Source organism: Rathayibacter sp. VKM Ac-2928 (assembly GCF_022815545.1).
Classification (GTDB): Bacteria; Actinomycetota; Actinomycetes; order Actinomycetales; family Microbacteriaceae; genus Rathayibacter; species Rathayibacter festucae.
Window position 1 is genome coordinate 1,358,107 of the sequence record NZ_JALGRU010000001.1, and the last position, 57,671, is coordinate 1,415,777.

A 57,671-nucleotide genomic window follows, 5' to 3' on the forward strand; every position below is an offset into this window, starting at 1 on the left:
GATCGCCGTGCCGTTCCGGTGGGTGACGGCGGTCACCCACCGGCACGGCACGATCTCCACCTTCTGAAGCGAGCTCGAGGACGATCTCGGACAACTTGCACAATCCGTGCCACTTTCTTTCGGCCGCGGGACGCGTCGCCGTACGTTTCCGACTGTTGCTCAGCGCACGGCCCGGTTCATCCGGGTGCCGCCGCCCCATCGGTCCTCACTGCGACCGGGTGCGGGCGGCCCGGCCGTCGCTGTCCCGCCCGGAACGCACCGATGCGTGTCTCCGGGGCTCCTCCCCCGTGCGAGGTCCCCGGTCCGTCGCGCCTCGGAGTCCTCGACCCCCTGAATCGGCGATCCGTCATTCCGCCCTCTGATCGAAAGACACCGCCATGTCCCGACACACGTCCACCACTCCGTCCGAACGCCGCACGTCCGTCCTCCGCACCCTCGCGGTCACCGCCGCCGTGGGGATCGCCGTCACCGGCGCCTCGTTCCAGGTCGCCCCGGCCGCCTCCGCCGCTCCGGCCGCGGCGAGCGCCTCCACTTTCGGTCCGGACGGCACGCACTACCCGTCCGACACACCTGACATCCGCTCCGGGCTCTCCAGCAGCACGACGGTCGTGGACGTCGCCGCCTCGGGCGCCGCGATCCGCGCGGCGCTCGACGCCCTGACGCCGGCCGAGATCGCCGCCGGCGCCGTGGTTCGCGTCGCACCGGGGCGCATCGACGACCTCTCGGCGCTCGACGGCTACACGAACGACGGTCCGCTCAAGGTCCTGATCACGGCGCGCGACGGCTTCCAGTCCGTGACCGGCGGCAGCTGGATGCTGAAGGGCGTCACCGGCATCACTCTGATGCGCTTCGACATCGGCTCGATCGACGTGAAGGGCGCGACCCACTCCTCGTTCGCCTGGCTGCGGATCGCGAACAACTGGATCGGCCTCGCCGCCTCGTCGGGGATCCCCGTGCGCGACGTCGAGCTGCTCGAGATCGTCGAGCCGGAGTCGAAGCTCAAGAGCGGCGACTCGGCGCAGATCAAGGCCTACGCGCCGAACACGGTGAGCGACGTGCTGGTCGCGGGCGACTACATCGCCCCCTCGTACTACCTCGACAAGCAGTACGGCGGCGGCGCGAACCCCGCCCGCCCGCACACGGACAGCCTCCAGATCGAGGGCGCCGGTATCACTGGTCAGGTCACCGTCCGCGACTCCGTCGTGTTCAGCTCGAACAACAGCGCCGTCATCGTCGGCGGGGTCAAGAACGTCCTCTTCGACCACGCGCTGATCCTCGGCGGCGACGTCGCCGCCCAGCGCTACCCGTTCCTCCCGGGCGGCGCCGGCTCCCCCGGCGCGATCAACGGCAAGGGCAGCGTCAGCGCGATCCAGGGCAAGGGCGGCGGCAACGTCGACGCCACCGACTCGATCTTCACCGGCTCGCTGCAGCCCACCTGGAACGCCGTCTCCGGCTCCCGGACCACCCTCGCCGGCAAGGTCGCCCGGAGCGGCGGCTTCTCCGTCGACACCGCGCTCAGCGCGCTGACCCCCGCCGGCCTCGACGCGCTGGCTCCGCGGCCGACCACCGCCCTGCTCACCGGCGCGTGGGATCGGGTGACCGTCTCGGGCGGCACGACCGCCGCGTCCGCGAAGGTCGCCACACGGACGGCGGCTCCGACGCCCGCAGCCTCGGCCTCGCCGAAGACCGCCACGCCGGCTCCGAAGTCGACCTCCACTCCGAAGATCAGCGCTCCGAAGACCAGCGCTCCGCAGGCCACGACAGCCCCGAAGGCTCCCGCGACGCCCGCGCCCGCCGCCACCCCTGCTCCGGCCGCCGCGACGCCCGCTCCGAAGAAGGCCGCCGTCGACCGGACCGCGCCGACCGTCGCGATCACCTCGCCGCGCACCGGCACGGTGCTGGGCGGCACGACGACCGCCACCGTCACCGCGATGGACGACACCGTCGTCAGCCGCGTCACCTTCCTCCTCGGCGGCACCGAGGTCGGCGACGCCGTGCGGAACGCCGACGGCACCTGGTCGCTGACCACCAGCACCGCGGGCACGCACGGGACCTTCCCGCTCACCGCCCGGGCGACCGACGCCGCCGGCAACAGCACCGTCAGCGCGCCCGTCACCGTGACCCTGAAGTAGCCCTCAGGCGGGTGGATCTCGATGCGCCCGCTGCGCGGGCTGCTCGATCAGCATGACAAGAGCGAGGTGGTGGGCCTGCTCGGCGACAACGGCGCCGGCAAGGCACCCTCCTGAAGATCCTCTCCGGAGTCGTCCCGATGACCTGGGGCGATTACTCCTGGGACGGGAGGCTGCAGCCCGAGGTGGACCGCTCGGTGACCGAGGAGCTCGGCGTGGAGACGATCCTCCAGGACGCGGCCCTCGTGCCGACGATGTCGATCAGCCGCAACATCTTCAGGGGCCGCGAGATCACCAACCGCCTCGGCTTCACGAGGACGAAGGAGATGGACGCGATCGCGACCGAGATCCTCGACACGGTCGTCACCATCGAGGGCACCAAGAGCTCGCGTCAACTCGTCGCCTCGCTCTCCGGTGGGCAGGCGCAGGCCGTGACCATCGCCCGGGCCGTGCACTTCAAGCGGAGCCTGCTGATCCTCGACGAGCCGACCTCGGCCGTCGCGGTTCGGGCGACGGAGGCGCTGCTGAACTGCCTGCGCCAGCTGAAGACGGAGGGCGTGAGCTCGATCCTCGTCACCCACAACCTGCACCACGCCTACCAGGTCTGCGACCGGCACATCGTGATGAACCACGGCCCGCGACCGCTCACGGCCGCTTCGGCGCAGCGGCTCCCGTCGAACCCCGGACGACCAAGGTGGTCGTCAGCGACGGCCGGCCCTCGCTCATGGCCTCGCCGGCGAGGCCCGCGAGAAGGTCGGCCACGGCGCGCCGACCCGCTTCGACCAGCTGCGCGCGCACGGTCGTCAGCGGCGGCGAGATCAGCTCGCTGCCGAAGATGTCGTCGAATCCGGCGACGCTGAGCTCCTCCGGCACGCGGATCCCCTGTCCCGCCGCCGCCTGCATCAGTCCGAGGGCGAGGAGGTCGTTGAAGGCGATGACCGCCGTCGGCCGAGCGGCGAGGACTCGCCTCAAGGCGTCCTTCCCGCCGTCGATCGTCGGCGCGTTCGGCCCGATCTCGACCAGGGCGAAGCCGAGACGGTCCGCGTCCTCGAGCATGCGCTCGAACCGCCGGTCGCTGATCCACGAGGTGTCCGGGCCCGAGAGGTAGACGATCGATCGGTGCTCGAGCGCGGCCAGGTGCTCGAGGAGCTCCCCGACTCCGCTCTCGACGTCGGGAAGGATGCTCGGCACCCCCGGGACGGCGCGGTTGATGAGGATGACCGGCTTGCGCTCGGCGATGCTGACGATCCGCTCGTCGGAGAGGCGGGTCGTGGCCAGCACGATGCCGTCGACGGTCGGGATCAGCCGTTCGATGGCCTCGGCCTCCGCCTCGCCGGACTCCTGCGATTCGGCGATGACGAGCGTGTAGCCCGCCGCACTGGCGGCGTGCTCGGCGCCGCGGACGATACCGAAGACGACGGGGTTGGTGATGTCGGCGACGACCAGGGCGAGCGTGTGGCTCCGCCCGGACAGCAGGGCGCGAGCCATCGGGTTGAAGCGGAAGTTGAGCTGATCCGCCGCCGCGCGGACGCGCGCCTCGGTCTTCGCGCTGATCCGCCCCGGCTTCGACAGAGCGCGCGAGACGGTGGAGGGGGCGACGCCGGCCAGCTCCGCGATGTCGTAGATCGTCGCCGCGCCCCCGCGCCGGTGCAGGCGGGCCGCCAGCTCGGCGGGGATCTCGGCCGCGATCCCGTCAGGCATCGGTCGACCGGCGGAGGGGTGCGGCGAGGGGCATGGAGCGATCATCCCTGCTGACCGTGCGCGACGCCAACCCGCCGCGCACCGCGGCCGCCTCACCACCCCCCGCGACGGTCATCGGGCAGCCTCCGCGAAGACCTGTCCGCGGATCTCGTCGAGCACCCGCGCGACGGAGAGGGTCGCCGCGGCGTCGTGCTCGGGGTGCTCGAGGAGACCCGCCGAGACCGTCGCCGCCACCGATCGGATCATCGGCACGTAGCCGTTGCCCTCGCGCGGGCGCCGGAGCGGGATCGGCTCGCCGAACAGCGCTCCCTGCGAGCCCGCGTGCACTCGGGCGACGTCGCCGGCCCAGAACATGGCCGGGATCTCGATCCAGCCAGCGGTGCCGCTGACCGAGGCGGACGGGTCGAGGAACTCGAGGACGGAGCAGGCCAGCTGGGACGAGCCGCCGTCCCGGTGCTGCAGCGAGATCTGCGCCGCCACATCGACACCGTCCCGCACCACCCCGGTCGCGGAGACCGAGACGACCGGCCCGAGCAGCCACTCGGCGAGGGTGACCGGGTAGATGCCCTGGTCGAGCACCGTGCTGCCGCCGAGATCGGCCTGCCAGCGGCTGCCGCCGGCGGGGAAGGGCATCCCGAAGGCAGCGCGGACGTAGCGGGGTGTTCCGAGGACGCCGTCGCGCACCTCGCGCGCGACCTCGAGGTGGAGGGGGTTGAACGTCATCCACATCGCCTCCATGACGAAGCGGCCGTGCTCCGCGGCGGTCTCGAAGAGGCGTGCGGAGTCGGCGGCGCTGGTCGTCATCGGCTTCTCGACGAGGACGTGCTTGCCCGCCTCGAGTGCGCGCGTCGCGAACTCGAGGTGGGTGGCCGGCGGCGTGGCGACGTAGACTACGTCGATCTCGGCGTCGCCGAGCAGGGCGTCCAGTTCCGTCGTGGAGCGCGGGACGCCGTGCGCGGCGGCGAAGGCCTCGACCGTCTCGGTGCGCCTCCCCCACACCGCGCCGACGACTCCGCCGGCCGCGCGGATGTCGGGGACGAAGGACTCCGAGATGCGGCCGGTGCCGAGGATCCCCCAACGCAGCGGCGGTGCGTCGCCGCCGTCCTCGCTACTCATCGCTGGACGGCTTCGCACCGTCGAGTCCGCGCCAGCGCTTGCGCAGCGCCCAGGCGGCGGCCTTGGGCTTGCGGTCGCGGGAGAAGACGCCCTTCTTGTTGCCGTCGACCCGGTGCAGGCCGTTGTCGGTGGCGAAGTCGGCGAAGTTCCAGACCTGCTCGCCGACGAACTGCGGGAAGCGGTCGAAGACGCGGTGGTTGGCCTCGAGGTAGGCGATCTGGTACTCCTCGGTCCAGACCCGGTCCTCCCAGACGGAGTGCAGTCCGGGCTCGGTGTCGGCGCCGTACTCGCTCATCATGATCGGCTTGTCGATGCGGTCGATCCAGCCCTCGATGTCGCCCTGCAGGTAGGCCTGCGCCACGTCGAGCTCGCCGCCGGCGATGTACCAGCCGTAGTAGCGGTTGAGGCTGATCACGTCGAAGAGGTCGATGATCCGGTCGTTCTGGAAGGTCGCGAACATCACCAGGGAGTAGGTGAGCGGGCGGGTCGGGTCGAGCTCGCGGGCGAGCTTCACGAGCGGCTCGAAGTACTCGCGGGCGCCCTCCTCGTTCGAGGCCGGTTCGTTGGCGATGCTCCACATCACGACGGAGGGGTGGTTGCGGTCGCGGACGAGCAGCTCGCGGAGGTGCTGCGCGTGCGCGGCCTGGGTGTTGTCGTTGGCGAACTGCTCGGAGAAGGTCGGGAAGGGCGGCGTGCCGCTCATCCCGCCGACGACGCCCATGTTCAGGCCGACGGCGGCGGTCTCGTCGATCACGACGATGCCGTGGCGGTCGGCGAACTCGAGGACCTCCTCGGCGTAGGGGTAGTGCGAGGTGCGGAACGAGTTGGCGCCGATCCACTCGAGCAGCTGGAAGTCGTGCACGAGGTAGGCGTCGTCGTGGCCCTTGCCCCGGATCGGAGTGTCCTCGTGCTTGCCGAAGCCGGTGAAGTAGAAGGGCTCGCCGTTGAGGAGGAACTCGTGCCCGCGCACCTCGACGGTGCGGACGCCGACGGCGAGCGGGTAGCTGTCGACGACCTCGTCGCCGTCGAGCAGCTCGACGGTCAGCTGGTAGAGGTATGCGGCGCCGGGCTTCCACAGCACGACGTCGGGGATCTCGAGGACGCCTTGCGCGCCCGCTCCCTCGGTGACGACGGTGCCGTCGGCGTTCTCGAGGCGCACCCGGACATCGGCTCCGCCGGTGGACTCGACGCGGTAGTCGACCGAGCCGGTCGTGCCCTCGAAGCCGGTGACGACGACGACGTCGTCGATGCGGCGCTTCGGCCGGCTGTGCAGCCAGACCGAGCGCGCGAGTCCGGCGTAGTTGAAGAAGTCGTGGAAGTAGGTCTGCTTGCGCTTGCCGGTCGCGGTGACGTCGATCCGGCCGGGCGGGATGGTCTCGTTGGTGAGGTCGCCGCTCACCGCGACGGTGAGGCGGAACTCCCCGCCCGCGGCGACGCGGTCGGTGATGTCGACGTCGAAGGGCGTGTAGCCGCCGATGTGCTCGCCGGCGAGCTCGTCGTCGACGTAGACCTTCGCGGCGTGGGTCGCCGCGTCGAAGCGGAGCAGGATGTCGTCCTCGCCCCAGCCGCGCGGCACCCGCACGGTGCGCTGGTAGTAGACCCAGCCGACGTGCTTGCGGATCTCGGGGTCGGTGAAGAGGTCGTTGTAGGAGGCGGGGACGGCCGCCTCGAGCGGGGTGCGCAGCGTCGCGGACCAGGGCGACTCGTCGACGCGGGAGTCGAGCGCGAAGCGCCAGACGCCGTCGAGGGTGACGAGCTCTCGGGTGGGAGTGGGACGGGGCTTGAGCATGCTTGCCTCTCTTCGAGTCGGCACGGGGCCGACGCGGTTCAGTGCGGTCGAGGAGTCGGAGGGATCGCGGAGCGATCCGGACGTGTCAGGGGGTCGGACGGCGGACGGTCACTCCGATGAGAGCGCCGCCGAGCAGCGCGAGCGCTGCCGCCGTGAGGTAGAGGGCGGTGAAGTTCTCGCCACCGCCACCGCCGCCGAGGGCGAGCACGAGCGGCGCGGCCAGCGGGGAGATCACTCCCGGGATCTTCTGTGCGAAGAGCGTGATCGCGGTGTAGCGACCCGCCTGCGTCTCCCGGTGCGGGAGGACGTCGAGCGAGAGCGCCTGACCGACAGCGGAGAACAGCGCGATGCCGAGGGAGGAGAGCAGCGAGCCGATCAGGAGCGCCGGGAGGGCGCCGGCCGTGGCGGAGACGATCGAGCCGACGGCGAACAGCGCGGCGCCGGCCACGACGAACGGCCGCCGGACTCCGGTGCGGTCGCTGAGCCAGCCACCGCCGAGAGAGCCGGCCAGGGCCGTGCCGATGCTGAGCGCCGAGGTGAGCGCGAGCACCCCTGCGACGTCCGGCACCGCGAGGTCGAGGCGCTGGGCGAAGAAGAACACGGTGAAGCTGGTGGTGAGGCTCAGCCCGAGGAAGAAGACGAAGCGGCCGATCCAGTTCCAGGTGAAGTCGGGGAAGGCGCGCGGGTCGAAGGCGTAGCTGCCGAGGATCCGGCGGAGGGTCATCCGGTCGGCGGGCGCCGGTCCCCGGCTGTCGGGGTCGGCGGCGAGCAGCGCGAACGCCCCGGCGAGCAGCAGGCCGACGGCGGCCGGGATCGCGAAGACCAGGAGTGTCTCCGAGCGGACGGTCCCGACGAGCAGGATGCCGAGGACCGGTGAGATCTGCATCGTGAGGCCGGTGAGCCCGGAGACGGTGCCGCGCTGCTGCGGCGGCAGCCGGTCGGCCTGCCAGTTGCCGATCGAGGCGCCCGCCGTGTTCCAGCCGACCGTCGACAGGATCCAGCCCAGGGCGAGGACGGGGACGGTCGGCGCCGTCACCAGCACGGGGACCGCCGTGACGCCGAGGGCGAGGCCGGCGACCGTGAACGGCCGGCGCCGCCCCCAGCGCGACCGGGTGCGATCGCTGAGCACGCCGGTGAGCGGCGCGACGACCAGCGTCGCCGCGGAGCCGACGCCGAGGAGCACCCCGAGCAGGTCGGGGCGGCCGGGGGCGAGCTCCTCGAGCCGCACCGCGAGCGAGTAGGCCATCGGCACGATCATCGCCATGCCGGAGCCGAACGTCGCCGCGACCAGCAGCGCGATCGCGAGCCGCCCGAGCGGCTGCTGAGCAGCGCCGACGCCGGTCTGCGACACCGCCGTCGCGGTGCTCCCCCTCATGCGGCCCGGCCCCTCACGCGGCCGAGAGCGTGAACCGGGTCACCAGCGCGTCGGCGCCCAGCGCCTCGACGCCGATCACGCGACCGGTGAAGCCGCCGGCGACCTCGGTCGAGAGGTACCGGCCGTCGAAGGACGCGAGCTCGACGAACCCCTCCGGGCCCTCGGCGCCGAGGACGATCCGATCCGGACCCTGCCGCTGGCCGGGCTGCCCGCCGAAGGGATCCGCGCGGGCGACCAGGTGCGCCAGCGCACCCAGGTCCTCGCGCTCCTCCAGGACCTGGTCGAGCGGCCCGACGACGAGGCGCGCGCGGACGACGCCGCCGACGCGCTCCACCATCGCCTGGTGCTCGTCGTCGATCCGCACCGTGAGGGAGAGGTCGCCCTCGCCCTCGACCCGGGCGGTCCAAGCCTGCTCGGTCGCGCGCACGGCGAGCAGCCGCTCGGCGGCCGGTGACTGCAGGGCGCGGCCGGCCCGGAGCCGGAGACCCTCGGCCGACGGTGACGCGAAGGACGCGGGCACCGCGCCCGGCGCGATCCAGCGCGGATCCAGCGACGGGCTGCCGAAGCGCTCGTCGAGGTCGGCGGTGGCGGTGGCCGGGGCGAACCGGTCCTCGACGACGACGGGCCAGTCGTCGACCCAGTCGATGCCGGAGAGGAAGGTCTCGCGGCCGTTGGTGTGCCACTTCGGGAAGGACCCGCGCGGGCGGGTGCCGAGGTGCACGATCGCCCAGCCGCCGTCGGCGAGCTCGACGAGGTCGGCGTGACCGGTCGACTGCACCGGATCGGTCGTGCTGCGGTGGCTGAGGATCGGGTTCGCCGGATTCGACTCGTACGGGCCGTCGGGAGCGTCCGCCCGCGCGATCGTCACCATGTGGCCGTGCGCCGTCCCGCCCTCGGCGACCACCAGGTACCAGCGGCCGCCGCGGGAGAAGACGTGCGGCCCCTCGGCGTGCGCGCCGCCGGTCCCGCGCCAGATCTCCGTCGGCTCGGAGAGCACCTCCCCGGTGAGCGGATCGACGACGGCCTGGGAGATGCCGCCCTTGACGACGTCGGACCAGGTCAGCCGGCAGACGCCGTCCTCGTCCCAGGAGAGGTCGGGGTCGATGCCGAGCAGCCCGCTCGTGCGGACGGGCTCGCTCCACGGGCCGGCCGGGTCCTCGGCGTGCACGATCAGGTGCCCGTCGCGGATCTCGTGCAGGTTCGTGGTGACCATCCAGAAGCGGCCGTCGTGGTGGCGCAGGGTCGGCGCGTAGATCCCGCCGCTCGCGTTCGCGATGCCGGTGCGGACGTCGAGCTGCGAGGGCCGGTCGAGGACGCTGCCGAGCTGCGTCCAGGTCGCGAGGTCGGTGCTCGTGAAGAGCGGGACTCCGGGGAAGTACTCGAAGCTGGAGGTGATCAGGAAGTACTGCTCACCGACACGGCAGATCGACGGGTCCGGGTGGAAGCCGGGCAGGGCGAGCGCGGTCACGAGGCCTCCTTCAGCGTGATGCGGCGCTGCTCGCGGCGCGCGCTCTGGCGGCGCGGGTCGGCGACCGGGGCCGCCAGCAGCAGCCGCTGGGTGTACGGGTGCGACGGGGTCAGCGTGACCGCGGGCGCGTCTCCCGTCTCGACCAGGTCGCCGCGGTAGAGCACCGCGACGCGGTGGCTGATGTGCCGGATGACCGAGAGGTCGTGCGAGACGAAGAGGTAGGCGACGCCGGTGGCGCGCTGGATCTCGACGAACAGCTCCATCACCCGCGCCTGGGTGGAGAGGTCGAGTGCCGAGACGGGCTCGTCGCAGACGATCAGCCGGGGGCCGGGGGCCGGGGGCCAGTGCGCGGGCGATGGCGACGCGCTGGCGCTGCCCGCCGGAGAACTCGCGCGGCAGGCGCTCGAGGGCGTCGGACGGCAGCTGGACCTGGTCGAGCAGCGTGCGCACCCGGGCCCGGGCGTCCTTGGGGCTCGAGCCCTGGACGACGAGCGGCTCGGCGAGGATCTCGCCGATCGTCATCGACGGGTTCAGCGAGGTGTACGGGTCCTGGAAGACGACCTGGATCTGGTCGGCGATGGCACGCCGCGCGGCTCCGCGCAGACCGCCGATCTCCTGGCCGTCGAAGCGGATGGTTCCGGCGGAGGGGCGGACGAGACCGAGGACGGCACGGCCGATCGTGGTCTTGCCCGAGCCGGACTCGCCGACGAGGCCGACGGTCTCCCCCGCTGCGACGTCGAGGTCGATGCCGTGCAGCACCTCGACGGGCTTGGCGCGGAAGCCGCGGCCGGGGAAGGCGACGCGCAGGTCGCGGATCTCGAGCAGGCTCACGCCGCACCTCCGGTGGTCGTCGCCGTCACCGGCGGGTCGGTTCTGACCGTCTCCTCGTCGAGGATGGAGTCGAGCAGCATCGCGGTGTACGGGTGCTCGGGGGCGTCGAAGACGGCCTCGACCTCGCCCTGCTCGACGATCTCGCCCCGGCGCATCACGGCGATGCGGTTGCAGACGTCGGCGACGACGCCGAAGTTGTGCGTGACCAGAAGGACGGCCATGTCGAGCTCGTCCTGAAGGTCGCGCAGGAGGTCGAGGATCTCGGCCTGCACGGTCACGTCGAGCGCCGTCGTGGGCTCGTCGGCGATCAGCAGCTTCGGGCGGCTGACGACGGCGCCGGCGATGAGGACGCGCTGCGCCATCCCGCCGGAGATCTGGTGCGGGTAGGAGCGGAAGGTGCTCGCGGGGTCGGCGATGCCCACCCGGGCGAGCAGCGCGAGGATGCGCGATCGGGCCTCCTTCTTCGAGATGCCCAGCGCGGCGCGGGCGCCCTCGACGAGCTGCGCTCCCACGGTGAAGGAGGGGTCGAGGTTCGACATCGGCTCCTGCGGGATGTAGGAGATCGCCTTGCCGCGGAGGGGGCGCATCTGGGCGTCGGAGAGCCCGATCAGCTCGGTGCCGTCGAAGAGGATGGAGCCGCGGACGACGACCGCCTCGTTCGGCAGGACGCCGAGGGTGGCGAACGCGGTCTGCGACTTCCCGGAGCCGGACTCGCCGACCAGCCCCATCACCTCGCCGCGGGCGACGGTGAGCGAGACGCCGTGGACGACCTCGTTGAGGGTGCCGTCGGGGCTCGGGTAGGCGATCACCAGGTCTCGGATGTCGAGCAGGGAGCGGGCGGCCCGCTCGCGGTCGACGGCCTCGTCGGCGACGACCCGCTGCCCTCCGCCGATCTTCGCGGGGGTGGGCTTCGAGCCCTCGAGCGCGTCGCGGAGCGAGTTGCCGAGCAGGACGAGGGACGCGGTGATCACACCGAGGCCGATGCTGGGCCAGAGGAACTGGGTCGGCGCGATGTAGAGGTTGCGGAAGCCCGACGCGATCATCGCACCGTAGCTGGGCACCTCGAGGGAGCCGACGCCGAGGAACGCCAGGCCGGACTGCACGGCGATCGCCGAGCCGAAGAGGAAGGCGGCGGCGATGATGATCGGTCCGCGGACGACGGAGAGCACGTGCCGGCCGAGGATGCGGAGGTTGCCGAGCCCCGAGACGCGGGCGGCGTCGACGTAGAGCTCGTTCTTCACCCCGAGGACGAGGTTGCGCACGATCCGGTAGATGCCCGGCGAGAGCAGGACGCCGAAGATCAGCATGGTGGCGCGGTAGTCGCCGCCGGTCACCGGCATCAGGATGATCAGCAGGAGCAGCCCGGGGAAGGTCATGATCAGGCTGAAGACCCACTCGGTCGTCGCCTGCGTGACGCGGCCGAAGTAGCCGCCGATCAGGCCGGCCACGACTCCGATCACGAGGGCCACCCCGGCGCCGATCAGGCCGGCGACGACCGCGGTCTGCGTCGAGAGGATCATCCGGCTCAGGATGTCGCGGCCGGACTCGTCGGCTCCGAACGGGTAGCCGGGGGTCCCGGCGGGCGCGTTGATCGCGGAGAGGCTCGAGTCGTTCGCTCCCATCGGCGCGAGCAGCGGGGCGAGGACGCCGACGAGGAGGACGAAGAGCAGGAGCACGGAGGTGATCAGCGCCTGCGGGTCGCGGAGGAGCCGCCGCCAGAGCGGCGTTCGCGCGGCGCGCACCTCGGCCGCGATGGTCTGCAGCCCCTCGGTGCTCGGGATCGCGATTCCGCGGGTGAGCGGAGCCGCGTCGGCGTGGCCGGCACCCGCGGCCTGCGAGGTGGGGGTGGACTGCACCGGAGGGGCGGTCCGCCCCTCGGCCTCGCCGGCCGCGCGGGCGCTGTCGTCGGACGGGGTCATCGGACTCTCGCTTTCGGGTTGAGCCAGCCGTTGGCCAGGTCGGTGACGAGGTTGACCACGATGACCAGGGCGACGCCGAACGCCGCGATGCCCAGGACGACCGGGATGTCGCCCTGCAGGGACGCGTTGAACGCGTAGCTGCCGTAGCCGGGGAGGGCGAAGACGTTCTCGATGATCAGGGCGGCGCCAAACATCTGGATGAACTCGAGGGACAGCACGGTCAGGGCCGGGCTGCCGGCGTTGCGCAGCGCGTGCTTGAGCACGATCGCGCGGGTCGGCACGCCGCGGGTCCGCAGGGTGCGGACGTAGTCGCGGCGGAGCTCGTCGATCATCCGGCCGCGGACCTGAGCGGCGAGACCGGCGATGCCGCCGATCATCAGGACGATGACGGGGATGACGATGCTGCGGGCCCAGCCGGCCGGGCTCTCCGCGAACGGGGTGAAACCGGTGGCGGGCAGCCACTTCAGCTGCACGGCGAAGACCACGACCAGACCGATCGCGAGCAGGAGGCCGGGGACGAGGTAGCCGACGAGCGAGACGCCCTGGGCGATCTTGTCGACGACGCCGCCGCGCGACGCGGCCCAGACGCCGAGCGCGGTGGCGATGACCGCGGTGAGGATCAGCGCCGGGACGATGATCGACAGCGTCACGGCGAGCCGCTGCAGAACGGACGGGCCGACCGGCAGCGAGGTGTAGACGGAGATGCCGAGGTCGCCGCGCAGCAGGTGCAGCAGCCAGTCGACGTACTGGACGAGGACCGGCCGGTCCCAGCCCTTCGAGGCCATCAGCCCGGCGACGTTCTCGGGCGTCGCGGACGAGCCGAGGATCGTGCTCGCCACGTCGCGGAAGGACGTGCTGAGCAGGAGGAAGGTGATGAAGGTGACCAGGAGGGCGAGGACGACGCCCGCCCCGAGGCGCTTCGCGATGTAGAGGATCATCTGATTCCCATCCGGCGGGGGCGGCCGTCACCGGCCGCCCCCGCGTGGCGGTCAGCCTTCGTAGGCGAAGGTGCGGACAGTGGCGGGCGCGCCGCCGTAGTTGACGATGCTGATGCCGTCCGCGGTGGCCCACTTGCCGCCGATGAACAGGATCGGCGCCTCCCAGGCCTGCTCGACCGCGTAGGCGTTGAGCTCCTGGTACGTGGGGACGGCGGCCTCGAAGTCGACGGTGGAGTTCAGGGTGGCGAACAGACCGTCGAGGGTCGGGTCGGTGAAGTGCTGCGGGTTGCGGTCGCCGTCGACGCCGTAGTGCGTGAAGGCGTCGGCGGGGTCGGAGTTGAAGCCGGTGATCTGGAAGTTCAGCCCGAACTCGCCGGACTGCAGCGCCGACTGCGCCTGCTGCGGCGGGACGGCGACCCACTCCAGGCCCAGCCCGATGTCCGTGAACGCCTGCGACAGCGTCGACTCGATCGTGGTCGTGAGGAAGGTGCTCGGAATCTTGAAGGTGGTGCCGGTGAAGCCGGCCTCCTCGACGAGCGCCTTGCCCTTCTCGGGGTCGTAGGCGTAGGTGTCGTCCAGCGACTCGTCGTAGACCTCGCCGGCGGGGTTGAAGATCTGCTCGGTCGGCTGGCCGATTCCGCCGTAGATGCCCTTGACGATGCCCTCGCGGTCGAGCGCGTAGTTGATGGCCTGGCGCACGCGGACGTCGCCGAGGGCCGGGTTCGTGGTGCCGGCGCGGTCGAGGATGCCGATGTAGCCGACCGCCTGGACGTTGGTGTCGGTGACGGTGAAGCGGCCGGCGTCGAGCTGCGAGGAGACCTGCGACTGCACGGTGCCGGCGTTGATCTCGCCGGCCTGGAGGGCGTTGAACGCGGCGGTCGGGTCCTGGAGCACGCGGACCGTCACCGAGGGGAACGGGTAGGCGTCGGCGTTCCAGTAGTCCTCGCGCTTCTTCAGGACGTAGGAGGTGCCGGGGACCGACGCCGCCGTGTCGAGCGTGTAGGGGCCCGAGCCGACCGGATCGGTGGCGGTCGAGGGGTCGTCGAGAGTCTCGGCGTCACCGACGGCGCCGGCGCCGAGGGCGAGGAGCCAGACGAACTGCGGGTCGTACGCGGTGAAGGAGACCTTCACGGTGAGGTCGTCCTCGGCGGCGATGTCGGAGACGAGGCCGTAGCGCGGCTGGACGATGCCGGGGGTGTTCTTGCTGCGGAGCATGGTCGCGGCGACGGACTCGGCGGTCACGGGGTCGCCGTTGCTGAAGGTCATCCCCTCGCGGAGCTTCAGGGTGAGCTCCGTGCCGTCCTCGTTGTACTCCCAGCTCTCCGCCGCGTTGGGGACGAGCTCGCCGGTCGCGCTGTCGCGGGCGAGGAGCGTGTCGAGCACCGAGCCCCAGACCAGCATCTGCTGACCGTCGACCAGCTGAGCCGGGTCGAGCGAGTTCGGCGCCGAGACGGCCGCGACCTTGAGATCGGGGGCGGCGGCGGCAGCTCCCCCGGTGGCGGGCTCGGCGGCGTCGCTCGTGCAGCCGGTGAGGACCAGGGTGCTCGCGGCCAGAAGCGCGAGGGCGGCGGCGCCTCGGCGGCGGGGCAGGGGGATCGGCATGGTGTTCATACTCCTTTGGATGAGCGGGCGGAGACCGATTGCGCGGGAAGCGAGTTCGGCGGCCGTGCGGCTAGTAAAGCAGGGCTGATCCGATTTGACAATCGATTGCCAGATCGGACGGGAAGTGTGGTCTATTCGTTACTCGGCGAGGGCCGAGGCGGCGCGCTCGACGCGCTCGAGGACCTCGCCGTCGAGGAGCGCGGGCGAGGAGCCGCGGACGAGGTCGCGTGCGGTGACGTCCGCCGGGCTCGCGCCGACGAGACCGCGGCGCAGGGCGGCCAGGCACGCTCCGAGCGCGGCGATACTCCCCACGGCCCGGCCATCGGCGGCGAGCACGAGCTCGGCGACCGGCATGATCCGCAGCCGGAGCTTGGTCTCGGTGTCCTGCCCGATCTGCTGCAGCCGGTGCTCGATGCGGGGGTTCGCGAAGCGCTCGAGGAGCGCGACTCGGTACTCAGGGATCCCGAGGTCCGCGGGGAGCACGATGGCGGCGTCGTCCCAGAGCGCCTCGACCGCGGCACGGCAGACCGGGTCGGCGACGGCCGCCGCGACGGTCTCGTGCCCGCGCAGTCGTCCGAGCGCCGCGAGCAGGGTGTGCGCGCCGTTCAGGAGCCGGAGCTTGCGCGACTCCCACGGGTCGAGGTCGTCGACGAAGCGCGCGCCGGCGCTCTCCCAGGCCGGCCGGCCGGCCGGGAAGCGGCCGCTCAGCACCCAGTCGCGGAACGGCTCGGCCACCACAGGCGCCTCGTCCCCGTAGCGGGCGCGGAGCACGGCCTCCTCCTCGGCGGAGATCCGGGGGGTGATGCGGTCGATCGAGGTGGAGACGAAGGAGGCGTGCGCGTCGAGCCAGCCGCCGAGCTCCGGAGCGATCCCCTCGACCCAGGCCGAGACGCCGCGGGCGAGGCGACCGCCGTTGTCGGGGAGGTTGTCGCAGGAGACGATCGCGATCGGCCCGCTCCCCGCTCGGCGGCGGGACTCTAGCCCCAGCAGCAGGCGGCCGAGGGCGGTCTCCGCTGCCGCGTCCTGCGGGCCGAGCCGGCCGGCGGCGACAGCGGTGAGCTCCTCGCGATCACGCCGCACGAGCGGATCTTCGAGGTCGGGGCCGCCGTCCGCTGCGAGCCGGTAGCCGATCTCGGTGATGGTCAGCGTGACGACCGCCGTCTCCGGCGCGGAGAGATCGCGCAGCAGGCTCGGCAGATCGTCGCCGGCGTGCGCACGGACGACGCTGCCGATCGCCTCGGCCCGGTCGCCGTCCTCCGCGCGCTCCACGAGCGTGTAGAGCCCGTCCTGCCGGGTGAGCCGGTCCGCGAGATCGCGAGTGCGGCCGGTGTAGGCGGCGATCCCCCACTCGGAGCCGTCGTCGCTCGCCTGGGTGTACCAGGCGGTGTGCGATCGGCTGAAGGCGCCGAGGCCGAGGTGGACGATGCGGACGGGAGGCGCGGGAACGGCGCGGGCGAGGTGCGGCGCGGCGTCGGTCGAGACGGTAGTCGTGGTGGTGCTCACAGCTTGAAGACCCTTCTGGGCTGGTCCCCGACACCGTCGAGGAGGATGCGCTCGGCGGCGCGGGCGCTCAGGCGGCCCTCGGCGACCAGGCGCGCGAGGAACGCCGCGTCGGCTCGTCGGGCGGTGTCGTGGCGGGCGGGGATGGAGAGGAAGGCGCGGGTGTCGTCGATGAAGCCCGACCCGCGGGAGAAGCCGGCGGTCTCGGTCACCGCCGAGCGGAAGCGGCCGATCGCGTCGGGCGCGTCGAGGAACCACCACGGGGCGCCGATGTAGACCGACGGGTAGAAGCCGGCCAGCGGGGCGATCTCGCGCGAGTAGACGGTCTCGTCGACCGCGAAGAGCACCAGGTGGAAGTCGGGCTCGAGACCGAAGCGCTCGAGCAGCGGCCGCAGACCGCGGACGTAGTCGGTCGCGACGGGGAGGTCGTGCCCGGTATCCGGGCCGAAGCGGCGCCGGGTCGCGCTGCTGTGGTTGCGCAGGACACCGGCGTGGACGGTCATCACCAGGCCGTCCTCGACGCTCATCCGCGCCATCTGCAGCAGCATGTGCGCGCGGAAGAGCGCTCGCTCCTCCCCCGTGGCGGTGCCGGCGACGACGGTCGCGAACAGCGCCTGCGCCTCGACTGCGTCGAGATCGACGGTGAGCGGCTGCTCGACGCCGTGATCGGCCGAGACGGCGCCGTGGGCGCGGAAGTGTGCGCGCCGCTCCTCGAGGGCGCCGAGGTAGCCGGCGAACGTCGTCGGCTTCCCGGTGCCGCCGAGCAGCGCCTCGACGTCTTCGCGGAAGCACTCGGCGTCGGGGTCGAGGTAGCGGTCGGGCCGGAAGGTCGGCAGGACCCGGCCCGGGAGGGTGCCGGCGAGGGCTGCGTGGGCGGCGAGATCGTCGAGCGGATCGTCCGTGGTGGCGAGGACCTCGATGCCGAAGCGCTCGAAGAGCGCCCGGGGCCGGAAGCCGGGCGCGGCCAGGCGCTCGGTGATCGCGTCGTAGAGGCGGTCGGCCGATCCGGCGTCGAGCTCGGCGTCGACGCCGAGCACCTGCGACAGCTCCTCCTCGAGCCAGTAGCCGGAGGCGGTGCCGGCGAAGAGGTGCCAGTGCGCCCCGAGGGTCCGCCAGACCTCGCGGGGATCGGCCCGGTGCCCGCCGAGGCCGAGCGCGGCGTAGTCGACGCCGGCCGCGTGCAGGAGGCGGGTGACGTAGTGGTCCTTGGTCACCAGCAGGGCCACCGGGTCCTCGAAGGCGAGGTCGTCGCGGAGCAGCTCCACGGGGACGTGTCCGTGCGGAGAGAGGATCGGGGCCTGTGCGACGGCCTCGTAGAGACCGCGAGCGATCTCGCGGGTCCGCGGATCGGCCGGGAGCAGCCGGTCAGGATCACGACGATGTGGGGAGAGCATGCCGACAGTCTGGGCAGATGGCAATCGCTTGTCAACCTAACGCCGCGCGCGTCCACCCACCTTCTGACCCTAGGTGGTTCGACGGTGTGGAACCGCTTGCCAAACCGTGGATGAGTCTGTTTCACTGGCCGAGCCCGCGCCGTCGCCGCACCGCCTGCGACGCGCTCCCCGCGGGCCAGACCGGAGAGACCGCCGCATGCGCATCGACAGAGCCGACGTCATCGTCACCAGTCCCGACCGCAACTTCGTCACCCTGAAGCTGACCACCGACGACGGCCTGACCGGCCTCGGCGACGCGACGCTCAACGGGCGCGAGCTCGCCGTCGTCGCCTATCTGCGCGAGCACGTCGTGCCGCTGCTGATCGGCCGCGACGCGTCGACCATCGAGGACACCTGGCAGTTCCTCTACCGCTCCGCCTACTGGCGCCGCGGCCCGGTGACGATGGCCGCGATCGCCGCCGTCGACATGGCGCTCTGGGACATCAAGGGCAAGGCCGCCGGCATGCCGGTCTACCAGCTGCTCGGCGGCGCCTCCCGCACCGGTCTGATGGCCTACGGCCATGCCTCGGGCAAGTCGAACAGCGAGCTGTTCGACAGCATCCGCTCGCACCAGGAGCAGGGCTACCGCTCGATCCGCGTGCAGACGGCCGTCCCGGGGCTGAAGTCGATCTACGGCATCGCCTCGAACATCACCGCCGAGGCGAACAAGGGCGTCCGCTACGACCACGAGCCCGCCCAGCGCGGCGGCCTGCCGGCCGAGGAGGACTGGGACACCCGCTCCTACCTGCGCCACCTGCCGACCGTGTTCGAGGCGGTGCGCAACGAGTTCGGTCCCGAGCTGCCGCTGCTGCACGACGGCCACCACCGGATGACGCCGATCCAGGCCGCGAAGCTCGGCAAGTCGCTCGAGCCGTACGACCTGTTCTGGCTCGAGGACTGCACGCCGGCCGAGAACCAGGAGGCGCTGCGCCTGGTCCGCCAGCACACCACCACGCCGCTCGCGATCGGCGAGATCTTCAACACCGTCTGGGACTTCAAGGACCTCATCCGCGAGCAGCTCATCGACTACGTCCGCGGCGCCGTCACGCACATGGGCGGCATCACCGCGCTGAAGAAGACCCTCGAGTACGCGGCGCAGTACCAGATCAAGTCCGGCATGCACGGGCCCACCGACATCTCGCCCGTCGGCATGGCCGCCGCGATGCACCTGGGGCTGTCGATCCACAACTTCGGCATCCAGGAGTACATGCAGCACGGCGCGAAGACGAACGCCACGTTCCGGCAGTCCTTCACCTGGACCGACGGCTTCCTGCACCCCGGCGACGAGCCCGGCCTGGGCGTCGAGCTCGACGTCGACGAGGCGGGCAAGTACCCCTACGTGCAGGCCTACCTCCCCTACAACCGGCTCGCCGACGGCACCGTCCACGACTGGTGACCCGCGACCCCTCGACCGTCGATCCCTCGACCGTCGTCCCCTCGATCAGAGATGAGCACACCGTGAGCACGACAGCCCCCGTCACCGCCGGCAGCACGATCGGCGAATGGCTCGACCACCCGGAGGGCGGGCCGCTCGTGCGCGCCCTGCTCGCGCAGAGCGGCACGCAGGAGGAGATGCTCGCGCCGCTGCGCGGCCTCCCCCTGCAGCAGCTCGTCGCCGTCAGCAACGGGCAGATGCCGCAGTCGGTGATCGACGAGCTGGTGCTCGCTGCGAACGACGGAGTGCTCCCCGCCGACGCCGAGTCCTCCGGCTGGGCCGAGCGGGTGACGCCCGGACGCTTCGCCGGCCGCACGGTCGTCGTGACCGGCGCCGCCTCCGGCATCGGCCACGCCACCGCCTCCCGGATCGCGCGCGAGGGCGGCCGCGTCGTCGCCGTCGACGTCTCGGCGGAGCGCCTGGACGAGCTGGTGGCGAGCCACCCCGGTCTCGAGGTCGTCGCGGTGCGCGCCGACATCACGGCGCAGGCCGACGTCGACGCGCTCGTCGCCGCGGCGGACGGCCGGATCGACGCCCTCGCGAACGTCGCGGGCATCAACGACGACTTCTCCCCCGCGCACGAGACCAGTGACGCCGTCTGGGACCGCGTCATCGGGATCAACCTGACCGGACCGTTCAAGGTGCTCCGCGCGGTGCTGCCGACGATGCTCGCCGCCGGCCGGGGCTCGGTGGTCAACGTCGCCAGCGAGGCGGCGCTGCGTGGGAACAGCTCCGGCAACGCCTACACCGTCTCCAAGCACGGCGTCCTCGGCCTCACCCGCTCGGCGGCCTTCATGTACGGTCCGCAGGGGATCCGCGTGAACGCGGTCGCTCCCGGCGGAGTCGCCACCGGCATCCCGATGCCGCCGACGATGTCCGAGCAGGGCTCGGCCCGGCTGCAGCCGTTCCAGGCGATGATCCCGACGATCGCGACCGCCGAGCAGCTCGCCGCCTCGATCTGCTTCCTGCTCTCCGACGACGGCGTGAACATCAACGGTGCCGTGCTCGCCTCCGACGGCGGCTGGTCCGTCCAGTGAGCGCCGACCGTGTCTTCCCGCGGCTCGAGCGCCGCGGCTCCGGCTCGCGGCTGATCGTCGACGGTGAGCCCTTCCTCGCCCTCGGCGGCGAGCTGCACAACTCCAGCCCGTCCAGCCCCGCCTACCTCGCCCCCGTCTGGGATCGCTTGGCCGCCGCCGGTGTGCGCTCCGTCATCGGCGCCGCGAGCTGGCAGCTCGTCGAGCCGGAGGAGGGGGTCTTCGACTTCCTCGCCGTGGACGACCAGATCGTCCAGGCGCGGGCGCGCGGGATCCGGCTGATCCTGATCTGGTTCGGCTCGTACAAGAACGCCGAGTCGTCCTACGCGCCGAGCTGGGTGCGCCGCGACGAGGAGCGCTTCCCGCGGGCCGAGCGCGACGAGGAGAACCTGCTGACCGGCCGCTTCAGCCTCGACGGGCCGATCCTCAGCGTCTTCGGCGAGGACCTGCTCCGCGCCGACGCGCGCGCCTTCACCGCGCTGATGGCGCACCTGCGCGACGTCGATCCCGAGCACACCGTCATCGCCGTGCAGGTGCAGAACGAGGTCGGCCTGCTCGGCGACAGCCGCGACCGCGGTCCCCTCGCCGAGGCGGCCTGGTCGGCCCCGGTGCCGCCGGCACTGCTCGACGGGCTCGCCGAGCGCGGCGACGCCCTGCAGCCGTGGCTCCGCGAGCTGTGGACCTCGCAGGGCGCGCGCTCCACCGGCAGCTGGGCGGAGGTCTTCGGCAGCGGCCGGGAGGCCGACGAGGTCTTCATGGCCTGGGGCTTCTGCCGATTCGTGAACCACGTGGCGGCGGCCGGTGAGCGCGAGTACCCGCTGCCGATGTTCACCAACGCCTGGCTGGGACCGCAGCCGAACGCGGCGCTGCCCGGGCAGTACCCCAGCGGCGGACCGGTGGCGCGGATGATCGACGTCTGGCAGATCGGCGCACCGACGCTCGCGCTGCTCGCGCCGGACATCTACATCGAGGACTTCGCGGGGGCCGTCGCCTCGTTCGACGTCCCCGGCAATGCGATCCTCGTGCCGGAGGCGCGCCCCGAGCCGGGACTGGCGAGCGTGGCTGTCGGCGCCCACGCGGCTCTCGGCTTCCACGTCTTCGGGATCGAGGACGTGCTCGACCACGAGGAGCTCTTCCGGGAGTTCGAGGTCCTGCAGTCGCTGTCGTCCGTGATCACGGACGCCCAGATCGACGACCGGATCCACGGCTTCCGGCTCGCCGCCGGCGCGAGCGAGACGGTCGAGCTGGGCGGCTACTCCGTCACCGCCTCCGGCCCGCTCGACACCCGCGGCATGTTCGGCGAGGGCACGGGCGACACCGCCGCTGTCGTCACCGGCTACGGCGTCGTGGTCCACCTCGGCGGGGACGAGTTCCTCGTCGCCGCTCGCGGCGCCACCGTCCGCTTCTCCCGGCCAGGCGAGCTCGTCGAGTGGGACACCCTGACCGAGGAGACCTTCGTCGACGGCCAGTGGCGGCCCGGCCGCACGCTCAACGGCGACGAGCGCTACTTCATGTTCCCGACCCACGACCTCCGGGTCGTGCGGATCGAGCTCCTCCGCCGTCCGATCAGGGCGAGGCGATGAGCCGCAGGAACACGTCGAGCAGCGGCAGCGCGCGGCGGCCGGGGTCGAGCAGCGACTGGATGCGCAGGCCGTCGATCATCGCCAGGACGAGGGTGATCTTCTCGTCCGCGGTGACCTCCTCGCCGTCCTCCGCCGCTGCGAGCCGGGTGGTGGAGAAGTAGCCGCGGACCCGGTCGCGCCGCTGCACGAAGAAGTCGTGCGCGGGATGGCCGGGGTCCGTGGCGGCGATCGTGATCGCGAGCCAGTTGCGCTGCTGCTCCGGATGCGCGAACTCCTCCGCGAAGACGCTCGAGAGCACCTGCTCCGGCGAGTGCTCGGAGGCGAGGATCCGCTCGGCGAGCGCGATGTCGTCGGCGTCGCGCTGCCGGAGGGCCTCGAGCAGCAGCTCGTCCTTGGTGGCGAAGTGGCGCAGCAGGGCGGCGTGGGTGAGGTTCGCGCGGGAGGCGATGTCGCGCAGCGAGGCCCGCTCGAAGCCGTGCTCGGCGAAGCTCGCCGACGCGGCGCGGACGATCTCCGCCTTCCGCGCCGGGGTGGACGCGTAGGGCCCTCGACGGCCGCGGGTCGGCGCGTCGGCCTGCTCGGTTCCGGTCGTCATGGGCTCCTCCTCCGTCGCAGGGAGTTCACTCCCGTCGTCGCTTGTCAAAGCTAACCACACTGGGTACAGTTCGAAAGGTGACCACGGTGGTCACCATTCACCGGAGCACCGACGCTCCGGTCCCCGCGACGCCGCGGGCGCACGCCACCTGATGAAGGAGTCTCGGTGACCACGCACGATCCCGAAGTCCACGTCCCCGCCGGCGCTGGGACCTCCCCCGCCGCTCCGGCCGCCGAGCCCGGGGCGGTGCCACCGATCGACCTGGTGAGCCCCGCTGCGGCCGAGGCGCAGATGCCGGTCAGCCGCAGCTACATCCTCTGGCTGATGCTCGCCAGCTTCGGCGGCTCGATGGCGATGATGGTGCCGCTCTCCTACGGCATCGCACTGCGGATCTCGGAGCTCGCGCCCGGGCAGGAGCAGCTGCTCGGCGTCATCACCGGCATCGCGCAGGTCGTCTACCTGCTGATCAGCCCGCTCGTCGGGCTGTGGAGCGACCGGACCCGCTCGCGCTGGGGCCGCCGCACGCCGTTCCTCTTCCTCGGTGCGGGCATCGGCCTCACCGGCCTCCTGCTGATGGGCTTCGCGCCGAACCTGCTCCTGGTCGGCTGCGGCTGGGTCCTCGGCATGGCCGGCTGGTCGATCTCCGGGGCCGCCGTGCAGACGCTGCAGGCGGACAAGCTGCCCGACTCGCAGCGCGGGAAGGTCTCGGCGCTGACCAACCTGATGAACCAGGTCGCCCCCATCCTCGGCATCGGCATCGCCTACGCCGTGTCCTCGAGCACGCTCCTCGTCTTCGCGATCCCCGGCCTGATCGGCGCGATCCTGATCGCGGTGTTCCCCTTCGTCAAGCCGGAGGGCAGCTCGAAGTCCCTTCCCGCCGGTGCGACCGTCACCCTCGGCTCCGTGGTGCGCAGCTACGGCTTCGACGTCCGCCGCTACCCCGACTTCTCCTGGAACTGGCTCGGCCGCTTCGTCTTCTTCATCGGCCTCTACTTCAACACCACGTTCGGCACCTTCTTCTACGCGCAGCGGCTCGACCTGCCCGTCCGCGAGGTCGCCGGAGTCGTGGCCAGCATCGGCATGCTCGGCGTCGTCGCCGCGACCGGCGGGGCGCTGCTCGGCGGCTTCCTCTCCGACCGGCTGAAGCGCCGCCGGCTCTTCGTCGCGATCTCGGCCGTCGTCTTCGTCGGCGGCGCCGTCACGGAGGCGTTCGCGTGGTCGCTGCCCCAGCTGATCATCGGCGCGGTGCTCATGCAGCTGGCGATCGCCATTTTCGCGACCGTCGACCAGGCGATCATCTTCGCGATCCTCCCCGACCGGAGCGAGGCCGGCCGCTACATGGCCGTCGTCGCCTTCGCCCAGAAGATCCCGAGCGCTGTCGCTCCACTGATCGCGGCGGCGATCATCAGCATCGGCGCGATCGGCGCCGAGAAGAACTACACCCTGCTCTACCTGGTCGGCGCGTCCTTCGCGCTGATCGGCGGTCTGATGATCGCGGCCAAGGTCAAGGCGGTCCGATGAGCGCCCACGTCGAGCAGGTCCCATCCGCTCCCTTCGCCCTGACGGTCGACAGCGGCGGAGACCGCGTGCCCACCACGACCGGCTCGCCCCGACTCTCCTGGAAGGTGCCCGTCGGCGGTGCCGCCGAGCGCTACGAGATCGACGCCGTCGTCGACGATCGGCTGCTGCCCGTCGCCCACGCCACCGCGTCGACCTTCGTCGAGTGGCCCTGGGCCGCCCTCCCCAGCCGGAGCCGGGTCGAGTGGCGGGTCCGCGCGGAGCGGCCGGGCGCGGCGTGGTCGCGCTGGGCCGCCTTCGAGGTGGGCCTGCTCGCCGAGGACTGGACCGCGTCGTGGATCTCTCCCGCCCCGCCCGCGGCCGACGACGAGGACGCGGACGGCCCCGCCGGCCGGCGGCCCGCGCACCTGCTCGTGGTCGACATCGAGCTCGAGCAGGAGGTCCGCAGCGCGCGTCTCTACTCGACGGCGCTGGGCCTGTACACCGCGACGATCAACGGCAGCCGCGTCGGCGCCGTGGAGCTCTCCCCCGGCTCCACTTCCTACGACCGCACCCTGCATGCGCAGGCGGCCGACGTGACCGACGTACTGCGCGCCGGCGCGAACCGCGTCGAGGTCGAGCTCTCCGACGGCTGGTACCGCGGCGAGGTCGGCGCCTTCCGGGTCCCCGCCGAATGGGGCACGACCCTCGGCTTCCGCGCCGAGCTGCACCTCGAGCTCGTCGACGGCAGCCACCGCGTCATCGGCACCGGCGACTCCTGGACGAGCGCACCCTCCCGGATCACCGGCGCCGGTCTCATGGACGGCCAGACCCTCGACCTCACCGCGGCCGAGGCGCCGGCGCGGCCCGTCCTGGTCGATGTCGTCGACGCCCCGGCGATCGAGTGGTCGCCCGCTCCGCCGGTCCGCGTGATCGAGGCCCGAGGGCCGGTCGGCGCCCGCGAGGTCCGCCCGGGAGTCTGGGTGCTCGACTTCGGGCAGAACGCCTCCGGCCGGCTCCGGCTCGAGGAGCTCGGCCCCGAGGGCACCCGGACCGTCCTCGAGTTCGGGGAGCACTGCGGCCCGGACGGCGACCTCTCCACGGCGCACCTCGACTCCCACCGCCCCGGCGAGCCGGCCACGCTGTTCGTCCAGCGCGACGAGGTCGTCGCCGGAGCGACTGCCGAGGCCTTCGAGCCGCGGCACACCGTGCACGGCTTCCAATACGCGCGGATCACCCGCCACGGCGCTCCGTTCGACCCCTCGACCGTCTCGATGCGCATCGTGCACACCGATCTGGACAGCGCCGGCACCTTCGCGTGCAGCGACCCCGACCTGGTCCGCCTGCACGAGATCGCCGAGTGGAGCTTCCGCGGCAACGCCGTGGACGTGCCGACCGACTGCCCGACCCGCGAGCGGCTCGCCTGGTCCGGGGACTACCAGGTGTTCGTGTCCACGGCGACGCGCCTCTTCGACGTGCACGGCTTCACCCGCAAGTGGCTGCGCTCCGTCCGCGACGACCAGCTCGACGACGGCCGGATCACGAACTTCTCTCCCGACGGCCGCCGCATCAAGCACCACGTCGACCAGCAGTTCGCGCAGATGACCGGCTCCGCCGGCTGGGGCGACGCCATCGTCGCCGTGCCCTGGGAGCTGTACCGCGACTCCGGCGACCGGCTGGTCCTCGAGGAGAACGTCGCGGCGATGATCCGCTGGGTGGAGTGGGCGCTGGAGCAGGCGCGCACCAAGCGCCACCACGTCCGGGTGCAGCGCTCCCCCGAGCCGGAGTGGTTCGAGGAGTTCCTCTGGGACGGCACCTTCCACTGGGGCGAGTGGATCGAGCCGCGCGAGCACGACGCCGACGGCCGGCCGATCGACCCGGTGCAGGCCGACCCGATGGCCTGGTTCACCGCCGACAAGGGCGAGGTGGGCACCGCCTACCTGCACCGCTCGACGGCGACCCTCGCCCGGATCGCCGGTCTGCTCGGCCGCACCGCCGACGCCGATCGCTACGCCGCGCTGGCCGAGCGCATCCGCGACGCCTGGCGGGCCGCCTACCTCCGCGAGGACGGGATCACCTCCGTCGACTCGCAGGCCTCCTACGTCCACGCGCTGTCCTTCGGACTCGTCCCCGAGCACCTGCGGGCCGCGGCCGCCGATCGACTCGTCGACCTCGTCCACGCCGCAGACGACCACCTCGGCACCGGCTTCCTCTCCACCGGCGACCTGCTGCCGGTGCTGACCGAGGCGGGCCGCGCCGACGTCGCCTACTCCCTGCTGCGCCGGCGCACCGCGCCGTCCTGGCTGCACATGCTCGACCGCGGCGCCACCACGGTCTGGGAGGACTGGGAGGGGATCGACGACGCGGGCCAGGCCCACGAGTCGCTCAACCACTACAGCAAGGGCGCGGTCGTCCGCTTCCTGCACAGCCACCTGCTCGGGCTGCGCCAGGACGAGGACTCGACCGGCTGGCGCTCCGTCGTCGTCGCGCCCGTCCCCGGCCCGGACCTCGACTGGGCCCGCGGAACCCACGAGTCGCCGCGGGGCACCCTCCGCGTCGAGTGGCGCCGCGAGGGCGACGACCTCGTCGTCGACGTCGACCTGCCGGAGAGCACCACCGGACGGCTGCTCTTCCCCGACGGGCACGAACTCCCGCTGGCCCCGGGTGCGACCCGCGCCGCGCGGCCGCTGCCCACCACCTCCTCCGCACCCCACCACGACGCACCCGACCACGACGCCGCGCTCGCGACGGCGCAGACCGAAGGACGATCATGACCGCTTTCCCGACCGGCTTCCTCTGGGGCTCCGCCACCGCCGGCCACCAGATCGAGGGCAACAACACGAACAGCGACTGGTGGGCCCGCGAGCAGCTGATGCCCGGCATGGAGCTCTCCGGGGACGCCTGCGACAGCTACCACCGCTACCGCGAGGACATCGCGCTGCTCGCGGACGCCGGCCTCACCGCCTACCGCTTCAGCCTCGAGTGGTCGCGGATCGAGCCCGTGCGCGGGCACTTCTCCCGGGCCGAGCTCGCCCACTACCGCCGGATGATCGAGTTCTGCTTCGAGCGCGGCGTCACCCCCGTCGTCACGTTGCAGCACTTCACCACTCCCCAGTGGTTCGCCGAGAACGGCGGCTGGACCGCCGAGGACGCCTCGACGCTGTTCGAGCGGTTCGTCACGGAGGCGACGACGATCCTCGACGGCGTCGAGTGGGTCGTGACCATGAACGAGCCGAACATGCAGGCCGCCATCATGACGGCGATGCGTCGCCTCAGTGAGGCGGGCAGCGGCGAGTGGCAGAGCCCGACCGTCGAGGCCACCGACGACGGAGGCGGAGAGAAGACGTCCCACGGCGACTTCCTCACCTACGCCGACCCCGAGCTCGGCCGGATGTTCACCCGCATCCACCACGCCGCCCGCGCGATCGTGCGCGAGCGCACCTCGGCCAAGGTCGGCTGGACCATCGCCGCCGGCGCACTGACCGCCGCCCCCGGCGGCGAGGAGAAGCTGCTCGAGATCCGCCTCGGCAAGGAGGACGTCTACTGGGAGGGCAGCCGCGGCGACGACTTCGTCGGCGTGCAGGCCTACTCCAGCCAGGAGGTGGACGCGCGCGGTCTCGTCCCGCACCCGCCGCACCCCGACAACACCCTCGTCGGCACCGCCTACCGCCCCGACGCGCTCGCGATGGCGGTGCGCCACGCCTGGGAGGTGACGCAGGGCGTCCCCGTCCTGGTCACCGAGAACGGCATCGCGACCGCGGACGACAGCCAGCGGATCCGCTACACCGAGGAGGCGCTGCAGGGTCTCGCCGACACGATCGACGACGGCGTCGACGTGCGCGGCTACCTGCACTGGTCGCTCCTGGACAACTTCGAGTGGGGCCACTGGGAGCCCACCTTCGGCCTGATCGCCGTCGACCGCGAGACCTTCGTCCGCTCGCCCAAGCCCAGCCTCGCCTGGCTCGGCCGGGTCGCGTCGCAGAACGCGCTCGGCGCGGAGGTCGCCCGATGAGCGCCGCGTTCATCGACGCGACCGCCGTCCCCGTCGCGCAGCTGCTCGATCTGACCGGCCGCCGCGCGGTCGTCACCGGCGGCGCCCAGGGGCTCGGCCGGGCGATCGCCGCCCGGCTCGCCGAGGCCGGAGCCGCCGTCGCGGTCGCCGACCTCGACCTGGGCCGGGCCGAGGCCGCGGCCGCGGGGCTGCCCGGCTCGCGCGCCCTCGGGGTGCGGATGGACGTGACCGACTCCGACTCCGTCGCCGAGGCGGCCGCCCACGTCGAGGCCGAGCTCGGCGGCATCGACATCTGGGTCAACAACGCCGGGATCTTCCCGGCCGTCCCGGTGACGCAGATGTCCGACGAGACCTGGGAGCAGGTCTTCGCGGTGAACACCCGCGGCGTCTTCCACGGCTCCCGGGAGGCCGCCCGCCGGATGACCGACGGCGGCGTGATCGTCAACATCGTCTCGACCGCCGGCTTCCGCGGCACCGCGCCGGGACTCGCTGCCTACGTCGGGTCCAAGCACGCGGTCCGGGGCATGACGAAGCAGATGGCGCTCGAGTTCGCCCCGCTGGGGATCCGCGTGCTCGGCGTCGCGCCCACCTTCGTCCCCACCGAGGGCAACCTGGCCGCCGCGGCCGCGGGAGCCGCGGCGCTCGGCGACGGCCCGGCACCGGACATGCCCGTGATGACGAGCAGTCTGATCGGCCGGATCGGCACTCCTGACGACATCGCGCGCGTCGTCCTCTTCGCCGCGAGCGATCTCGCCTCGATCATGACCGGCAGCACCCTGCTCGCCGACGCCGGCCAGACGATCTGAGAAGCGGCGGCAGCGACCGCGCCCCGGGCTCCACGTCCGGGGCGCGGTCGCGTGCTCACTGCGGGACGCCCGCCGCCAGTGCCGGGAACTCGTAGACGAAGCCGCCGTCGGCGCCGCTGATCGTCGCGTAGGCCCGCGTCGCTCCGGGCTCGATCGCGATGTTCGTCGCAGAGCTCAGTCCGGTGGACTCGTCCGCCGGCACCGAGACGGTCTGCAGGAGCGCGCCGGAGGTGTCGTAGACCAGGATCTCCGGTCGGCTGTGCACGCCGACGTAGAGGTTGCCGTCGGCGTCGACCGCGATCGAGTCGACCTGGCCGATCCCGGGCGAGGCGTGGATCGCGGGGAACGCGGTCGCGATCTCGGCGCCGCCCTCGGCGAGGGTCATCCGGTCGATGCGGTTGCCGGTGTTCAAGCTCACCCACAGCTCGCCGTGGCCGGGCGAGAAGGCGATGCCGTTCGGGGACGGCAGCTCGCTCGCCAGCACGGTCGCCGCTCCGGTCGCCGGGTCGACGCGCACGACGCGGCCCGACGCCTCCCAGTACGGGTCCTGGGCGCCGGCGGCGTCGGTGACGTAGAGGGCGCCGTCCTCGCCGAAGGCGATGTCGTCCGGCTGCATCGCGACGCCGTCGACCGGGCCGGTGACGACGTCGCGGACGTCCTCGCCCTCGGCGGTCATGCTCCGCACCGACCCGCTGAGGAAGTCGGTGACGTAGAGCCGGCCGTCTCCGGGGTGGAACTGCGCGGAGGTGAGCGCGGAGGCGTCGTCGGTCCAGACGGGCTCGACGCTCTCCTCCTCCAGATCGATCCGGAGCACCTTGCCGGCGCCGGGCGGGGCGGTGACGTCGACGACGTAGAGGCTGCCGTCGGGGCCGAAGGTCGGGCCCTCGAGCAGGGTCATGCCGGTCGTCTCGTGCACCTCCGTCACCTGCAGCACCCGCTCGGCCGTGACGACCGACGGAGTCGCCGACGCGGGTGCGGCTGCGGGTTCGCCCGCGTCGGTGCAGCCCGCGAGGGCTCCGGCGAGCAGGACCGGGACGGCGATCGCGCGCCGCCTCATCGCGAGGCTCCGACGCTCGCGCCGACGAGGACGTCGTCCATGCCCTCGTCGCGCCAGGCGCGGAGCAGGCGGTGGAAGGCGATCGGTCCGGGGCTGTAGCTGGCGCCGCCGATGGAGCGGGTGCCCTCGCCGTTGTAGTAGCCGGGTGTGCACTCGGCCTGGAATGTGCGGGTGTCGAGGGCGGTCTCGTGCACGGTGCGCACCCACGCCTCCTCCGCCTCGGCTGTGGGCTCGAGGTAGCGGGCGCCGACTTCGCGGCCGCGGGCGATGACGGCGGCGATGTGCTCGGCCTGCTCGAGCAGGATGTGCGCGAAGTTGACGGAGTTGGCGTTCTGGATGCCGCTGAGGTGGAAGAGGTTCGGGAAGCCGTGCGTCGAGAAGCCGTGCAGGGTGCGCGGGCCGCGGGCCCACGCCTCGAGCAGCGTCCGGCCGTCGCGGCCGACGACGGGGAGCGTGCCGGACATCACACCGGAGATGCCGACCTCGAAGCCGGTGGCGAAGATCACGCAGTCGACCTCGAAGGCGGTGTCGCCGACGACGACCTCGGTCTCGGTCATCCGCGTGATGCCGCCCGTGTCGGCCGTGTCGACGAGGCGGACGTTCGGGCGGTTTAAGGTGGGCAGGTAGGTGTCGCTGAAGCCGGGGCGCTTGCACATGTAGCGGTACCAGGGCTTGAGCGCCGCCGCGGTGGCGGGGTCCTCGACGGTGGCGTCGACGCGGGCGCGGAGCCGGTCCATGGTGTCGAGGTCGGCGAGCTCGTCGCGGAGCTCGCGCTCCTCCGGCGGGAGCGAGGTGTCGACGGCGCCGGAGAGGATCTGGCGCTGCAGCTGGACGGTCTTGGTCCAGCCGTCCTGCACCAGCGACTCGTCGACGCTCTCGCCGGCGAGGACGGCGAGGAAGTTCTCCATCCGCTCGCGCTGCCAGCCCGGGCGCAGCGACGCGACCCACTCCGGGTCCGTCGGCCGGTTGTCGCGGACGTCGACCGTGGACGGCGTGCGCTGGAAGACGATCAGCTCGCGGGCGTCCTCGCCGACGTGCGGGATCACCTGCAGTCCGGTCGCTCCGGTGCCGACGACGGCCACGCGCTTGTCGGCGAGGCCGGTCAGCCCGCCGTCCGGGGTGCCGCCGGTGTAGCCGTAGTCCCAGCGCGAGGTGTGGAAGGTGTGGCCTCGGAAGGTCTCGATGCCGGGGATGCCGGGCAGCTTGGGCTGGGTGAGGGTGCCGGAGGAGGTGACGACGAAGCGGGCGCGGAAGGCGTCGCCGCGGTCGGTCTCGACGAGCCACTCCTCCGCGTCCTCGTCCCAGGTGAGCGCGGTGGCGCGGGTCTGGAAGAGCGTGTCGCGGTAGAGGCCGTAGTGCTCAGCGATCGCGACGGCGTGCCGGCGGATCTCCTCCCCCGGTGCGTAGCGCTCGGACGGGATCGTGCCGACCTCCTCCAGCAGCGGGAGGTAGACCGACGACTCGATGTCGCAGCGCACGCCCGGGTAGCGGTTCCAGTACCAGGTGCCGCCGACGTCGCCCGCCTCGTCCATCAGGCGCAGCGACTCGACCCCCGCCTCACGCAGCCGCGACGCGGTCAGCAGACCGCCGAAGCCGGCGCCGATCACGAGCGCCTCGACCCGGTCGGTCACCGGCTCGCGCTCGACGCGCTCCGTGTACGGGTCCTTCGCGTAGTAGCCGAACTCCCCCGCCGCGCGCCGGTACTGCGTCGCGGCGTCGGGGCGGGCCCGGCGGTCGCGCTCGGCGCGGTACCTCTCGCGGGCGGCCTCGAGGCGGCGCTCGTCGTCGGGGGTGAGGGCGTCGGAGGTCAGGGTGCTGTCGGTCATGCGGGCTCGCTCTCGTCACGCGCGCCGGCGCGACGACGGACCCCGGGACGGGGCGACGGCGGGACTCCCCCGCGGGCGCCGACACGACTCCGGATCGGTTTCTTGCTCTCCCAGAAGGTTAGCTTCGAACTAAGTGATCGAGCTGGGGATCCGCCCAGTCCTACGGTGGTTCCATGGATCCCCGCGCCCGCGCCCTCTCGGACATCGAGCGTCTCTCGATCGCGATCACGATCCGGTCGATCCCCCGCGTGCTCGCGCCGCTGCTGACCACCGACCTCACCATCCAGCAGCTCAAAGCGCTCTCGGTGATCGTCACGACCGAGGAGGGCGCGACCGGCGCGGGCCTCGCGCAGAGCTTCGGCGTCTCGATGCCGTCGATGTCGAAGCTCATCGACCGCCTCGTCGCGAGCGGCCTGGTCGTCCGCGAGACCGACCGGGCCGATCAGCGCGTCCGCCGCATCCACGCCACCGACCTCGGCCGGGCCGTCGTCCGCGAGCTGATGGCCGCGCGCCCGGAGCTCGGAGAGGACGTGCTCTCCCGCCTCTCGCTCGAGGAGCTCGAAGCCCTCGAGACCGGACTGCGCGCGATCAGCCGGGAGCTGCGCGTCTCGCGCGACGCCGCCGGCTGACCGCCCGAGTGCGGGCTGTGCGCGATCTCGCAGGGACCGTGCTCTCGACGACGGATGGCCGGGAAGCGAGGACGTCCGCGTACCCCTGTCGCACTCGTTGACACCGGCGGGGGACGACATTAGTGTCCCGAGTGCAGAAAAGTGCTACCGAGAACATCTGCATCCCCCGCCGATGACGTGCGCGCGTGCGGGCCCGGCGAAGAAGGGGTCCACCGCGCTCCGCGCCGGTGACCGGAGCTCCGGACCGGCCTCGTCGCCCAGCGCGAGGAGCGCGTCCGGGGGCCGGACGGCATCGCTCCCGCAGGGGCCGGGGAGATCCGCCGGCGACGGCTCGACGCAGGGCCCGGCGCCCGCTCGAGCACCGGTGCCCTCCGTTCGGGTCGGAGGGCACCGGCTCGCCCGCGCGCGCTTCGCGAGCAGGGGTCACAGCCTCGCGGCGACCGAAACACCGAAACTACTTTCTTTAACTCCCCGGGCTGGCTACGGTCGATCTCACCACCCGGAGGCCAGCGAAGACGGCTTCCTTGGGTGCGATTCACACTGCAAAGGAGCTCTCTGTGAGTAGATTTCGCAAGCTTTTCGGTCTGGCGGCAGCGGCCGCACTCGCCGCGACGCTCGTCGCCCCGACACTGCCCGCGTCCGCCGCGGGCAACACGCTCGTCGTCGATGCGGGCACGTCGATCGGACCCGTCACGCGGGTCGGCGCCGGCGGCCTGTACGCGCTGGCCACGCCGAACGACCCGGCACCGGGCCTGCTGACGCCGCTGCGCCTCAAGCAGCACACGCAGCCGGCCCCCGGAGTCGGCCAGCTCGGCAACGGAGCGACGACGCCGACCGGCGACGTGCTGAAGGTGGCCGGCACCTTCACCCGGGACGGAGCGCAGTCCTACGCGCGGATGCCCGACGTGTACCCCGACTTCCCGTACCGCTGGATCAGCTGGGCGGACTGGACGCAGAAGATCGACACGATGGTGAAGGCCCGTCTCGACGCCACCGCCACCACGAACATCAACGGCTGGGAGCTGTGGAACGAGCCCGACGGGACCTGGGACACGGCGAAGGCCGGCCCCTACCTCGACGGCTGGACCCGCACCTACCGGCAGGTGAAGCTCCAGGACACGATCACCCCGATCGTGGGGCCTAGCTACAGCCGCTACTACCCCGACCTGATGCGCTCGTTCATGGCGCGGGCGAAGGCCGACGGCACTCTGCCCGACGTCGTCGTCTGGCACGAGCTCGATGACGGGATCTACAACGACATCGACGAGCACGTCGCCGACTACCGCTCGATCGAGCGCGATCTCGGCATCTCGCCGCGGCCGATCTCCATCAACGAGTACGGCTCGCCGAGCCAGATCGACACGCCGAGCGTGGCCGCGCACTTCATCGCCCAGTTCGAGCGCACCGGGATCCACGACGCCGAGCGCGCCTACTGGTACGAGTCCGGCACCGTCGGCGGCCTGGTCTGGAACAACCGGCCGACCGGCTCCTACTGGCTCTACAAGTGGTATGGCGAGATGGCCGGGAACATGCTCGCCGTCACGCCGTCCGGCGACCTGGACGGCTTCGCGTCCTACGACTCCAGCCGAAAGATCGTGAATGCGGCCTTCGGCGGCACCTTCGGCGACAACCAGGTGCAGGTGAAGGGCCTCTCCGGATTCGGGACCTCGGCCAAGGTGGTCCTGAACTACACGCCCCGGTCGGGCCGCATGACCAACGTCGACGCGCCCACCACGGTGTCGACGCAGACCCTGCCGATCACCAATGGGACCGTCACCGTCCCCGTGACGAGCCAGGACTACCTCGGCGCCTACCAGCTCGTCGTCACCCCGGCAGCAGGTCCGACGACGAGCTACCAGCAGGTCTACGAGGCGGAGAACGCGACCGTCGTGAACGCCGCGCTGCTCTCCTCCGGCTCGGCCTCGAACGGCGGCTACGTCGGCCGGATCGACGGCTCGTCGAACGCCCGCAGCGACAGCTTCGTCGACTTCGTCGTCGAGGTGCCGACCGCCGGCAGCTACGGGCTCGGGATCCGCTACGCCAACGGCGGAGCGAGCACCTCGACCCAGGGCCTCGCCGTCAACGGCAGCGCCTTCAGCACCGTCTCCTACCCGTCGACGGGATCGTGGGGCGCCTTCGGCTCCTCCGTCTCGCGGCAGGTCGATCTGAAGGCGGGCTTCAACGTGATCCGGCTCGCGAAGGGGTCCCCCTTCTTCGCCGGCGGCTCCGGGTTCGCGGAGCTCGACAGCATCACGCTGACGCGCTGAGCGACGCGGCCGTCCGGAGGCGCGTCGACGCCTCCGGACGGCCGTGCTCGGCCGAACGGTGACCTCGAGCGCCGGGCATGCCGGAGCCGGGTCATGGGCGGCTGCTGGTACGTCTCGCCGATCACCGTCACGGCGTCCGCCGCGGCGGAGAGGAGGCCGACGGTCGGGTGGTGCCCCGGAGGAGGCGGGTGCGGGTCGAAGCGCATCCCCGGCACCACTCGGAAGCAGCATGCGCGCAGAGGTGGAGACGTGAGTCGGAGCGGGGTGGCGCGTGAGGCCCCCCTGTCACCGCCGCGACGTCAGCAGCGTCCGCAGCGGTGGCGCGATCGACTCGCGGCGGAGCAGCGCGGTCGCGAGCAGGAGCAGCAGCAGCACCGAGCCGCGGACGAGGCCCTGCCAGTAGAAGGAGACGCCGAGCAGCACGAGGCCGTTGTTGATCAGGCCGAAGATCAGGACTCCGAGCACGGTGCCGAGCACGTTCGGCCGCCCGTGTGCCGAGAGCGTCGCGCCGATGAAGACCGCGCCGATCGCGTCGAGCACGTAGAGCTGGCCGCTCGCCGGCGAGTAGCCGTAGCTGCGCGAGGCGAGCGCGATGCCGGCCAGCGCTCCGATCAGCGCCGCGACGACGAACGCGGAGGCGAGCGAGATCCCGACGCGGCGGCCGGCGATGCGGGTGGCTCCGGGCTGCTCCCCCGCCGCGGTGAGCACGCGGCCCCAGCGGGTGCGGTCCAGCAGCAGCCAGACCGCGACGGCGACCGCGATCGCCAGCAGCACCGGGACGCCGACGCCGAGCACGGTCGCGTTGCCCCAGGCGGCGAAGGCGTCGGGCGTCGTCTGGCGGCGCAGGTAGATCGGCGCGCCACCGCCGGTGAGCAGCTGCTGGGCGCTGGTGCCGATGAACCAGACCGACAGGGTCGCGAGGAAGGCGCGGATCCTCAGCACGATCACCAGCACCGCGTTGACCACGCCCGCCAGCGTCCCGAAGCCGAGGCCGATCAGCACCGCGAACCAGGTCACGTAGCCGTCGGCGATCAGCGCGGTGGCTCCGAGGGCCGCGAGGTCGATCGCGATGCCGATCGAGAGGTCGATGCCGCCGGCTCGGACGACGAGCGTCATCGCGCAGGCCGCGATCAGCAGCAGCGCCCCGGCGCTCGCGACGTTGAGCAGGTTGGTCGGCGCGAAGTAGCCGGGCACGCTCGCGCCGAAGACGGCGAGCAGGAGCACGACCGCGGCGGGTGCGAGCAGGCGGACGGCGAGGGCCCGGCGGGACTCGGACACGGGCAGGGCGACGGCGGTCACGAGCGGACCCCTCTCTCGCGGAGGGCCGCGAGGCCGAGGACGAGCAGGATGAGCAGTCCCTTGATCGCGCCGACCCACTGGCTGTCGACGCCGATCAGGGTGAAGCCGTTGCCGAGCGCGGCCACGAAGACGGCGGCGAGCAGCGTGCCGCCGATGGTGACGACGAAGCGGCGGGAGAACACGACCGAGAGATAGGCGGTGACGATGATGTCGAGCAGGATCTGGTTGCCGATCCCGGGCACGGCGGCCGCGAGGCGCGCGGCGAGCAGTAGCCCGGCGATGCCGGCGAGGAGCCCGGAGAGCAGGTAGCTGGTGAGGACGTGGCGCCAGACGGAGACGCCCGCGACGCTCGCCGCGGTCGGGTTCTGGCCGACGGCGTAGCTGCGGGTGCCCCAGGAGGTCCGGCCGACGGCGAGGGCGGTCGCCACCGTGACGACGGCGAGCACCGCGACCGGTGCCGGGAGGCCGAGGACGCTGCCGCCGCGCAGCCAGTCGAAGAGCGGATCCGCGACCGGCACCTTGACGTTGTCGGTGGCGAGGAAGACGACGGAGCCGACGATCCCGGAGACGGCGAGCGTGGCGAGCAGCGGGCGGAGGCCGAGCACGACGGCGGTGCCGCTGATCGCGCCGAAGCCGACCGAGACGAGCAGGGCGAGCAGCACGGCGGGCAGCGCCCCGAAGCCCGCTGTCAGGGCGACGGCGGCGACGACGCCGGAGAGCCCGACGATCGGACCGGAGGCGAGGTCGATGCCGCCGCGGACGACGTCGTCGCCGCCGGTGATCACCACGATCGCGAGGCCGAAGCCGGCGATCGCGGGAACCACGGCCTGGATCAGGATCGTCGAGACGTTGCCGCCGGTGGCGAAGACGGGCGAGGCGGCGCTGAACACCGCGATCTCGAGGACGACGACGAGGTAGCCGATCAGGGCGAGCGCGCCGATGCCGGGGCGGCGGGCGCGCGGCGCGGCGGGCACCTCCGCCGGGGACGCCTTCTCGGTGGGCGCGGTGGTGAGGGTCATCGGGCACTCTCCAGTGCTTCGGGGGCGACGGCGCCGGAGGCGATCGCGAGCACGCGGTCGACGCTCAGCTCGCTCCGGGGCAGCTCGGCGCGCACGGCGCCGCGGTGCAGCACGAGAACGCGGTCGGCGAGGCCGACGAGCTCCTCGAGATCGAGCGAGACGAGGAGGATGCCGGCGCCCTCGTCGACGAGCCGGTCGACCAGCGCGTAAACCGCGGCGCGGCTGCCGATGTCGACGCCCGCCGTGGGCTGATCGAGGACGAGCACCCGCGAGCCGGCGGCCAGCCACTTCCCCACGGCGACCTTCTGCTGGTTGCCGCCGGAGAGCGTCCCGACCACGGCCTCCGGATCGGCGGGGCGCACGTCGAGCGCGGCGATCTGCTCGAGCGCGAGCGCCCGGTCGCGACGGCGGCTGGGCAGCAGGCCGCCCAGGCTGATCCGCCCGAGCGAGGCGATCGAGAGGTTCTCCCGGACGGTGTGCGCGAGGAGGACGCCGTCACGGCGCCGGTCGCTCGGCACGTAGCCGCCGCCCGCGGCGACGAAGGCCCGGGCGGAGGAGGTGGCGGTGCCGGCCACGCGCACCCGGCCGCTGCGGCGGGAGAGGCCGACCACGGCGTCCGCGAGCACGTCGACCCCGGAGCCGACGAGGCCGGTGACGCCGACGATCTCGCCCGGGCGGACCACCAGGTCGAGGGCGTCGAGCGCGCCGGGAACGGTCAGCGCCTCGAGCTCGAGCAGCGGCGGGACGTCAGCGGCGATCACGCGGTCGGAGCGGAGCGCGAACTCCTCCACGTCGCGGCCGAGCATCAGCTCGACGATCCGCGCGCCCTGCTCGGCGTCGCCGTCGATCAGGTCGAGCCCGCCGACGTTCGCGCCGTTCCGCAGCACGACCACGCGGCTCGCGACGCGCTGCACCTCCTGGAGGTAGTGCGAGATGTAGATCACGGCGACGCCGCGCGCCTGCAGCCGGCGGATCGAGGCGAACAGCGCCGCCACCTCCTCGGCGGCCAGCGGCGCGGTCGGCTCGTCGAGCACCAGGATCCGCGGCTCGACCAGCAGCGCCCGGGCGATCTGCAGCTGCTGCTGCTCGGCGACGGTGAGGTCGTCGACGAGGGTGCCGCCGCGGACGACGAGGCCGACCAGCTCGGCGAGCACGGCCTCGGCCGAGGTGCCCCGGCGGCGCAGCCGCTCGTGGCCGAGGTAGAGCTGCTCCGCCACGGTCAGGCGGCCGGCGAGGTGCCGGTCCTGGTGCACGACCCGGATGCCCGCCCGCTCGGCGTCGCGCGGGGCGGTGATCGCCACCGGCTCCCCGTCGATCGCGATCGAGCCCGCGTCGGCCGAGTACAGGCCGGTGAGGATCTTGATCAGCGTGGACTTGCCCGCGCCGTTCTCGCCCACCAGGGCGACGACCTCGCCGCGGCCGACGGTGAGACCGACGTCGCGCAGCACCGGCACGCCGGCGAAGGACTTGGAGATCCCCGCCATCTCGAGCGCGGGCGGCTGGACAGCCGCGGGACTAGCCACCGAGACCCAGCTCCGCGGTCTTCTCGGCGATGTTCGCCTTGTCGATGAGCACCGGGGCGAAGTAGGTGGTCGGCGTGACCGCGTCCGCCTCGCCGCCGAGGAAGCGGGCCACGTTGTCGGCCGAGCCGGCGCCGATGGCGAGGTTCTGCTGCGCGACGGTCGCGGTGTAGGAGGAGTCGGGGTCGGCGATCAGGTCGAGCGCGCCCTGGTCGGCGTCGACGCCGTAGATCTTGATCTCGTCGCGGCCCGCCGCGTCGACGGCCTGCGCGGCGCCGATCTGCGGGGTGTCCCAGCAGGACCAGATCGCCGAGATCTCGCCCTTCGGGTAGCGCGAGAGCGCGTCGCCGATCTGCTGCTTCGCGTCCTCGATCGTGCCCTCGTACTTGTCCTGCAGCTCGGGCTGGAGGATCGAGATGTCCGGGTAGTCCTCGAGGACGAGCTTGAGCTCGTTGTAGCGGATGCGGCAGGGCGCGACGCCCGGGAAGCCGTTGAAGACCAGGATCTGCCCGGAGCCGCCGATGTCCTCGGCGATGGTGCGGGCGAGGGTCGAGCCGATCTGCCAGTTGTCGCTGGTGACGTTGTTCTCGGAGTACTCGGACACGTTGTCGATCGTGAACAGCGGGATACCCGCGTCGTGCACCTCCTTCAGCGCCGGTGCGAGGGTCGTCGCGTCGCCGAGGATCACGATGATCGCGTCGGGCTTCTGAGCGACGAGGTTCTCGATGTCCGAGACGTGCTTGTCGTCCTTGGCCTCGGCCTGGGTGGCGACGACGGTGCCGCCGAGCGCCTCCACACGGTCCTGCACCGACTGGTACACGATGCGCGAGAAGTCGTGGACGATGTCCTTCGCCGCGACGCCGACCGTCTTGCCCTCGAGGCTCGGGACGTCGGCGGTCGAGGCCGCGGCGGTGGTCGCCTCGGCGGCGGCGGCGTTCGCGGCGTTCGCGCCGGAGGACTCCTCCTTGAGCGAGCAGCCGGTGAGGACCAGCGTCGCGGCGGCGAGGAGCGCCACCGCGGAGGTGAGGGAGCGGAATCGCATGGGAGGGCCTGCTTCGGGAGGAGACGGATGCTGAGGGGCGCCGGTCCCGCGGAGGAGCGGGCGGCGCTGCTGGCCATCGTGGCGGGGCCGCGGCGGCGCGTCACGTCCGCCGGTCACGCACCGCAACGCGGCGTCACACGGCGCAACACGGCGGCCGTTCGTTACGCCGGGTTGCGCCCGCGCCGACGCGGTGTCGGCCGTCCCTCCTAGGGTCCGAAGCGCACCAGCCCCGAACCGAACGGAGTCCCATGGCGTCCCGCATCGTCCTCAACGCCTTCGACATGACCTGTGTCGGACACCAGGCGCCCGGCCTCTGGCGGCACCCCGACTCGCAGGCCGACCGCTACAACGACCTCGAGTACTGGATCGACCTCGCGAGGACGCTCGAGCGCGGCACCTTCGACGCGCTCTTCCTCGCCGACGTGCTCGGCGTCTACGACGTCTACCGCGGCTCCGTCGGCCCCGCGCTGATCGACTCCGCGCAGGTCCCCGTCAACGACCCGCTGCTGCAGATCCCCGCGATGGCCGCCGCCACGAAGCACCTCGGCTTCGGCGTCACCATCTCGCCCACCTACGAGCAGCCGTACGCCCTCGCGCGCCGGCTCTCCACGCTCGACCACCTGACCAAGGGGCGGATCGGCTGGAACGTCGTCACCTCCTACCTCGACAGTGCCGCGCAGAACCTCGGCCTCGAGCGCCAGATTCCGCACGACGAGCGCTACGACATCGCCGAGGAGTTCCTCGACGTGAGCTACAAGCTCTGGGAGGGCTCCTGGGAGGAGGGCGCGGTGCTGCGCGACCGCGAGCGCGGCGTCTTCACCGATCCGCGGAAGGTGCACCCGATCGGCCACTCCGGCACCCACTACCGCGTGCCGGGCATCCACCTCTCCGAGCCGTCGCCGCAGCGGACGCCGGTGATCTTCCAGGCGGGGGCCTCGCCGCGCGGCATCGACTTCTCGGCGAAGCACGGCGAGGCCGTCTTCATCAACGCGATCCGACCGGAGCTGACCCGGCGGACCACCGACGCCATCCGCGACGCCGCGGAGAAGCACGGCCGCGCGCGCACCGACCCGAAGATCCTGATCCTCGCGACCGTGATCGTCGCCGAGACGGACGCCGAGGCGCAGGCCAAGTACGCCGACTTCAAGAGCTACTCGTCCCGCGAGGGCGCGCTCGCGTTCTACGGCGGCTGGGCGGGGCTCGACCTCTCGCAGTTCCCGGCGGACGTGCCGCTCGACTACGTCGACACCGATGCGGTGCGCAGCGCGCTCTCGATCTTCACGAAGGCGGACCCCGACCGCGCCTGGACCCCGGACGACGTCGCGGAGTACCTCGGCATCGGCGGCATCGGCCCGGTGATCGTCGGCTCGCCGAGCACCGTCGCGGACGAGCTGGAGCGCTGGGTCGACGTCGCCGGGATCGACGGCTTCAACCTCGCCTACGTGGTCACCCCCGGCACCTTCGAGGACTTCGTCGACCTCGCCGTGCCCGAGCTGCGCCGGCGCGGCCGGGTCTGGGAGGAGTACGAGGGCGCGACCCTGCGCGAGTACCTCCAGGGCCCGGGCAGCGCCCGCGTGAAGGACTCGCACCCCGCCGCCGCCTACCGCGGCGCGTACACCGGCTCGCCCAGCGCCGCCGACGGACTGCCCGACAGCGTCCTCTCCGTTCTGCCCGCCCTCGACCCGGAGCCCGTCCGATGACCCAGACCGCCACTGCCCCGACCGCCACTACCCCGACCAGCCCCGAGTCCCGCCCCGAGCGCCCGCGCTCGCACTGGGACCGCGTCGCCACCGCCGCCGAGCACGCGCACTGGGACGCCGTCGCGGCCGGCGTCGCCGAGACCCTTGCGGCCGACGTCCTCGAGCGCGACCGCGGCAACCTCGACCCGACCACCGAGCTCGAGCCGCTGCGCTCCTCGGGCCTCGTGAACCTGCTCGACCCCGCCGAGTACGGCGGCGGCGGCGCGGTCTGGAGCACGGCGTTCCGGGTGATCCGGATCCTCGCCGCCGCGGACGCCTCGCTCGCGCAGATCCTGCTGTACCACTACGTCAACTCCGCCAACATCGCGTTCTCGGCGCCGGAGTCGGAGCGCGAGCGGTTCTACCGCGCGACGATCGAGGGCCGCCGGCTCTGGGGCGACTCGGTGAATCCGGTCGACCCCGACCTCGAGCTGACGCCCCGCGGCGACGGCTTCGAGCTGAACGGGCTCAAGCGCTTCTCGACCGGGGTCTCCTCGGGCGACGCCGTGCTGGTCAACGCGGTGATCTCCGGCGGCGACCGCTCCGGCGAGACGCTGACCTTCGTGCTCCCCCGCGACCGCGCGGGCATCGAGCCGCTCGGCGACTGGGACTTCCTCGGCCAGCGGCAGAGCGCCTCCGGGTCGGTCCGCTTCACCGGGGTGCGGGTGGACGCGACCGAGATCCTCGGCGCGCTGGTCGACGAGCCGTTCGCGACCCTGATCACGCCGTCGATCCAGCTCGGCTTCGGCAACCTCTACCTCGGCATCGCCCAGGGAGCGCTGGCGAAGGGCCGGGGTCTGACCCTCGGCCGGAAGAACTCCTGGTTCCTCTCCGGCGTGGAGACCTACGCGCAGGATCCCTTCGTGCGTCGGCTCTACGGCGAGCTGGTCGCGCACACGGCGGCCGCGGAGGCACTGGCTGACCGCGTCGGAGCGCTGCACGACGCCGAGGTCGCCCGCGGCGCGGCGGTGACGGCCGAGTCGCGCGCCGCCCAGGCGATCGAGATCGCGAAGGTGAAGATCGTGACGGACGCGCTCGCGCTCGACGTGACGACCCGGATCTACGAGGCGACCGGCTCCTCCTCCGCGAAGAGCTCGATCGGGCTCGACCTCTACTGGCGCAACGTCCGCACCCACTCGCTGCACGACCCCGTCGACTACAAGAAGCTCGAGGTCGGCGCGAACTACCTGACCGGCGACGTCCAGCCGCTCTCCCTGTACACATGAGCGGCACGGGATCCGAGCGCCTGGCCGAGGCGCAAGCCGTGTTCCGCCCGGTCTTCGACGGGATCGCGGCGGGCGCCGTCCAGCGCGAGCTCGACCGCGAGCTGCCCTTCGAGCCGATCGCGCGACTGCGCGCGGCCCGCTTCGGCGGTCTGCGGGTACCGGTCGAGCACGGCGGCCGCGGGCTCTCGCTGCGCGAGACCGCGTCGCTGCTGATCGAGCTGGCGACCGCGGACTCGAACGTCGCCCAGGCGCTCCGCGGTCACTTCGCCTTCGTCGAGGACCAGCTGTCCTTCCCGCCGTCACCGGCGCGCGACGGCTGGCTGCGCCGGCTCGCGGCGGGCGAGCTGGTCGGCAACGCCTGGAGCGAGATCGGCACGGCCGCGGTCGGCGTCACGCAGAGCACGCTCACCCGCCGCGGCGACGCGCTGGTCGTGAACGGCACCAAGTACTACTCCACCGGCACGATCTTCGCCGACTGGACCGACGTCGTCGTGCGCCGCGAGGACGGCGCGGACACCGCCGTGGTGGTGCGCGTCGACCAGCCGGGCGTGGTCGCGACCGACGACTGGTCGGGCTTCGGCCAGCGGCTCTCGGGCAGCGGCACCACGGTCTTCACCGAGGCGCTCGTCGAGCCGGAGCACGTCTTCGCCTCCGTCCTGCGCGCGCCGCATCAGACGCCGTTCTTCCAGCTCGAGCTGCTCGCGGTGCTGGCCGGCATCGCCGCCGCCGTCGAGCGCGATGCCGTGGCCGCCGTCCGCACCCGCTCGCGGGTCTACAGCCACGGCCTGGCCGATCACGGCCGGGACGACGCGCAGATCCAGGAGGTGGTCGGTGCGATCTCGGCGATCGCGTTCGGCGCCCGGGCCGCGGTGCTGGTCGCGGCGGAGGCTGTCGGCGAGGCTGCAGTGGATCCGTCACTGGTGCCCGCGGCCGGCGCCGAGGTGTACCGGGCGCAGGTGCTGCTCACCGAGTCGGTGCCGCGCGCGGCGACCCTGCTCTTCGACGCGCTCGGCTCCTCGGGCGTCGCCACCACCGCGGCGCTCGACCGGCACTGGCGCAACGCCCGCACGGTCGGCGCGCACAATCCGGTGATCTACAAGCAGCGGATCGTCGGCGAGTGGGCGCTGAACGGCACGCCGCCGCCGCTCGCCTGGTCGATCGGCGTCGGTCGGCCGCAGGGCTGAGCCTCGGATCAAGCGTGCCGGCTCAGCGCCCCGCCTGCACCGCGTGCAGCGTCGCGTAGCGCCCGCCCGCCGCGAGCAGCTCCTCGTGGCTGCCGGTCTCGACGATCCGCCCGCGCTCGAGCACGACGATCGTGTCGGCCGAGCGGATCGTCGACAGCCGGTGCGCGACGACCAGCGTGGTGCGGCCGCGCATCAGCCGCAGCAGCGCCTCCTTGACGGCCGCCTCCGACTCCGGATCGAGCGCGCTGGTCGCCTCGTCGAGCAGGAGCACCCGCGGGTCGCGGACCAGGGCGCGGGCGATGGCGATGCGCTGGCGCTGCCCGCCGGAGAGGCGGGCGCCGCGCTCGCCGACGACCGCGTCGAGTCCGTCCGGCAGCTCGCGGACGAACTCCAGGGCGTTCGCGTCGCGGAGGGCGGCGAGGATCCGCTCCTCCCCGACGCCGGTCAGCCCGTAGGCCACGTTGTCGCGGATCGAGCCCTCGAAGAGCACCGAGTCCTGCGGCACGACGGAGACGGAGCGGCGCCAGGTGCGCAGGTCGAGGGTCTCGGCGTCGACGCCGTCCAGCAGGATGCGGCCGCCGGTCGGGCGGAGGAAGCCCAGCACCAGGTTGAGCATCGTCGACTTGCCGGAGCCGGAGGAGCCGACGAAGGCGACGGTCCGGCCGGGCTCGATGTCCAGGTCGATGCTCCGGACGCCGACGGTGCTCGCGACGTCGGCGCCGCTCTCGGCCTCAGCGTTCCCCGCGCCGTAGCGGTAGGTCACGTCCTCGAGCCGGATGCGCCCGCGCACCTCGGCCGCGCGGGCCTTGCCCTCGTTCTGCTCCAGGTCCGGGTCCTCCAGCAGCTCGCCGATCGAGCGGATCGACTCGGTGCCGCGGGCGATGACGGGCAGCAGCATCAGCAGGTTGGTCATCGCGCCGGTCAGCAGCGCGAAGTAGGAGCTCAGGAGCACGACCTGGCCGGGCGTGATCGGCAGCCAGCCGCTGATCGAGACCCAGGCGGCGAGCACCAGGCAGCCGATCCCGAGCAGCTGCAGGCTCACCCAGGAGAGCGAGGCGAAGCGGCCGTTCAGCAGGTCGAGGCTGTAGCCGGCCGAGCGGACGCCCTCGGCGCCGGCCGCGACCCGGGCGACCGCGGTCTGCTCGAGACCGTGCGCTCGGGTGATCGGAATGAGCGTCGCCATCTCGCCGACGCGCGCCGAGAAGTGCTCCACCTCGCGGCGGAACTGCTCGTTGCTCCGGCGCGAGCGGCGGCCCAGGAAGGCGCGCAGCAGCACCGCGAGCGGGATGGCGCAGGCGTAGACCGGGAGGAACGCGGGTACCTCGATCGCGGTCATCACGACAGCGCCGATCGCCACCATCGTCGCGGAGAGCAGCGGGTGGCCGACCTGCTGGTACATCGTCTCGATGTTCTCGACGTCGCGGACGACCTTGGTCTGCACGATCGACGAGCTGGCGCGGGAGTGGAAGCCGATCGAGAGGTTCTGCAGCCGAGCGGCGAGCGCGTTGCGGAGGTCCGTGCCGGTCTGGCGCACGGCGCTCATGTAGAGCCGGGTGTACATCACGTGGTTCGGGTAGTTCTGCAGCAGCGCGAGCAGGGCGATGCCGGCCCACAGCCAGAGCGTCGACTCCGGACCGCCGGCGACGACGACGTCGACGATCGCCCCGGTGACGACCGGGAGCAGCCAGAGCGGGGTGTCCTTGACCGCGAAGAACAGCACGGCGACGACCACGCGCGGGCGGTAGCGGCCGAGCAGCGCGAGGGCGGAGCGGCCGGGGTGGCGGCGGTCGAGCAGCAGCGGGGCCTGCGAGGGACGGGCTTCTCTCACGAGACGGTCGACTCCGATCGGGGGTCCGCAGCGCCTTCGGGAGCGACCGCTCCGACGGGGACGCCCTCGACGCTACCCGGGCGGCGCGGTCATGGGCAAGCGTTTTCCTGGCTAGGGTTCTGCCGACCGATGCGCGCGGGCGAGCCGGTGCGCCAGACCCGTGAGGATCCCGATGACCGAGCCGATGCCCCTGCGCGAGGACGCCTTCGCCGTGCCCTACTGCGATCCCGTGTTCGACGGACCGACCGACCCGGTGCTGGTCGCCGACACCCTCCGCGGCGAGTGGCGCCTGTTCTACACCCAGCGGCGCGCGACCCTCGATCTGCCCGGGGTCGAGTGGGTGCACGGCAGCGCGATCGGCGTCGCGGTGTCGAGCGACGGCGGGGCGACCTGGCAGTACCGCGGCACCGTCCCCGGCCTCGACGCCGGGCTGTCGGCCGAGCTGCCGACACTCTGGGCGCCCGACGTCGTGCGGATCGGGGATCGCTGGCAGATGTTCCTCACCCGGATCGACGGCACCCCCGGCGACTGGACCGGGCGGGCGACGATCGCGCAGTTCGAGAGCGACGACCTCGAGACCTGGCGGCTCCTCGGCGAGATCGACCTCGGCTCCGAGCGGGTGATCGACGCCGCCGTCGCGCGCACCGGCGACGGGCGCCACCGGCTCTGGGCGAAGGACGAGCGGCGCGACTCCAGCACCGTCGTCGCCGTCAGCGACGATCCCGGCGACCCGGCGTCCTGGCGGCTCGAGGGCGTCGCCGTCGGCGGGCGCGCGCACGAGGGGCCGAAGGTGTTCCCGCTGGCCGGCCGGTACTGGCTGATCACCGACGAGTGGCGCGGGCTGGCCGTCCACCACTCCCCCGACGGCGTCGGCGACTGGCGGCGTCAGGACGAGCGGGAGGGCCTGATCCTGACCGCTCCGGAGCGGCTGGACGGCGCGGCGATCGTCGCCCGGCACGCGGACGTCGTCCCGCTCGACGAGGACCGCGCCCTGATCGTCTACTTCACCCACCCCGGCTGGGACGGCAGCGACCTCGCGTCGATGCCGCCGAGCGCCGCGCTGCGCCGCTCGCACGTCCGCGCGGCCGTGCTCACCGTCGTCGACGGCGCGCTGTCCTGCGCCGCCGACACACTGCCGGTCGAGTAGCCGCCGCGAACGGCGTGTCGAGACCCCGCCGCGAGACCGGCTTGACGGGCGAGACCCCGGCACGTATTTTGGGGCAAACGCTTTCCCGAAACGTTTCATTGCAGTTCGGGGCTCGAAACGATGATGTTCTCGAAAGGACGACGATGTTCCGCTCACACAGCAAGCGCTACTCGGCGGTGGCCGCCGTGGCCGTGGCCGCCCTCGCTCTGACCGGCTGCTCCGGTGGAGGCTCCGGGGCCTCCGCCACCCTGGACCCCGACGAGGAGATCACCCTCGACTACACGTTCTGGGGCAACGACGACCGCGCCGCCCGCTACGACAAGGCGATCGCCCTGTTCGAGGACGAGCACCCGAACATCACCATCAACTCGACCTTCACCGACTACCCCGGCTACTGGGAGAAGCGCCAGACCGAGGCGGCCGGCGGCGGACTCCCCGACGTGATGCAGTTCGACTACACCTACCTCCGCCAGTACGGCGACAACGGCCTGCTCGGCGACCTGTCCGAGTACTTCGGCGGCGCGGTCGACGAGAGCACCATCTCCCCGGAGCTGCTCGCCACCGGCGAGCTCGACGGCGCGACCTACGCGATCCCCACCGGCTACAGCGCCTGGGCGGTCTTCCAGAACCAGGACCTCCTCGCCGCGAACGGCGTCGAGCCCTACGCCGGCGGCGGCAGCTGGGAGGACTACGCGGCCTACGTCGCCGACGTCACGGCGAAGACCGGCGGCGCCGTCTACGGCGGCACCGACTACACCGGCCGCATCCAGAACTTCGAGCTGCAGCTGCGCGCCGAGGGCAAGGAGCTGTTCACCGAGGACGGCGAGCTCGGCTTCACCGAGGACGACCTCGCCGCGTTCTGGGAGCAGGGCGACGAGATGCGCACCAGCACCGGCGTTCCGGCCGCGCGCCTCCAGGAGCTGCTGCCCAAGTCCGGCTTCGGCGCCGGCATCGCGACCAGCGAGATGAGCTGGAGCAACTTCCTCGGCGGCTACATCGGCGACAGCGGCGCCTCCGAGATCGTGATGACCGCTCCCCCGACCGCGGACGAGGGCAGCAAGGACCTCTACCAGAAGGTCGGCCTGATGCAGGCGATCTCCTCGGCGACCGAGCACCCCGAGGCCGCCGCGACGTTCCTCGACTTCCTGATCAACAGCCCCGAGGTCGGCGAGATCTTCGGCGCCACCCTCGGCATCCCCGCCTCCTCCGAGCAGCTCGCCGGCGCGAACCTCGAGGGCCCGGACAAGCAGGTCGCCGACTACCTCGACTCCGTCGAGGACCGTCTCGGCGAGGCCCCGGCCGCTCCGGTCGCCGGCTACGGCGCCATCGAGGCGAACTTCCTCGACCTCGGCACCAGCCTCGGCCTCGGCGCGGTGAGCGTCGACGAGGCGGTCCAGCAGTTCTTCGACGAGACCGACGTCACGCTCCAGAACTGACCCGGCCGCACTGACCCGACCGCCCCGCACCGCTCCCCACTGATCCGCACTGATCCCCTTCATCCAGGCCAGGAAAGGCATCACATGACGACGACGTCGACCCCCAGCGGCACCGCCGCGGACGGTCGCGTCGCGCCGATCGCCGACCGGACGAGCACTCCTCGTCCGGTCGGCCCTCAGGCGCGGCGACGCCCCAAGCGGGACACCCTGGCCGGCTACGTGTTCCTCTCGCCGTGGCTGATCGGCTTCGTCGGGCTCACGCTCGGCCCGATGCTGATGTCCCTCTACTTCTCCTTCACCGACTACAACCTCTTCCGGGCACCGGAGTGGATCGGCACCGGGAACTTCGAGCGCCTGTTCGGCGACCCGAAGTTCCTCCAGTCGGTGCAGCTCACCCTCGCCTACGTCTTCATCGGCACGCCGGTGAAGCTGGCCGCCGCCCTCGTCGTGGCGATGCTCCTCAACTACAGCGCGAAGGGCACCGGCTTCTTCCGCTCCGCCTTCTACGCACCGTCGCTGATCGGCGCGAGCGTCAGCATCGCGATCGTCTGGCGGGCGATGTTCTCCACCGACGGACCGGTCGACTCGGGGCTGCAGATCTTCGGCATCCAGATCGGCGGCTGGGTCGGCGTGCCCGCCCTGATCCTGCCGATGATGATCATCCTGGCCGTCTGGCAGTTCGGCGCCCCGATGGTGATCTTCCTGGCCGGCCTCAAGCAGGTCCCGGCCGAGCTCTACGAGGCCGCGATGGTCGACGGAGCGGGCCCGTGGCGGAAGTTCCGCAGCGTCACGCTGCCGATGCTCTCGCCGGTGATCTTCTTCAACCTGCTGCTCGAGATGATCAACGCCTTCCAGGTCTTCGCCTCGGCGTACATCATCGGCAACGGCACCGGCGGACCGGCCGGCGCCACGAACTTCTACACGGTGTACCTCTACACCCGCGCCTTCACGAACAACCAGATGGGCTACGCCTCGGCGATGGCCTGGGTCCTCCTCCTCTTCGTCGGCGTCCTCGCCTTCGTCCTCTTCAAGACCCAGAAGAGCTGGGTGCACTACTCGGGAGACACACGATGACGACCTTCGACACCACGCTCCCCTCGGCCGACACGCAGGTGCTCACCGAGCCGTCGCCCCGCCGGCGCCCGCGCCGCAAGCGCCCGAAGACGGGGACGCTGGTCTGGATCGCGGCGATGATCGTGCTCACCGCGATCGTGCTCTACCCGCTGGTCTGGATGGGCGCCGCGGCGTTCAAGCCGAACAGCGAGTTCGGCGGGCAGACCTCGCTGCTGCCGCAGAACCCGACGCTCGACAACTTCGTGAAGGTGCTCGCCGGCGTCGGCGGAGTCCCGCTCTGGCGGTTCTTCCTCAACTCGACGATCCTCGCGGTCGGCTCGGTCATCGGAGTGGTGATCTCCTCCTCGATGGCGGCCTACGCCTTCGCCCGGCTCGACTTCCGCGGCCGCCCGCTCTACTTCGCGCTGATGATCGGCACGCTCCTGCTGCCGATGCACGTCCTGCTCATCCCGCAGTACACGATCTTCCGCACCCTCGGGATGATGGACACCTACTGGCCGCTGCTCATCGGCAAGTTCCTCGCCACGGAGGCGTTCTTCGTCTTCCTGATGGTGCAGTTCATCCGCAACCTGCCCCGCGAGCTCGACGAGGCGGCACGGATCGACGGCGCCGGCCACCTGCGCATCTTCGGCTCGATCACGATCCCGCTGATCCGCCCCGCGCTGATCACCTCGTCGATCTTCGCCTTCATCTGGAGCTGGAACGACTTCCTCGGCCCGCTGCTCTACCTGAACACGCCCGACCAGCAGCCGCTGCCGCTCGCGCTCCGCGTCTACAACGACCAGACCTCGGCGTCGGACTACGGCGCGACGATCGCGGTCTCCGTGCTCGCGCTGCTGCCGGTGCTGATCTTCTTCATCGTCTTCCAGCGCTTCCTGGTCGACGGCGTCGCCACCCAGGGTCTCAAGGGATGAGCCGCGCGTCACGGGCGCAGCGCGAGGCCCGCGCGGCCGCCGCCGACGGCACGGCCCTGCGCTGGCCGGGGGCGGCGAACCGGTTCGCGCTGTTCGCCGAGGTCCTCTTCACGGGGCTCCTCGTCACGATCCTCGCGCTGCCGCTCGTGACGCTGCCGCTCGCCCTCGCGGTCGGGGCGCGACACCTGCGCCGCTTCGTCCTCGACGAGCCGTCCTCGCTGCGCACGACGCTGGCGGAGGCGCGCACCGGGGTCCTCCGCTCGCTGCCCGTCGGTCTCGCGCTGCTGGCCCTGACGGCGGTGCTCGGCCTCGACCTGCTGGTCGCGTCGTCGGGCGCCCTGCCCGGAGCGACTGCGGTCGCGGTGGTCTGCGCGGCACTCCTCGCGGCCGCGCTCGTCGTCGTGCTGACGGCGTCCGCGCTCTGGGTGCCCGAGTCGCGCTGGGTTCCGCTGCTGCGCCAGGCCGCGACGCTGGCGGTCCGCGATCTGCGCGGCTCCGGGGCGCTGCTGGTGGCGCTGGTGCTCGCCGCCGTGGTCACGTGGCAGCTGGCACCCTTGGTAGTGCCGGCGCTCGGCTGCACGGTGTTCGCCGCGCTCGCGGTGCGGCTGTCGCGGACGGCGCCCGCGGCGCGCTGAGCACGACACCACGACGATCGTCTCCGCGACGATCACCACCACGACTCGACGACCACCACTCGACGCACCACTCGACGACCACGACGACCACGGAAGGCCCACGGCACGGATGATCCACTACGGCGGCGACTACAACCCGGAGCAGTGGGACGAGAGCGTCTGGCCGGAGGACGCGCGGCGGATGCGCGAGGCCGGCGTCACGACCGTCAGCCTCGGCATCTTCGCCTGGGCGCGGATCCAGCCCGATGAGGACACCTTCGACTTCGGCTGGCTCGACCGGATCCTCGACCTGCTGCACGAGCACGGCATCGCCGTCGACCTGGCGACGGCCACGGCCTCGCCGCCGCCGTGGGCCACGAGCAGCTACCCGGGCATCCTGCCGCAGGACGAGAACGGCGCGACCTACTGGCCGGGCAGCCGCCAGGCCTACCGCCCCACCTCCCCGGACTACCGCCGGCTCGCGGCCCGGCTGGTCACGGCGATCGCCGAGCGGTACCACGACCACCCCGCGATCGTGCTCTGGCACGTCAACAACGAGTACGCCTGCCACCTGCACCACGACTACTCCGACGACGCGGCCGCCGCGTTCCGGGTCTGGCTGGAGCGGAAGTACGGCTCGATCGACGAGCTGAACCGGCGCTGGGGCACCTTCTTCTGGTCGCAGCGCTACGCGTCCTTCGCCGAGATCGTGCCGCCGCGGAAGGCGCCCTACAGCCACAACCCGGCCGGGCTGCTCGACTTCCGCCGCTTCACCTCGGACGCTCTGCTCGAGCTCTACACGATGGAGCGCGACATCCTCCGGGCCTCGGGTGCGACGCAGCCGATCACGACCAACTTCATGGGCGCCTTTCCGCCGCTCGACTACTGGAAGTGGGCGGCCGAGGTCGACGTCGTCAGCGACGACAACTATTTCGATCCCGCCGACCCGGAGTCGTTCCGCACCGCCGCCTTCACTCGCGACCTGATGCGCTCGCTCAAGCCGGGCGTGCCGTGGCTGCTGATGGAGCAGGCCACCGGCGCCGTCAGCTGGCGGCCCTCGAACGCTGTCAAGGCGCCCGGGCAGATGGCCGCGCTGTCGATGCAGGCCGTCGGGCGCGGCGCGGACGGCGTGCTGTTCTTCCAGTGGCGGCAGTCGCGGCGGGGCAGCGAGAAGTTCCACTCTGCGATGCTGCCGCAGGCGGGCGTCGGGACCCGCACCTGGCGCGAGGTCGTCGAGCTCGGCCGGGTGCTCGGCGAGCTGCCGGAGCTGTCGGTGGAGTCCTCCACCGGCGGATCGGCCGGTGTATCAGCGGGCGGGCCCACCGGCTCCGGCGCCCGCATCGCGCTCGTCCTCGACTGGGAGAACTGGTGGGCGATCGGCAACCCCGACCACCCGGTCGTGCTCGACTTCCTGGAGCTCGTGCAGCGCTGGTACTCCGCGCTGCACCGGCAGAACCTCGCGGTCGACCTGGTGCTGCCGACGGCGGACCTGGCCACGTACGACCTCGTGCTGCTCGCCCACTCCTACCTGCTCACCGACGCGGCGGCGGAGAACCTGACGGCGTTCGTCGAGCGGGGCGGCCGGCTGCTGGTCACCGCGTTCAGCGACGTGGTCGACGAGGACGACGCCTTCCGCGAGGGCGGCTTCCAGGTCGGACTGCGCGAGGTGCTCGGTGTGACGGTGCTCGAGTTCGCGGGGATCGGGGCGGCCGGCGCGGAGGTCGCCGGTGCTCCCTTCGGCGTCCTGCGCGGCGAGCTGCTGGCGGAGGAGCTCGGCGTGCTCGTCGACCCGTCCGACGAGCGGCCGGTCGAGATCCTCGGCCGCTACTCCTCCGGTCCCGCGGCGGGCACCCCGGCGCTGACCGCGCGGCGCACCGGCACGGGCACAGCGCACTACCTCGCGACGATCCCGGACGACGCGGGCATGCTCGCGCTGACCGCCTGGCTGGCCGAGCAGTCCGGCGTCTCCCCCGTGCTGCGCACCGGGAGCCCCTGGGTCGAGGCGGCCCGCCGCGGCGACGTCCTCACGGTGATAAACCACGGCCAGGACCCCGTCGACGTCGCCGTCTCCGGCACCGACCTCGTCACCGGCCGCCCCGTCGACACCGTGCACCTCGCCCCGTACGCCTGGACCCTCCTCCGCCCCTGACGCCCTCTCCCCTCTCCCCCTCCGCGAGATGCCACTTGTGCACGCTTCTACCGGCGTGTCGCGCTCACAAGTGGCATCTCGCGGGGGGCGGAGTGGGTGGCCGCGATGTCGGCGGCGACGGCGTGCAGGGCCGAGCGGACGAGGCGGGCGGCGGGGTCGAGCTCGCCGGACCAGGCGACCCGGAGCGAGCGGCCCGCCCAGCGCGGTCCCGCCACCGGCACGGCGACGACGGCGCGCGGCAGGCCGGCGATCGCGAGCGCGGGAACGGTCGTGACGCCCAGGCCTGCGGCGACGAAGGCGAGGCGGCTGCTCCAGCTGTCGATCTCGGCGACCACCCGCGGCAGCGCGAGCGCCGGCCACGCGCCGAACTGCGGCTCGCCCCGCGCGCCGCGGCCGACCACCCAGTCCGCGCCCGCGAGATCGTCGACGCTCAGCTCCCGCGCGTGCGCCCACGGGTGCCGCTCGCCGACGGCGACGTGCAGCGACGCGGCCGGCAGCACCTCCGTGTCGATGCCCTCGAGGCCGTAGCCGTCGGGCTCGGCGCCGTCGGGCTCGGAGCCGACCGCGACGACCGCGAGGTCGAGGCGCCCCGTGCGCAGCCGTCGTAGCTGGACGGGTGTCGAGGACTCGACCAGGACGACGTCGATCGCCGGGTGCGCGCGGGTCACCCGGGCGATCGTCTAGGGCGCGAGGTGCATCGCGGCGGTCGCGAAGGCGCCGAGGCTCACCCGGCCGAGCATCGGACGATCGAGGTCGGCGATCTCGCGGGCCGCGGTGTCGAGGTGGTCCAGGATCGCCGCGGCGTGCCGGGCGAGGCCGAGGGCTGCCGGGGTGGGCACGACGCCGCGCGGCCCGCGCTGGAAGAGCGGCGCGCCGACCGCCTCCTCGAGCGCGGCGATCTGCTTCGAGACGGCGGACTGGGTGAAGCCGGTCTGCTCGGAGGCGCCGGTGAAGGAGCCGGTGCGCAGCACGGCGACCAGCGCGCGGAGCAGCTGCGGGGGCACGTCGAGGGTCACCGCTCCAGTATGCGGGCGGCAGTCCATCGAGGAATGCCCGCGGTGCCGATCATTCGCTACCGGAAGGAGCGCGAGCCGGGGAGAGTGGCGGCATGACGACTCCGAGAACCTGGTTCCTGACCGGCACGTCCAGCGGCTTCGGCCGGCTCTGGGCCGAGGCGGCGCTCGAGCGCGGCGACCGCGTCGCGGCCACGGCCCGCGACCCCCGCAGCCTCGACGACCTCGCCGAGAGCTTCCCCGACCGCCTGCTCCCGCTCGCGCTGGACGTGACCGACCGCGACGGGGTGCTCGACGCGGTCGACCGCGCGGAGCGGCACTTCGGCGGGATCGACATCGTGGGTAACAACGCCGGGTACGGCCACTTCGGCATGGTCGAGGAGCTGACCGAGCGCGAGATCCGCGAGCAGCTGGAGACCAACTTCTGCGGCGCGCTCTGGGTGACCCAGGCCGCGCTCCCGGCGCTGCGCCGCTCCCGGGGCCGGCTGCTGCAGGTCACCAGCGAGGGCGGCGTGCGCGCCTTTCCCGGCATCGGCGCGTACCACGCGTCGAAGTGGGCGCTCGAGGGGCTGAGCGAGTCGCTGCGGCAGGAGGTGGCGGGCTTCGGCGTCCGGATCACCTGCGTCGAGCCCGGCCCCTACGCCACCGACTGGCTCGCACGCGGCTCGCGCCGGAGCGCCGAGCTGCCCGAGTACGCGGCGGTGCACGCGGACGGGCCGGACTTCTCCGTGGGTGACCCCTCGGCGACGAGTGCCGCGATCCTGCAGCTCGTCGACGCGGAGGAGCCGCCGGCGCGGCTCATCCTGGGGACGGTGCTGCCCGCGATCGAGGAGCTCTACGCCGAGCGCCTGCGCACCTGGCGCGAGTGGGACGACGTCTCGGTGCGGGCCTTCGGCACGCCGCAGTGAGCGACGCGGCGGAGGGTCCGCTCGGCCCGGTCCCGGGCTGGACCGGCGTCGCGGTGCGCGAGGTGGTCGACCCGCACGACCACGAGGTGACCGCGCCGGCGACCGACGCGCTGCAGCTGATCCTGGTGACCGCCGGCTCCTACCTGGTCGAGAGCGCCCGCCCGCACGGCCGCTGGGCGCACGGGCACGCGGCGCCGGGACGCTCGGCCGCGACCGCGCCGGGGCGCGAGATCCGTGCGGCATGGCGCAGCACGAGCTCCGAGACGTTCCGGTCGCTGCACGTCACCGTCGCCGCGCCGCTGGTCGCCGGGGTACTGGCGGGCGTCCCCGGGGCGTCCGCCGACCGGCTCGACTTCCTCGCGGTCGGCGACGACTTCGTCCGCTCCGCGATGCTCGAGCTCGCCCGCGCCGCGTGGGCCGGAGCGCCGTCCCTGCTCGCCGACGCGGTGGGCACGGCGCTGGTCGCGCACCTGCTCTCCCTGCCGGAGCCCACACCGGGCACCGCCGGGCTCTCCCGCACGCAGCTCGCCCTGATGACCGACCACCTCGCGGCCCGGCTCGCCGACCCGGTGACCCTCGACGAGCTCGCCGCGCTGGTGCACCTCAGCCCCTTCCACTTCCTGCGCCGCTTCTCCGCCTCGACCGGTTCGACGCCGATGCGGTACCTCACCGCCCTGCGGATGGAGCACGGCCGAGACCTGCTGCGCCGCTCCGACGCACCCGTGGCGGCGATCGCCGCGGCCTGCGGCTACGCGACGCCCGCCGCCTTCGCCGCCGCCTACCGCCGCCACCACGGCGCCAGCCCGCGCGAGCACCGGCCGCCCCGCTGACGCGGCCGGCGCTCTGCCGGCGAGACGTCCCGCCGCCGTCGAGGCGTCCTGCTCCGAGTGGACGCCTCGACCGCACCGGGACGCCTCGCCGTTCCGGACGGACGGTGACTCGGAGTCAGGCGCCTCCCCGCCGCGAGCGACCGCGCAGCGCCAGAACGGCGGCGGCGCTGAGCATCGCACAGCCCGCCGCGGCGACGGTCGCGGCGACGACGGTCTCCGTCCACGGGGTCGTGTCGTAGGACTGGTAGCCGGTGATCGCGGGCGCGACGACGAAGGTCGCGATCAGCAGTCCCGGGAGGGTGCTGCCGAGCAGGCCGGCGTACGCCAGCGCCGCCGACACCGACCTCCGGTACGCCTTCGCCGCGAGGGCACCGAGGCCGACGACGGGCACCAGGCCCAGCATCATCTGCAGGAAGGGGAGCTGGAGCGGCGTGGGGGCGCCGGTCAGCCCCGACAGCACTCCGTGCAGCCCGTTCAGCCCGAGGACGCCGGCGACCACGAGCGCCGTCAGGCGGAGGAGCGCGCCCCCGCCGATCGCCCGCGCCGACACCGGCAGGGCTATGGCGACCAGCAGCAGGCCCGCGCCGTGCACCTGTGCCGCCGCGCCGAGGGGCTCCCACGGATCGGCGGGGATCATGTAGTCGAAGAGATGGTCCTCGACCGACCGGTCCGTCGCCGTCCAGCCCTCGCTCGCGATGACCCAGCGCTGCAGCGAGGCCTGCAGCTGCAGCAGCGCCGCCCCGAGCAGGAGCGCGGCGGCGAGCAGCACCCCGCGGGGCGATCCCTGTCCGCTCCGCGCGTTCGCCGCGGACGTGCGCACCGCCTCTCGCTCCGCCATGGGCGGCACGCTAGCGCCGCCCGGCCAACGGCGGGAGAACGAGCGGTGCACGGCCCGGGAGGCGCCGGCCTCGTGCCCGCCCTGTGCCGACGCGGATACCGCGCGCCGAGGAGCGCTGACCGCCGAGCTCGGGCTCGCAGAACGTGCTCCGGCTCGTCGGAGCACGCGGGTTCCACGAGCCGAGGCGGTTCCGACGAGCCGGACGTCCGCGGGCCGGTCAGCGCCCGTCGCCCGCGGCCAGCAGCTCCCGGACCGTGCGCGGCTCGCGCCCCAGCAGGCTCGCGAGCGTCGGGTCCGTCCCCGCGAAGAAGCCGGCCGCGGCCGCCTGATGCATGCCGAGCAGGAACCGCGCCTGCGGCTCCGGCTGCCCGGCGGCGACCCGGCGCGCGAGCCACTCGTCGTCGCCGAGGATCCGGAACTCGATCGGCCGCCCCGCGACGTCCGCGACGAGCTCCGCGACCTCCGCGAAAGTCGGCGCCTCGAGGGCGGTGAGGGTGACCGGTCCGTCGTGCGCCTCGTCCGTGAGCAGGAGGAGAGCGGCGGTCTCCGCGGCGTCCTCCCGCGCCGTCCACGAGACGGGGCCGTCGGACGGCACCTCGATGACGCCGGTCGAGCGCCAGTCGCCGAGGAAGAACGCGAGGCTGTGGGCGTAGAAGCCGTTCCGCAGCGAGGTCCAGGCGACTCCCGACTCCGCCAGCAGCTGCTCGGTCGCGGCGTGATCGCGGCCCGGCCCGAAGGGGGTGTCCGGCGAGGCGCCCTGGTGGCTGGTGTAGAGGATGCGGCCGACCCCGGCCTCGACGGCGGCCTCGACCGCGGCGCGGTGCAGGGCCGGCGCATCGGCTCCCGGGTCGTTCGAGGAGACGAGCAGCAGCTGGTCGGCGCCCGCGAACGCACCGGGCAGGGACGCGGAGTCCGCGTAGTCACCGCGCCGCAGCGCGACACCCCGGTCGGCGAAGCGCGCGGCCTTCGCGGTGTCCCGCGCGACGACGACGATCTCGGAGGCGGGCAGGGAGTCGAGGAGGTGGTCGACGGTGGCGCCGTTGAGCGCTCCGGTGGCGCCGGTGACGATGATCATGGAGGGCCTTTCGAGAGGAGACCACCGAGGTATCGGTGATACTGCTCGAACGATAACCCTGGAATGCCAGCGATAGCAAGAGTGCGATATCGTCGATCCATGACCGCGCCCCCCACGGACACCCGAGCCCGCATCGTCGACGCGGCGGCCCGCCTCCTGCGCGAGGCCGGCCCATCGGCCGTCACCACCCGCGGCGTCGCGGAGGCGGCCGGCCTGCAGGCTCCGGCGATCTACCGCCTCTTCGGCGACAAGGACGGCCTGCTCGAGGCGGTGG

General features: G+C 72.6%; 44 protein-coding genes and 2 pseudogenes (1 of these 46 running past the window's edge). 23 read left to right on the forward strand and 23 right to left on the reverse strand.

All coding sequences use genetic code 11. The features are described 5' to 3' along the window. Positions 1 to 377: 377 nt before the first annotated feature. Both MT350_RS06285 and MT350_RS20585 read left to right on the forward strand, forming a co-directional pair. Entirely contained in the window at positions 378 to 2,132 is a 1,755-nt protein-coding gene (locus MT350_RS06285; RefSeq protein ID WP_243615543.1) for an Ig-like domain-containing protein, read from the forward strand. A 137-nt stretch (positions 2,133 to 2,269) separates the two neighbouring features. Next, a pseudogene (locus MT350_RS20585) lies at positions 2,270 to 2,563 on the forward strand (hypothetical protein); the annotation flags it as partial. A 211-nt stretch (positions 2,564 to 2,774) separates the two neighbouring features. Here MT350_RS20585 and MT350_RS06295 read toward each other — a convergent pair. The 11 genes and pseudogenes from MT350_RS06295 to uxaC all read right to left on the reverse strand — a co-directional run bounded on the left by MT350_RS06295 (position 2,775) and on the right by uxaC (position 17,762). Then, positions 2,775 to 3,830, reverse strand: coding sequence for a LacI family DNA-binding transcriptional regulator (locus MT350_RS06295; protein ID WP_159422827.1), 1,056 nt, complete (start codon positions 3,828 to 3,830; stop codon positions 2,775 to 2,777). A gap of 111 nt (positions 3,831 to 3,941) precedes the next feature. After that, positions 3,942 to 4,946 carry a Gfo/Idh/MocA family protein gene (locus tag MT350_RS06300; RefSeq protein WP_243615545.1) on the reverse strand — a complete coding sequence of 335 codons (1,005 nt, stop codon included), beginning with the start codon at positions 4,944 to 4,946 and terminating at the stop codon, positions 3,942 to 3,944. Next, positions 4,939 to 6,735 (reverse strand): beta-glucuronidase, encoded by a 1,797-nt coding sequence (gene uidA / locus MT350_RS06305; RefSeq protein WP_243615546.1) that lies wholly within the window; start codon positions 6,733 to 6,735, stop codon positions 4,939 to 4,941. Before uidA ends, MT350_RS06300 begins: the two co-directional genes overlap by 8 nt. 85 nt (positions 6,736 to 6,820) lie before the next feature. After that, entirely contained in the window at positions 6,821 to 8,110 is a 1,290-nt protein-coding gene (locus tag MT350_RS06310; RefSeq protein ID WP_243615547.1) for an MFS transporter, read from the reverse strand. A gap of 13 nt (positions 8,111 to 8,123) precedes the next feature. Further along, on the reverse strand, positions 8,124 to 9,578 hold the full coding sequence (locus MT350_RS06315) for a glycoside hydrolase family 43 protein (protein ID WP_243615548.1): 1,455 nt from the start codon (positions 9,576 to 9,578) through the stop codon (positions 8,124 to 8,126). Continuing rightward, positions 9,575 to 10,403: pseudogene (locus tag MT350_RS06320) on the reverse strand (ATP-binding cassette domain-containing protein). Before MT350_RS06320 ends, MT350_RS06315 begins: the two are co-directional and overlap by 4 nt. Before the next feature lie 2 nt (positions 10,404 to 10,405). Then, complete coding sequence (locus MT350_RS06325) at positions 10,406 to 12,328, reverse strand: dipeptide/oligopeptide/nickel ABC transporter permease/ATP-binding protein (RefSeq protein WP_243615549.1); 1,923 nt, start codon at positions 12,326 to 12,328, stop codon at positions 10,406 to 10,408. Continuing rightward, a complete protein-coding gene (locus tag MT350_RS06330) occupies positions 12,325 to 13,266 on the reverse strand; it encodes an ABC transporter permease (protein WP_127886604.1) in 942 nt (313 codons plus the stop codon). The genes MT350_RS06325 and MT350_RS06330 overlap by 4 nt, the downstream gene beginning before the upstream one ends. A 51-nt stretch (positions 13,267 to 13,317) precedes the next feature. Next, positions 13,318 to 14,868 carry an ABC transporter substrate-binding protein gene (locus MT350_RS06335; RefSeq protein WP_243615550.1) on the reverse strand — a complete coding sequence of 517 codons (1,551 nt, stop codon included), beginning with the start codon at positions 14,866 to 14,868 and terminating at the stop codon, positions 13,318 to 13,320. Positions 14,869 to 15,006: 138 nt separating this feature from the next. Further along, a complete protein-coding gene (locus tag MT350_RS06340; RefSeq protein WP_243615551.1) occupies positions 15,007 to 16,371 on the reverse strand; it encodes a mannitol dehydrogenase family protein in 1,365 nt (454 codons plus the stop codon). Then, entirely contained in the window at positions 16,368 to 17,762 is a 1,395-nt protein-coding gene (gene uxaC, locus MT350_RS06345; RefSeq protein ID WP_243615552.1) for a glucuronate isomerase, read from the reverse strand. Before uxaC ends, MT350_RS06340 begins: the two co-directional genes overlap by 4 nt. 196 nt (positions 17,763 to 17,958) lie before the next feature. Between uxaC and manD the strand changes: the two genes are divergently transcribed. The 3 genes from manD (at position 17,959) to MT350_RS06360 (ending at position 21,853) form a co-directional block, all read left to right on the forward strand. Further along, entirely contained in the window at positions 17,959 to 19,197 is a 1,239-nt protein-coding gene (gene manD, locus MT350_RS06350) for a D-mannonate dehydratase ManD (RefSeq protein WP_243615553.1), read from the forward strand. Positions 19,198 to 19,259: 62 nt separating this feature from the next. After that, on the forward strand, positions 19,260 to 20,273 hold the full coding sequence (locus tag MT350_RS06355; RefSeq protein ID WP_243615554.1) for an SDR family NAD(P)-dependent oxidoreductase: 1,014 nt from the start codon (positions 19,260 to 19,262) through the stop codon (positions 20,271 to 20,273). Next, positions 20,270 to 21,853 carry a DUF5597 domain-containing protein gene (locus tag MT350_RS06360; protein WP_243615555.1) on the forward strand — a complete coding sequence of 528 codons (1,584 nt, stop codon included), beginning with the start codon at positions 20,270 to 20,272 and terminating at the stop codon, positions 21,851 to 21,853. The genes MT350_RS06355 and MT350_RS06360 overlap by 4 nt, the downstream gene beginning before the upstream one ends. Here the strand turns inward: MT350_RS06360 and MT350_RS06365 are convergent. Continuing rightward, a complete protein-coding gene (locus tag MT350_RS06365) occupies positions 21,837 to 22,448 on the reverse strand; it encodes a TetR/AcrR family transcriptional regulator (protein ID WP_132437160.1) in 612 nt (203 codons plus the stop codon). The two genes, MT350_RS06360 and MT350_RS06365, sit on opposite strands and share 17 nt — an antisense overlap. Positions 22,449 to 22,613: 165 nt before the next feature. Here MT350_RS06365 and MT350_RS06370 point away from each other — a divergent pair, with 165 nt between their 5' ends. Genes MT350_RS06370 through MT350_RS06385 form a run of 4 tightly spaced genes read left to right on the forward strand, consistent with a single transcriptional unit; the run spans position 22,614 to position 28,763 of the window. Continuing rightward, complete coding sequence (locus MT350_RS06370) at positions 22,614 to 23,969, forward strand: MFS transporter (RefSeq protein ID WP_243615556.1); 1,356 nt, start codon at positions 22,614 to 22,616, stop codon at positions 23,967 to 23,969. Then, complete coding sequence (locus MT350_RS06375) at positions 23,966 to 26,719, forward strand: alpha-L-rhamnosidase (RefSeq protein ID WP_243615557.1); 2,754 nt, start codon at positions 23,966 to 23,968, stop codon at positions 26,717 to 26,719. The genes MT350_RS06370 and MT350_RS06375 overlap by 4 nt, the downstream gene beginning before the upstream one ends. After that, positions 26,716 to 27,957: a glycoside hydrolase family 1 protein gene (locus tag MT350_RS06380; protein WP_243615558.1), complete on the forward strand. Its 1,242-nt coding sequence runs from the start codon at positions 26,716 to 26,718 to the stop codon at positions 27,955 to 27,957. Before MT350_RS06375 ends, MT350_RS06380 begins: the two co-directional genes overlap by 4 nt. Further along, positions 27,954 to 28,763 (forward strand): SDR family NAD(P)-dependent oxidoreductase, encoded by an 810-nt coding sequence (locus MT350_RS06385; protein ID WP_243600223.1) that lies wholly within the window; start codon positions 27,954 to 27,956, stop codon positions 28,761 to 28,763. Before MT350_RS06380 ends, MT350_RS06385 begins: the two co-directional genes overlap by 4 nt. A gap of 55 nt (positions 28,764 to 28,818) precedes the next feature. Here the strand turns inward: MT350_RS06385 and MT350_RS06390 are convergent, their stop codons facing one another. Together MT350_RS06390 and MT350_RS06395 are read right to left on the reverse strand one after the other, a co-directional pair. Beyond that, entirely contained in the window at positions 28,819 to 29,820 is a 1,002-nt protein-coding gene (locus MT350_RS06390; RefSeq protein ID WP_243615559.1) for an SMP-30/gluconolactonase/LRE family protein, read from the reverse strand. Next, on the reverse strand, positions 29,817 to 31,646 hold the full coding sequence (locus MT350_RS06395; protein ID WP_243615560.1) for an NAD(P)/FAD-dependent oxidoreductase: 1,830 nt from the start codon (positions 31,644 to 31,646) through the stop codon (positions 29,817 to 29,819). The genes MT350_RS06390 and MT350_RS06395 overlap by 4 nt, the downstream gene beginning before the upstream one ends. A gap of 173 nt (positions 31,647 to 31,819) precedes the next feature. On the opposite strand from MT350_RS06395, the gene MT350_RS06400 reads away from it, so the two are divergent. Together MT350_RS06400 and MT350_RS20405 are read left to right on the forward strand one after the other, a co-directional pair. Then, positions 31,820 to 32,275, forward strand: coding sequence for a MarR family transcriptional regulator (locus MT350_RS06400; RefSeq protein WP_243600226.1), 456 nt, complete (start codon positions 31,820 to 31,822; stop codon positions 32,273 to 32,275). A gap of 557 nt (positions 32,276 to 32,832) precedes the next feature. Further along, positions 32,833 to 34,542: a CBM35 domain-containing protein gene (locus tag MT350_RS20405; protein ID WP_243600227.1), complete on the forward strand. Its 1,710-nt coding sequence runs from the start codon at positions 32,833 to 32,835 to the stop codon at positions 34,540 to 34,542. Between the two features lie 285 nt (positions 34,543 to 34,827). Here MT350_RS20405 and MT350_RS06410 read toward each other — a convergent pair whose 3' ends face one another. From MT350_RS06410 to MT350_RS06425, 4 genes are read right to left on the reverse strand one after another with little or no spacing between them, the layout of a single operon-like run. Continuing rightward, on the reverse strand, positions 34,828 to 35,841 hold the full coding sequence (locus tag MT350_RS06410; RefSeq protein WP_243600228.1) for an ABC transporter permease: 1,014 nt from the start codon (positions 35,839 to 35,841) through the stop codon (positions 34,828 to 34,830). Then, entirely contained in the window at positions 35,838 to 36,860 is a 1,023-nt protein-coding gene (locus MT350_RS06415; protein ID WP_243615561.1) for an ABC transporter permease, read from the reverse strand. The genes MT350_RS06410 and MT350_RS06415 overlap by 4 nt, the downstream gene beginning before the upstream one ends. After that, complete coding sequence (locus MT350_RS06420) at positions 36,857 to 38,383, reverse strand: sugar ABC transporter ATP-binding protein (protein ID WP_243600230.1); 1,527 nt, start codon at positions 38,381 to 38,383, stop codon at positions 36,857 to 36,859. The genes MT350_RS06415 and MT350_RS06420 overlap by 4 nt, the downstream gene beginning before the upstream one ends. Further along, positions 38,376 to 39,422: a sugar ABC transporter substrate-binding protein gene (locus MT350_RS06425; protein ID WP_243615562.1), complete on the reverse strand. Its 1,047-nt coding sequence runs from the start codon at positions 39,420 to 39,422 to the stop codon at positions 38,376 to 38,378. The genes MT350_RS06420 and MT350_RS06425 overlap by 8 nt, the downstream gene beginning before the upstream one ends. A gap of 248 nt (positions 39,423 to 39,670) precedes the next feature. Between MT350_RS06425 and MT350_RS06430 the strand changes: the two genes are divergently transcribed. Genes MT350_RS06430 through MT350_RS06440 form a run of 3 tightly spaced genes read left to right on the forward strand, consistent with a single transcriptional unit; the run spans position 39,671 to position 43,571 of the window. Beyond that, on the forward strand, positions 39,671 to 41,122 hold the full coding sequence (locus MT350_RS06430; protein ID WP_243615563.1) for an LLM class flavin-dependent oxidoreductase: 1,452 nt from the start codon (positions 39,671 to 39,673) through the stop codon (positions 41,120 to 41,122). Continuing rightward, a complete protein-coding gene (locus MT350_RS06435) occupies positions 41,119 to 42,387 on the forward strand; it encodes an acyl-CoA dehydrogenase family protein (protein ID WP_243615564.1) in 1,269 nt (422 codons plus the stop codon). Before MT350_RS06430 ends, MT350_RS06435 begins: the two co-directional genes overlap by 4 nt. Further along, positions 42,384 to 43,571 carry an acyl-CoA dehydrogenase family protein gene (locus tag MT350_RS06440; protein WP_243615565.1) on the forward strand — a complete coding sequence of 396 codons (1,188 nt, stop codon included), beginning with the start codon at positions 42,384 to 42,386 and terminating at the stop codon, positions 43,569 to 43,571. The genes MT350_RS06435 and MT350_RS06440 overlap by 4 nt, the downstream gene beginning before the upstream one ends. Positions 43,572 to 43,593: 22 nt before the next feature. On the opposite strand, the gene MT350_RS06445 is transcribed toward MT350_RS06440, so the two are convergent. Beyond that, positions 43,594 to 45,399 (reverse strand): ABC transporter ATP-binding protein, encoded by a 1,806-nt coding sequence (locus MT350_RS06445; protein ID WP_243615566.1) that lies wholly within the window; start codon positions 45,397 to 45,399, stop codon positions 43,594 to 43,596. 172 nt (positions 45,400 to 45,571) lie between these two features. Between MT350_RS06445 and MT350_RS06450 the strand changes: the two genes are divergently transcribed. From MT350_RS06450 to MT350_RS06475, 6 genes are all read left to right on the forward strand, one after another. Further along, positions 45,572 to 46,546, forward strand: a complete 975-nt coding sequence (locus MT350_RS06450; RefSeq protein WP_243615567.1) for a glycoside hydrolase — start codon at positions 45,572 to 45,574, stop codon at positions 46,544 to 46,546. A gap of 143 nt (positions 46,547 to 46,689) precedes the next feature. After that, complete coding sequence (locus tag MT350_RS06455; RefSeq protein ID WP_243600235.1) at positions 46,690 to 47,982, forward strand: ABC transporter substrate-binding protein; 1,293 nt, start codon at positions 46,690 to 46,692, stop codon at positions 47,980 to 47,982. A gap of 84 nt (positions 47,983 to 48,066) precedes the next feature. Further along, positions 48,067 to 49,056, forward strand: coding sequence for a carbohydrate ABC transporter permease (locus tag MT350_RS06460; RefSeq protein WP_123703775.1), 990 nt, complete (start codon positions 48,067 to 48,069; stop codon positions 49,054 to 49,056). Further along, a complete protein-coding gene (locus MT350_RS06465; protein WP_243600236.1) occupies positions 49,053 to 49,970 on the forward strand; it encodes a carbohydrate ABC transporter permease in 918 nt (305 codons plus the stop codon). Before MT350_RS06460 ends, MT350_RS06465 begins: the two co-directional genes overlap by 4 nt. Further along, positions 49,967 to 50,605, forward strand: coding sequence for a hypothetical protein (locus tag MT350_RS06470; RefSeq protein ID WP_243615568.1), 639 nt, complete (start codon positions 49,967 to 49,969; stop codon positions 50,603 to 50,605). The genes MT350_RS06465 and MT350_RS06470 overlap by 4 nt, the downstream gene beginning before the upstream one ends. A gap of 109 nt (positions 50,606 to 50,714) precedes the next feature. Beyond that, positions 50,715 to 52,733, forward strand: coding sequence for a beta-galactosidase (locus MT350_RS06475; RefSeq protein ID WP_243615569.1), 2,019 nt, complete (start codon positions 50,715 to 50,717; stop codon positions 52,731 to 52,733). 47 nt (positions 52,734 to 52,780) lie between these two features. Here MT350_RS06475 and MT350_RS06480 read toward each other — a convergent pair whose 3' ends face one another. After that, the gene (locus tag MT350_RS06480) at positions 52,781 to 53,401 is read right to left on the reverse strand and encodes a LysR family transcriptional regulator substrate-binding protein (RefSeq protein ID WP_243615570.1); all 621 of its coding nucleotides are present in this window, start codon (positions 53,399 to 53,401) and stop codon (positions 52,781 to 52,783) included. Positions 53,402 to 53,413: 12 nt separating this feature from the next. Next, positions 53,414 to 53,749 (reverse strand): LysR family transcriptional regulator, encoded by a 336-nt coding sequence (locus MT350_RS06485; protein ID WP_243615571.1) that lies wholly within the window; start codon positions 53,747 to 53,749, stop codon positions 53,414 to 53,416. Positions 53,750 to 53,841: 92 nt separating this feature from the next. Between MT350_RS06485 and MT350_RS06490 the strand changes: the two genes are divergently transcribed. Then, complete coding sequence (locus MT350_RS06490) at positions 53,842 to 54,654, forward strand: SDR family NAD(P)-dependent oxidoreductase (protein WP_243600240.1); 813 nt, start codon at positions 53,842 to 53,844, stop codon at positions 54,652 to 54,654. Further along, positions 54,651 to 55,484 (forward strand): helix-turn-helix domain-containing protein, encoded by an 834-nt coding sequence (locus MT350_RS20410; RefSeq protein ID WP_243600241.1) that lies wholly within the window; start codon positions 54,651 to 54,653, stop codon positions 55,482 to 55,484. Before MT350_RS06490 ends, MT350_RS20410 begins: the two co-directional genes overlap by 4 nt. Before the next feature lie 115 nt (positions 55,485 to 55,599). Here MT350_RS20410 and MT350_RS06500 read toward each other — a convergent pair whose 3' ends face one another. Beyond that, the gene (locus tag MT350_RS06500) at positions 55,600 to 56,322 is read right to left on the reverse strand and encodes a hypothetical protein (RefSeq protein ID WP_243615572.1); all 723 of its coding nucleotides are present in this window, start codon (positions 56,320 to 56,322) and stop codon (positions 55,600 to 55,602) included. Positions 56,323 to 56,539: 217 nt separating this feature from the next. Next, a complete protein-coding gene (locus tag MT350_RS06505) occupies positions 56,540 to 57,397 on the reverse strand; it encodes an NAD(P)H-binding protein (RefSeq protein WP_243615573.1) in 858 nt (285 codons plus the stop codon). Positions 57,398 to 57,496: 99 nt separating this feature from the next. Between MT350_RS06505 and MT350_RS06510 the strand changes: the two genes are divergently transcribed. Continuing rightward, positions 57,497 to 57,671: the start of a TetR/AcrR family transcriptional regulator gene (locus MT350_RS06510; RefSeq protein ID WP_243615574.1), read on the forward strand. Its footprint extends 557 nt past the window's final position; the window shows 175 of its 732 coding nt (coding positions 1-175); its start codon is at positions 57,497 to 57,499; the stop codon falls past the right edge of the window.

Coding starts and splice junctions, on each gene's coding strand:
- manD (WP_243615553.1), top strand. CDS start 17,959: ATGCGCATCGACAGAGCCGACGTCATCGTCACCAGTCCCGACCGCAAC.
- MT350_RS06475 (WP_243615569.1), top strand. CDS start 50,715: ATGATCCACTACGGCGGCGACTACAACCCGGAGCAGTGGGACGAGAGC.
- MT350_RS06395 (WP_243615560.1), bottom strand. CDS start 31,646: ATGACCGACAGCACCCTGACCTCCGACGCCCTCACCCCCGACGACGAG.
- MT350_RS06300 (WP_243615545.1), bottom strand. CDS start 4,946: ATGAGTAGCGAGGACGGCGGCGACGCACCGCCGCTGCGTTGGGGGATC.
- MT350_RS06325 (WP_243615549.1), bottom strand. CDS start 12,328: ATGACCCCGTCCGACGACAGCGCCCGCGCGGCCGGCGAGGCCGAGGGG.
- MT350_RS06435 (WP_243615564.1), top strand. CDS start 41,119: ATGACCCAGACCGCCACTGCCCCGACCGCCACTACCCCGACCAGCCCC.
- MT350_RS06465 (WP_243600236.1), top strand. CDS start 49,053: ATGACGACCTTCGACACCACGCTCCCCTCGGCCGACACGCAGGTGCTC.
- MT350_RS06415 (WP_243615561.1), bottom strand. CDS start 36,860: ATGACCCTCACCACCGCGCCCACCGAGAAGGCGTCCCCGGCGGAGGTG.
- MT350_RS06430 (WP_243615563.1), top strand. CDS start 39,671: ATGGCGTCCCGCATCGTCCTCAACGCCTTCGACATGACCTGTGTCGGA.
- MT350_RS06365 (WP_132437160.1), bottom strand. CDS start 22,448: ATGACGACCGGAACCGAGCAGGCCGACGCGCCGACCCGCGGCCGTCGA.
- MT350_RS06285 (WP_243615543.1), top strand. CDS start 378: ATGTCCCGACACACGTCCACCACTCCGTCCGAACGCCGCACGTCCGTC.
- MT350_RS06440 (WP_243615565.1), top strand. CDS start 42,384: ATGAGCGGCACGGGATCCGAGCGCCTGGCCGAGGCGCAAGCCGTGTTC.
- MT350_RS06470 (WP_243615568.1), top strand. CDS start 49,967: ATGAGCCGCGCGTCACGGGCGCAGCGCGAGGCCCGCGCGGCCGCCGCC.
- MT350_RS06460 (WP_123703775.1), top strand. CDS start 48,067: ATGACGACGACGTCGACCCCCAGCGGCACCGCCGCGGACGGTCGCGTC.
- uxaC (WP_243615552.1), bottom strand. CDS start 17,762: ATGCTCTCCCCACATCGTCGTGATCCTGACCGGCTGCTCCCGGCCGAT.
- MT350_RS06375 (WP_243615557.1), top strand. CDS start 23,966: ATGAGCGCCCACGTCGAGCAGGTCCCATCCGCTCCCTTCGCCCTGACG.
- MT350_RS06335 (WP_243615550.1), bottom strand. CDS start 14,868: ATGCCGATCCCCCTGCCCCGCCGCCGAGGCGCCGCCGCCCTCGCGCTT.
- MT350_RS06505 (WP_243615573.1), bottom strand. CDS start 57,397: ATGATCATCGTCACCGGCGCCACCGGAGCGCTCAACGGCGCCACCGTC.
- MT350_RS06390 (WP_243615559.1), bottom strand. CDS start 29,820: ATGAGGCGGCGCGCGATCGCCGTCCCGGTCCTGCTCGCCGGAGCCCTC.
- MT350_RS06295 (WP_159422827.1), bottom strand. CDS start 3,830: ATGCCTGACGGGATCGCGGCCGAGATCCCCGCCGAGCTGGCGGCCCGC.
- MT350_RS06310 (WP_243615547.1), bottom strand. CDS start 8,110: ATGAGGGGGAGCACCGCGACGGCGGTGTCGCAGACCGGCGTCGGCGCT.
- MT350_RS06400 (WP_243600226.1), top strand. CDS start 31,820: ATGGATCCCCGCGCCCGCGCCCTCTCGGACATCGAGCGTCTCTCGATC.
- MT350_RS06455 (WP_243600235.1), top strand. CDS start 46,690: ATGTTCCGCTCACACAGCAAGCGCTACTCGGCGGTGGCCGCCGTGGCC.
- MT350_RS06500 (WP_243615572.1), bottom strand. CDS start 56,322: ATGGCGGAGCGAGAGGCGGTGCGCACGTCCGCGGCGAACGCGCGGAGC.
- MT350_RS06380 (WP_243615558.1), top strand. CDS start 26,716: ATGACCGCTTTCCCGACCGGCTTCCTCTGGGGCTCCGCCACCGCCGGC.
- MT350_RS06385 (WP_243600223.1), top strand. CDS start 27,954: ATGAGCGCCGCGTTCATCGACGCGACCGCCGTCCCCGTCGCGCAGCTG.
- MT350_RS06425 (WP_243615562.1), bottom strand. CDS start 39,422: ATGCGATTCCGCTCCCTCACCTCCGCGGTGGCGCTCCTCGCCGCCGCG.
- MT350_RS06450 (WP_243615567.1), top strand. CDS start 45,572: ATGACCGAGCCGATGCCCCTGCGCGAGGACGCCTTCGCCGTGCCCTAC.
- MT350_RS06330 (WP_127886604.1), bottom strand. CDS start 13,266: ATGATCCTCTACATCGCGAAGCGCCTCGGGGCGGGCGTCGTCCTCGCC.
- MT350_RS06490 (WP_243600240.1), top strand. CDS start 53,842: ATGACGACTCCGAGAACCTGGTTCCTGACCGGCACGTCCAGCGGCTTC.
- uidA (WP_243615546.1), bottom strand. CDS start 6,735: ATGCTCAAGCCCCGTCCCACTCCCACCCGAGAGCTCGTCACCCTCGAC.